Raw genomic sequence first — 57,406 nt, 5'->3', positions numbered from 1 at the left:
GACCACGTGCGGCTTGCACTGGAGCAAGAGACCGCAAAGCTCCGTTCGAGGGACTTCGACGACGTGCGCGTGGTGCACCACGCCCTCGCTGCCGTCAACGTGGACTCGGTGAGTCTTGACGTTGAGGTCGCGGATCGAACCTGGACCCTGCCGTTTTACATCAACGGCATGACGGGCGGAAGCGAATTCACGGGGAAAATCAACCAGGCTCTCGCGATCGCGGCCGCGGAGACGGGGATCGCGATGGCTTCGGGCTCGATGAGCGCGTACTTCAAGGACCCCTCGTGTGCACCGAGCTTCACCGTTCTTCGCGAGGAGAACCCGCACGGCTTCCTCATGGCGAACCTCTCGGCAAACGCAAGCCCTGAGCAAGCGCGCGAAGCGATCGAACTGATCGACGCCGATGCCCTCCAGATTCACGTGAACGCCGTCCAAGAGATCGTGATGCCCGAGGGCGATCGCGAGTTCGAACACTGGGGCGGGCATATCAAGGCAATCGCACGAGCCGTGGATGTCCCCGTGGTGGTGAAAGAAGTCGGTTTCGGGATGACGGGCGCCACGGTGCGAACGCTGTCCTCTCTCGGCGTTGCTTACGTGGATGTCGCGGGCAACGGTGGAACCGATTTCGCGCGCATCGAAAGTGCGCGCAGAGCTGATCGGTTCTCCCACCTCAACGGTTGGGGCCAAAGCGCGGTCGAAAGCCTCATTGACGCACGAGGGGCATCGCGCGACACGGGTATTCCACTTTTCGCGAGCGGAGGCGTGCGCACGAGCCTCGACGTGCTCAAGGCCCTTGCTCTGGGTGCCAAAGCCGTGGGCATCGCGGGCGGTTTCCTCGCCACGGTGCGTGAGGAAGGGCCCGAGGCGCTCATCCGCGAGATCCGCACGTGGGAGGCACAGCTGCGCTCAATGATGGCGCTCGTGGGAGCGCGAAATGTTGAGGCGCTTACGCACACCGATCTCGTGCTCACAGGAAACGTGCGCGAATACGCGAATGCGCGAGGTTTCGATCTTTCCCATTTCGCACGGCGAAGCGGCAAGGCAAGTGGAGGTTCTCATGAGTGACAAGCGCGATCAGGGCGCGTTCGCCCAGATCCCCATGAAATGGCTCGGCCCGCTGCGGATCAGCGGAAACGTGGCCGAAGGCGAAGTCGAGGTTCCGCTTGCGACCTATGAGACGACACTGTTCCCCTCGGTCAAGCGCGGCGCCACCGTGTCCCGCCTTGTGGAGGGCGGTATTCGCACAACCCTCGTAGACGAACGCATGACCCGCTCGATCCTATTCGAAGCGGATTCGGCAGCCGAGGCCTATGAAGCCGCACAGCGGATTTGCGCGGACCTTGCAGGGCTGCAAGAGGTCGTCTCTTCGACGAGTCGCTTCGCCCGCCTCATCGATATTGCTCCCGAGATCGTGGGCAACCTCCTCTACCTTCGCCTCGAATTCCTCACGGGGGATGCTGCGGGCCACAACATGGTGACCCTCGCCGCCGATGCTCTCATGCCTCACATCGCGAGCCGCGAGCCGATGCTCCGTTACGCGAGCATTTCCGGTAACTACTGCACCGACAAGAAGCCCTCCGCCGTCAATGGCATTCGTGGCCGAGGCAAGAATGTCATTGCAGAAATCGTGCTGCCCGAAGAGGTGCTTCGCCGTCGACTCCGCACGAGTGCCGAACGCATGATGGACCTTAACGTGCGCAAGAATCTCGTGGGCGGAATCGCCGCGGGCTCGCTCCGCAGCGCAAACGCGCACTACGCGAATATGCTGCTCGGCTTTTACCTCGCGACGGGCCAGGATGCCGCAAACATCGTTGAGGGAAGCCAGGGAATCACGCACACCGAGCGCCGTGGCAACAATGGTGAGGACCTCTATTTCTCGTGTACGATCCCGCACCTCATCGTCGGTTCCGTGGGCAACGGCAAAGGCCTTGACTTCGTGAGCGAGAACCTCGAGCGGCTTGGGTGCCGAGACGATCGCGAGTCGGGGGAGAACGCGAGGCGACTCGCGGGGCTCGCCGCGGCGACCGTTTTGTGCGGGGAGCTTTCCCTCATGGCCGCGCAGACTAATCCGGGCGAGCTCATGGCCGCCCACGTCCAGTTTGAAAGGAGTTCGCGATGACGCACGCGATCGGCATCACCGATATCTCAGCGGCGACGACCTCGCTCTTCTTCCCCCTCACTTCGCTCGCCGAGGCGCAGGGCACGAGTGCCGGGAAGTACTTGCGCGGCATCGGTCAGCACGAGATGAGTGTGCCCTGCGAGGACGAGGACATCGTGACCCTCGCCGCGAGTGCCGCGGCACCCATCGTTGAACGCCACGGTGTCGACGAGATCCGCACTCTCGTTCTTGCAACGGAGACGGGGATCGATCAGTCAAAAGCCGCGGGCATCTATGTGCACGAGCTGCTCGGACTCGCGCAGCATACGCGTGTGGTGGAGCTCAAGGAAGCGTGCTACTCGGCGACTGCCGCGTTGCAGTTTGCGCTCGGAATCGTCTCCCGCCATCCGGGCGAGAGGGTCCTCGTGATCGCGAGCGATATCGCCCGCTACGAACTCGACTCGAGCGGTGAGGCGACTCAGGGTGCAGGAGCGCTCGCGATGCTCGTGAGCGCCGACCCGGCGATCATGACGGTCGAACCTGCCTCGGGGCTTTTCACCGAGAATGTCCATGACTTCTGGCGCCCCAACGACCGCACGACCGCTCTCGTTGACGGACGTTTCTCCGTCACCGTGTACTTGCGCGCCGTGACCGCCGCCTACGACGACTACGTCAGTCGCGGGGGAGCGGAGTTCTCTTCCCTCTCGCGTGTGTGTTTCCACCAGCCATTCACGAAAATGGCGACCAAAGCGATGCAGACCCTCGCCAAACACGCGGGTGCCGAGTCTGTTGCCGATGCCGTCTCGACTCTCGAGGAGACGATGATTTTCAACCGGCGCCTCGGTAATACCTACACCGCTTCCGTGTACATGGGACTTCTCTCGCTTCTCGAGAACGCCGAACTGGAGGCGGGGGAGCGGGTCGGCATCTTCAGCTACGGCTCGGGTGCGGTCGCGGAGTTCTTCTCCGGCCGGCTCGTGGAGGGATACCGCTCGCAGCTTCGGCCCGGTGCGCTTTCCGCCCAGCTTGAGGCACGGCGTGAAATCGGCTACGAAGAGTACCGCGAGCGTCACCTCCTTGCCGATCGCACGGGGGATTTTGAGGCGCGCGTTGAGGCGCAGGGCCCCTTCCGCTTCGCGGGCGTGCGCGACGCGATTCGGGTGTACGAAAAGGCGTGAGAAATGGGGTCCGACGCTTGCTGGGCGAGCGTCGGAACTTCTCTCGTGTGAAGGCTTCCACAAACGGGTCACGAAAAGTTGCCGGGCCTACCGGGCTCGACTACTGTGGTATTTCGTTCGGTTCGCCGAGCGAAGCCCTTGGGGTATGGTGTAATTGGCAACACGGCTGATTCTGGTTCAGTTGTTCTAGGTTCGAGTCCTGGTACCCCAGCGATGCAGGTCACACGGCCTGGATTTGGAAACGATCAGCTGTTTTGCTAAAGTTTCTAAGGCCTCATTGAGGCAAAGGCCCCGTTCGTCTAGCGGCCTAGGACGTCGCCCTCTCACGGCGGTAACACCGGTTCAAATCCGGTACGGGGTACAGAGCGAAAGCCCGACCACTTCGGTGGTCGGGCTTTTTCGTGTCCGGGACCTTCCCGACGTATCCTTAAAGCCAGCAGGGAGTTTAGGTTCACAAAAGCGTGAGCCCGGCCGTGGAAGGAAGAAAACCATGAGTGCAAATGAAGGCCGCATCGTTGTGGGTGTCGAGGACACCGAAGAATCCGATCACGCAATCCGCTGGGCGGCGCGCAATGCCCTGGCTCTCAAGAAGCCCCTGCACCTCGTGCATGCGTTCGTGTGGCCGCTCATGGGCGTCGACGTCGACCCCGTGCCGGGCGTGAGCGGTTCTGGACTCAAGGTTGCCGCGCAGCGCCTCCTTGATGAAGCGGCGGAGATCGCGTATGAGGTTGCCCCGGGCTGCGAGGTCACGACCCAGATTGTTGATGGTCGCGCTGTTGACGTTTTGATCAAGCAGTCGGAGACCGCCGATGCCCTCGTCGTAGGCTCGCGCGGGCTGGGGCGATTCCTCTCGCTCATCGTTGGCTCTACGAGCTCGGCGCTGCTCACGCGCTCGAAGTGCTCGATTGTCGTTGTGCGCGGCGATATCGCTGCCGACGGCCCTGTCGCGGTGTTCTATGACGGCGGAACGGCGTTTGATCGCGCCCTCGAGCGCGCCGCTGAGTTCGCGAAAATTTACGGAACGGGTGTGCGTGTCATTCCGTCAATCGTCATTCCCGAGGAGAAATGGGCGGGCATCCTTGAGGATGCCCAAGCGTACTTGCGTAAGGTTTCCCCCGAGGTTGACGTGGAGATCACCGAGTACGGCCGTCAGCACACCGCGAAGGAACTCATTAGGCGCAGCGAAGGCACGAGGCTCATTGTGGCGAACGCGCGCGGGAAACACGAGGAGCTTGAACGCCAGCCGGTCGTGTCGAACACGGCGTTCCTGCAGTACGCCAACACTCCCGTGTGGCTCGAGCGGCAGTAGCCGCTCGGCCTCCCACGGGGGCTATGCCCCGGCCTGGCGGACGAGCTCGCTGAGTTTTTCGGCGTAGGCGATGACCGAGGCCGCGTGGATGCGCCCGGGCTGACGCGTCATGCGGTCGATGGGCCCCGAGATCGAGAGGGCCGCCACGACCCGGTCGCTCGGTCCTCGCACCGGGGCGCTGACCGACGCTACTCCCGATTCGCGCTCGCCAACGCTCTGGGCCCAGCCGCGCCTGCGCACGGCCGAGAGCATCGACGCGGTGAAGCGTGCGCCGTGGAGGCCGCGGTGAAGCCGATCGGGTTCTTCCCATGCCAAGAGGATCTGCGCGGCGGAGCCTGCGCGCATCGTGAGGGTGGAGCCGAGCGGGACCGTGTCACGAAGGCCGCTCGGCCTCTCCGCGGTGGCAACGCACACGCGGTGATCGGCTTGGCGGCGATAAAGCTGGGCGGATTCTCCGGTATAGTCCCTGAGCTCGGCGAGGATCGGCCCAGCGGAAGCGAGGAGTCGATCCTCGCCTGCGGCGGCCGCGAGTTCGGTAAGGCGAGGGCCGAGGATGAAGCGCCCCTGGATGTCGCGCGCAACGAGCCGGTGGTGTTCAAGTGCGACCGCGAGTCGGTGAGCTGTGGGGCGCGCAAGACCGGTCGTGCTCACGAGATTGGCGAGCGTTGCGGGGCCCGCCTCGAGAGCCCCGAGTACCGTGGCGGCCTTGTCGATCACGCCGACGCCGCTTCCCTCTTCCTTTTGAATGTTCATGGAATAAGACTAACGTCTCGAGATATGAAATGCGAGTGCCTCGCCCTTGGACGTCCGTGAGACTTGGGCCCAATGAGCCGCGCGCCTTTCACGACGGGCACCGCGGGAGACGACGATCGAGGAGTCAATCACATGGCGGGAACTCTCGCGGAAAAGGTATGGCGCGATCACGTGGTCCGCAAGGGCGAAGGAAACGAGCCCGATCTTCTCTACATTGACCTTCACCTCCTTCACGAGGTGACGTCGCCGCAGGCATTCGAGGGCCTGCGCCTCGAAGGGCGTGCGCCGAGGCGCGTTGACCAGACGCTCGCGACGGAGGATCACAACACTCCGACCGTGAATATTGATAAGCCAATCGCTGATCTCACGAGCCGCACCCAGATCGATACGTTGCGCAAAAACGCTGAGGAATTCGGCGTGCGCCTCCACTCGCTCGGTGACGTCGATCAGGGAATCGTGCACGTCGTGGGCCCCCAACTCGGGCTCACTATGCCGGGTATTACGGTTGTGTGCGGCGACTCGCACACGTCGACTCACGGCGCGTTCGGCGCTCTCGCGTTCGGCATCGGTACCTCGGAGGTCGAACATGTGCTCGCCACCCAAACCCTGCCCCTCAAGCCTTTTAAGACCATGGCGATCAACGTGGAAGGCTCGCTGAGGCCGGGCGTGAGTGCGAAGGACATCATCCTCGCGGTCATTGCGAAGATCGGAACGGGCGGCGGGCAAGGATACGTGCTCGAATACCGCGGCGAAGCCATCCGTCGCCTCTCCATGGAGGGGCGCATGACGATCTGCAATATGTCGATCGAAGCGGGTGCCCGTGCAGGCATGATTGCCCCCGACGACACCACCTTTGCATACGTCAAGGGCCGCCCCCACGCCCCGAAAGGCGAAGCGTGGGAAGAAGCGGTCGCGTATTGGAAGACACTCAGGAGCGATGACGACGCGACCTTTGATGCTGAGATTGTGATCAATGCCGATGAGCTCGAGCCTTTCGTGACGTGGGGAACGAACCCCGGCCAGGGGCTTCCGCTCTCGAGCGCCGTTCCCGCGCCCGAGGACTTCACCGACGAGAACTCGAAGGCCGCCTGTGAGCGCGCGCTCGAGTACATGGATCTCGAACCCGGCACGCCCCTGAAGGAAATCCGCGTTGACACGGTCTTCATGGGCTCGTGTACGAACGGGCGCATCGAGGATCTACGCGCCTTTACCGACGTGATCCGCGGCCGCCAAAAAGACCCGAACGTTCGCGTGCTCGTGGTGCCGGGCTCAGCTCGCGTACGCCTCCAGGCGGAAGCCGAAGGACTCGACAAGGACATCCTCGCCTTCGGCGCGGAGTGGCGAAACGCGGGCTGCTCGATGTGTCTCGGCATGAATCCGGATCAGCTCGCTCCCGGTGAGCGTTCGGCGTCGACCTCGAACCGTAATTTCGAGGGGCGTCAGGGCAAGGGCGGGCGCACCCATCTCGTGTCGCCCGTTGTCGCGGCAGCGACCGCCGTGCGTGGGACCCTCTCCTCGCCCGCTGATCTCGACAATCTTGGTGAAACCGACGCGGCGGTGCTCGCCTGAGGCCCGCGGACGCGTGGAAAGGACTCGCATTATGGAAAAGTTCATCTCGCACACGGGCGTTGGCGTTCCTCTGCGCCGCTCCAACGTGGACACCGACCAGATCATCCCCGCCGTGTACCTCAAGCGCGTGATGAAAACGGGATTCGATGACGGGCTTTTTAGCGCGTGGCGCCAGGACCCGGACTTCGTGTTGAATCGCGAGCCGTACACGCGCGGCTCCGTGCTGGTCGCGGGGGAGGAGTTCGGCACGGGCTCGTCGCGCGAACACGCTGTGTGGGCGCTTCGCGACTACGGCTTCAAGGCTGTGCTTTCGAGTCGTTTCGCCGACATCTTCCGAGGTAACGCGGGCAAACAGGGTCTCGTTGCCGCGGTCCTCTCGCAGGCTGACATCGAACAGATCTGGAAGATCCTCGAAAACGGGCCGGGCACCGACATCACCGTGGACCTCGAGAACCGGGTGGTAGAGGTCGCGGATGCGACCTTCGCGTTTGAAATCGACGACTACACGCGCTGGCGACTCATGGAAGGCCTTGACGACATCGGGCTCACGATGCGGCACGAAGCAGAGATCGCGGAGTTTGAAAAGCGTCGCCCCTCGTGGCTTCCGAAGACGCTCCCCGCGCGCACCCCCGACGACCAGTAGAAGGAGTCTTTTGCGCCCTCGGCGTACACGGTGCCGATGTGCCGTTATTTCCACAGGGCTGTTCGGTATGGTGAGACGGTTACCTGTGGGCTCAGCCCGGAAAGGGAATCAACTCCACTATGACCTCAAGCTTCTATGTGCGTGGCGGCAAGCCGCTCGAAGGTGAGATCACCGTTCGCGGTGCTAAGAACCTGGTTTCGAAGGCCATGGTTGCAGCGCTCCTCGGCGAAACCGAAAGTTTCCTTACGAGCGTTCCTGACATCAGCGATGTGCGGATCGTGAGTGAACTTCTCCGCGTGCACGGCGTCAAGATCGAGCGTGACAAAGAGGCGGGAACCCTCCGCATGGATCCCTCCAACGTTGAACGCGCGCACGTGGCCGATATCGACGCGCACGCGGGAAGCTCACGCATCCCGATTCTCTTCTGCGGCCCGTTGCTGCACCGCCTCGGCGAAGCCGTGATTCCCGATCTCGGTGGATGCCGCATCGGCACGCGCCCGATCAACTATCACCTCGACGTGCTGCGCAACTTCGGCGCGCATGTCGATAAGCGCGAACACGGCATCTACATCACGGCACCCGATGGGCTCCGCGGCGCGAAGATCCGCCTCGAGTATCCGAGCGTTGGCGCCACCGAACAGGTGCTGCTCACGGCCGTGCGTGCCCAGGGCATTACGGAGCTCGAAAACGCCGCCGTTGAACCCGAGATCGAGGATCTCATCGCGGTGCTTCAAAAGATGGGCGCGATCATTTCGCTTCGCACCGATCGCACGATCGTGATCGAAGGCGTGGAGAAATTGAACGGTTATCGCCACCGCTGCCTCCCCGACCGTATCGAGGCTGCAAGCTGGGCATGCGCCGCCCTCGTGACGCATGGCGACGTGTTCGTGCGCGGTGCAGAGCAGAAGGCCATGGGCACGTTCCTCAACGTGCTGCGGAAGATCGGCGCCGGCGTTGACATTCACGACGACGGCATTCGCTTCTACGACACGGGCGAGGGGCTCTCCTCTGCGGCGATCGAGACCGATGTTCACCCGGGCTTTATGACCGACTGGCAGCAGCCACTCGTCGTGCTCCTCACACAGGCGAACGGTATTTCCATCGTCCACGAAACGGTCTACGAAAACCGCCTCGGCTTCACGAGCGCCCTCAACGACATGGGTGCCCAGATCCAGGTGTATCGCGAGTGCCTCGGTGGTTCGCGTTGCCGTTTCGGCCAGCGCAACTACAATCACTCGGCCGTCGTGAATGGTCCGCGCCCGCTCAAGGGCGCGGAAATCACGGTTCCGGACCTGCGCGGCGGGTTCAGCTACCTGATCGCGGCGCTTGGTGCCGACGGCACCTCGCAGATTCACGGCATCGACCTCATTGATCGAGGCTACGAATCATTCAGGGACAAGCTCACGAAGCTTGGCGCAGATTTTTGGGAAGAGTGAGAACTCATCAACTCTCGACATGAGGAGCCAGCGGTGAACGATATTCCTGGCGTGCGCGTGACCGAAGCGTCCCAGGGGCGCTACACGTCGCTTGCGCTTCGCGATATTCCGGTGCCGGATTACTGCGATGTGGTCATCGTGTCCACGAAAGGGGTGGATGAGCCCGATCCGCGTGTGTGGGCCGAGGCAATCTTTTCCCATGAGAACGCCACGCTGACCTCGCGTGGCGCTCGAGCTGTGCGTGACGAGGCTATTCGCCTCTTCGATCTCGTGCCCCCGCCCGAGCGTGAGCGTTTCGTGAGCGAGGTCGTGGGTTCAGAAGCGCTCATTATTGACGACACGCCGTCGCTCACGATCCGCATCGGTGTGGCCGTCGAGCCCGGCGGCGACCTCGTGCGCATCACCACCGCAGTCAAATACCGCACGATCCGCGGCCGTCTCACGTTCGGGCCGCGCCGCATGATGCACGCTTCGGCGATCCACACTCTCGCGAAGCGCGCACCGGCCACCCTGAGGCGCCGGGAGGCTGCGCAGCTCTCGGCAGGCAGGCCCCGACGTGCGAGTATCACGCGCGGCATTCGTCGCAACCGCCAGCTGACGTCGGGTGACGGTGAACGGTCCCGGTAGCGCGGGCGCACGCACGGGGCACATCGCCGTTCTTGGCGCTGGCTCCTGGGGCACGGTGTTCTCGCATATGCTCGCCAAGGGCGGCAACGACGTGCGTTTGTGGGCACGCCGCGAGGAACTCGCCACCGAGATCACGAAGGCTCGTGAGAATCCAAGTTACGTGCCCGGCCTACATCTTCCCGCGAGAATCGAAGCCTCGAGCGATATCGCTCATGTTCTCGAAGGGGCACGCGGCATCGTGCTTGCGGTTCCCGCCCAATCCTTGCGGGCATGCCTCGAGGCGTGGCCACGCCTGCCTCGCGTTCCCGTCGTTTCCCTCATCAAGGGCATCGAGCGAGGAAGCGACGAGCGCATGTCGCAGGTCATCGCGCAGTCCGGCGCTGTGAGCGAAGATCTCATCGCGGTGCTGTCCGGCCCGAACCTCGCTCGCGAGATTGCCCGCGAGCAACCGTGTGCTTCGGTCATTGCCTCCACGAGCGAGATCACGGCTCGCGAAGTGGCCTCATGGTGCTCCGCCCCGTATTTTCGCGCATACGTGAGTCGAGACGTGACCGGAATCGAGGTCGCGGGCGCGATGAAGAATGTCATCGCGATCGCCGTGGGCGCTGCGGCCGGCCTCGGCTATGGCGACAACACTCGCGCGTCCCTCATCACGCGCGGCCTTGCCGAAATTACGCGGCTCGGGGTTTCCCTCGGCGCCGAACCTTCGACCTTTGCGGGCCTCGCGGGAATGGGGGATCTCGTCGCCACGTGTGCGTCGCCTTTGTCACGGAATTTCCGGCTCGGGAAGGCACTCGGTGAAGGGCAGAGCCTCGAGGAGGCCAAAGCAAGCGTCGGACAAACCGCCGAAGGCGTACCCACGGCGAGAGCTGTGGCGGACCTCGCCGACCGCTCGCATCTCGACCTGCCCATTACGCGCGCCCTGGTCGATGTGGTTGATTGCGGGCGTAACATTGCCGAGGTGACGAGCGCACTGCTTTCGCGTTCCGTCCGATTCGAATAGAGGAGCTCACGTGCATACCATTGCGCTGATCTTTGGCGGTCGCTCAAGCGAGCACGGCATTTCGTGCGTGACCGCGGGTGGTATTCTGCGCCAGATTGACCGCTCGCGCTTCACCGTTGTCCCGATCGGGGTGACAAGCGAGGGCCGTTTCGTTGAGGTCACGGGTGACCCCGACCACTGGCAGATCACGGATGGCACTGCCCCGCATGTGCCAGACTCGGGCGACGAAATCATCCTCCAACAATCGCGCCTTGGTAAGGGGAAAGTGGAGCTGCGCGTCGTGCGCGATGGCGGACGCCTTGAGCATCTCGCCGATATCGACGCGGTGTTTCCGCTTCTCCACGGCCCTTACGGCGAAGACGGCACAATCCAGGGACTCTTTGAACTATGGGACGTCCCTTACGTGGGTTCGGGCGTGCTTGCTTCCGCTGTATCGATGGATAAGGACTTCACGAAACGCATTCTCGAAGGTGCGGGTCTCAACGTCGCCCGCGGGGTCGTCGCACGTGCGAGTGAACCTCGAGTCGCGGTGCGCGAACGCGCTTCCAGCCTCGCTTTTCCGCTGTTCGTTAAGCCGGCGCGCGCGGGCTCGAGCTTTGGCGTGACGAAGGTTGATGCCCTCGAGAATCTCGATTCTGCCCTCGATGAGGCCCTCCGCTTCGACCCGAAGGTGCTCATCGAACAGGGCGTCGAGGGGCGCGAGGTCGAATGCGGCGTTCTCCAGGGCGAGAGTGGGCAGGCGCCGCGCACGAGTCTTCCGGGTGAGGTCGTGATCGGCGAAGACCTCGCTTTTTATGACTACGAATCGAAGTACTTCGGCAAGGGAACCGTCACGATCGAGATCCCCGCGTCCATTCCCGCGGCCCACATCGCCTCGGTGCGCGAGGTGGCCGCACGTGCATTCGACGCTCTCGAGCTCGAGGGGCTCGCACGCGTGGATGTCTTCGTGACCGATGGCGGCGACATCATCGTCAACGAGGTCAACACCATGCCGGGCTTCACCCAGATCTCGATGTTCCCCGTGCTGTGGGAGAACATGGGTCTTTCGTACACCGACCTGATCTCACGCCTGATCGACAACGCGCTCGAGCGTGGCGTGGGGCTCCGCTAGGGCTGTTGCTCTCAGAGCTCTTCAGCGTCGTCGAACGCGAGGCATCGCCCTCCCGATTGCGGAATGCGCGAAAGAAGGCCGGCGAGGTCGATCGCTGCCGCACTTGGTTGATCCGGTGCAACTTCGCGCGGCACGGTAAGGTCAACCGCGGGTTCGCGACCGTAGGTCGTCATGTGCACGATCCCGCGCTTGTCGTCTTCCTTGACGATCCAGTCGATCTCCGTGCCACTTCGCGAGGCGATTGTCGTGCACAGGTCGGTTGTAGGTGGGGGAGGGGTCACACCGCACCGGAGCACGATTGTGTCTTCTCCCGAGCCCCAGGCCGCTGTTGATTGGGCGGTGGTTTCGCTGCGGCTGAGGCCAAGGAGCACCTCCGGAAGTGCCACGATGATCTCCGCGCAGCGAGGGTGTGTCGGGTTGGCTTCGGGGGGTGGGACAGCGACGGCGCCGCACGCGGTAAGGGTAAGGGCGCACCCGAGCGCGAGCACGCTGGTGATCGCGCACAAGGCGTGGCGCGGGCGAGCGGCAGCCGTGGGTGTGTCAATCATGAACACCAGCCTAACTCTCTGACCGCATAGTGAGTGCCTGGACGAAAGCTGATAATCTTTGTGACCATGAGCGAGAAGTACGCACTGACGCCCCGCACCGAGCAGCTTTTCCCCGAAGGGCCGCACGTCACTGTGCGATTCCTCGACGAATCGAGCGACGCCGAGCTCAAGCAGTACTGGGATCTTCATCGCGTGCTCGACGAAGAATTCTGCGGCTCCCACGAGCGCCGCACGCCCGCTGAGCTTCGTGTCGAACATGAGGACACCGATCGGAAGCGTTCCTACCACCTCGTGGCCGAAGTTGAGAGCCTTGAAGGTGCGCGCATGATCGCCGGACTCGCGGAACTTGAGCTTCCTCTCGCGGAGAACACCGATACGCAGGAAATCGACCTCGTGGTGTACCCGGCGTGGCGAGGCAAGGGCATTGGCACGATGCTCACGGATGCTCTTCGGGACATCATGAAGCACGAGGAGCGCCCGAAGGCTTTCGGCTATGCGCTCACCCACGTGGATTCACCCCAAGGGGAAAAGGAACTTCCTGCTGCGAGGATCGCGACCCGGCTTGGCCTCGCGAAGGTCGCCACGGAGTTCGTGAGCACGGTTTCGCTCCCGCTCGATCGCGATCTCGTCGAGGACCTCCACGTCGAGGTTGAAGCTTCTCTTGGCAAGTACCGCATCATTACCTGGGAAGGGGATGTCCCGGAGGAGCACATGGAGCAGTGGTGTGTGCTGCTGAATCAGATGTTCGCGGATGCCCCGACTGAGGATTCTTCGCTTGAGAAGCCCGAGTACGACGAGGAGCGGGTCCGAGCGACCGAAGCGAGGAGCGCTAAGCGCGGCTATCGCCGCCTCACGGCGGTCGCCCTCGCGTCGAACGGCACGTTTGCTGGGACGTCGTACGTGATGTTTCGCGAGGACGGTTCGCGACTTGGCGAGCAGGCCATCACCCTGGTTATGCCCGAGCACCGCGGGCATAACCTCGGCCTCGCGCTTAAGCTCATGACGCATCGCCTCCTGACCGAAACTGAGTCGAAGGTCGATGTGCTGCGTACGTACACGAACCACACGAACACCCATATGAACGCCGTGAACGAACGCCTCGGCTATCGTACGGTCGCGAAGGAGATCACCTTCGAAGGAAAGCTTCGAGGGATTTGAGTGCGGCAGCACGAGACAAGCCTCGGTGAGCTTGGCGAATCTGGCATTCTCGAACGCCTCTTTCCCATTTTTCGGCACGCTGATGAGGCCGTGACGGTTGGTCCTGGCGATGACTGCGCCGTGGTGCGAACGTCGGGCGAGCTCGTTTTTACGACCGATGCGATGGTCGAAGGGTACGATTTCCTTCTCGGGATTTCCGATCCCATGAGCATTGGCCGCAAGGCTGCGGTGCAAAACCTCGCGGATGTCGCTTCGATGGGGGCGAAGCCACGCTGGCTGCTCACGACCGTTCTCGCGGGTAAGGACACGCCAATCGCGGTGCTCGAGGGAATCGCTGAGGGAATCGCGCTCGAGGCCCACTCCCACGGCGCTTCGGTGATTGGCGGGGACCTCGGTACGGCGCGTGAGCTGACGATTTCGATCACGGCCATCGGCGAGCTTCGGGCGCCAGGTACGGCCGTTGTGCGCTCGGGCGCACGGGCCGGGGACGTTCTTGCGGTGGGCGGGGACCTACTCGGACTCAGCAGTGCCGGTCTCGCGCAGGTGCTCGGGAAGGCCGACGCCGCCCTGCCAGATATTGAAGCGGGGGGTGGAGCGGTCGCGAGGCTCGCCAAGCGCGCACTTGCGTGGCACCTTGCACCCGAGCCTGCGATCGCAAGGGGATGGAACTCGGGGTGCCGCGCGAGCGCGATGATCGACATCTCCGACGGGCTCGTGCGCGATGCGAGCCGGATCGCTCGTGCGAGCGGCGTAAATTTGGACCTTTCACGAGCCGCTCTTGAAAGTGACCGGGCCCTCCTTGCTCCACTCGCCGATATTTTCGGCGTAGACGCGATGGAGTGGGTGCTCGGCTCGGGGGAGGAACACCTCATGCTTGCGACCTTCCCTGCGAACGTGTGGGCCGAGAGCACCGAGGTGCGCGCCGAATTCCGCGAGATTGGCCGTGTTCTCCCGTGCGAGGGGGAGGGGACCGTGTTGCTCGACGGCGCTCCGCTCGCGATGCACGGATGGGACCACTTTTCCCTCTAGGGTGGGGGCATGCCTTCCCTGCCAATAATTCCCACGAACTCCGCCTCCAACTCGCGTGGAAAGTCCCAGTGGGCCCGCAACCTCGAGCGCAATCCCGGCCATTCTGAGTGGTACATCGCGCGCTGGGAGCGCATGCGTGAAGCGGGCAAGGACCTCGACGGCGAGGCACGACTGATCGATGCACTTGCGCCGCGCGAGGCGAGAATTCTCGATGCCGGAAGTGGCACGGGCCGCGTGGGCGCGGAACTCGCAAGGCGCGGCCACGACGTTGTGGGTATCGACCTCGATCCCACGCTCGTGGCGTATGCCGCGCAAACGTCGCCCGGGCCACAGTGGATCGCAGGCGATCTTGCGGATGCTTGCGACCTTTTGGGGGAGAGTGCACTCGCCTCGTTCGACGTGATCGTTGCTGCGGGCAATGTGGTGTCGTTCATCGCCGAAAGCGACAGGCGCCGCGTGCTTGAGAACTTCGCGAGGCTTATGCGCCCCGGGGGCCGGCTTGTGGCGGGGTTTGGGACCGCGCGCGGGTACTCGCTCGAAAGCTACGTGGCGGATGCCTCGGCTGCGGGCTTCACGGCCCCGCAGGTGTTTTCGACCTGGGATTTGCGGCCCGCGAGCGATGATCCCGGGTTTGCGGTCGTGATTTCTCCGATGGGTGCTCACGAATAGAGGCGCTTAGCCGGAAACCGAATCGCGTGCGGCTGCACCGGGGGAGCTTCCTTACGAAATCACGATCCCCGCGGCATGCGAAAAGGACCTCCCCTGGGGGAGGTCCTTGTCAAAGCTTTCGCTCGGGCAGTGCCCGGATGCTCAGGCGGCGCGCTGAACCTTGCCGGCCTTGAGGCACGAGGTGCACACGTTGAGGCGCTTCGGGGTGCCGCCGATCACGGTGCGCACGGACTGGATGTTGGGGCTCCAGCGGCGCGAGGTGCGACGGTGCGAGTGGGAAACGCTCTTGCCGAAGCTCGGGCCCTTGGCGCAAATGTCACACTTGGAAGCCACGGTGTTCTCCTGAATAATCGCTAACGTACTTGATCTTGTGCGCCGAGGCTCATGCAGCGGATCGAGCCGCGTGGCGCTGGGCAACCCCAAAAGCATAGCCCACTTGCGCGTGAAGAGCGATAGGGATGCGCCCGCAACCCCTGTGTAGTCAGCCACACCGGTGGGTGGGGCGTGAAAGAATGCGGTGAGTAACGACGGCGCGGAAGGAGCATGCGTGGTTCAGGCGAAGGCCGACGGTTTCCCCGCGGGCCTCCTCACCCCTAAGGAAAGCGCTGCCGCGCGCGGGCTCGGCGCACGAAACTTCGAGGACCTCGTGAGGGTTCCTCCACGCCGTTACGCTGCACCCGGCCCTCTGCGCGACCTTCGCTATTTGAACGAAGGCGAGGATATCTCGGTCATTGCGACCGTTGAGCGCACGCGAGAGCGCTCGATGAAGAATCGCAAGGGCACCCTCTTGGACGTGCGTGTGCGCGATGACGAGGGCGAGAGCCTCTCACTTACGTTCTTCCTCTTCAAAGCACATCTCGTGACGTGGCACATGAGCCGCTTGCGCGAGGGCACGCGCGTGCTGGTGAGCGGAACGGTCTCGCGGTACCGGGGCGAGAACCAAATCGCCCACCCCGATTACCTTCTTCTCGCGGATAACCCTTCCGCGCACGAGGCACGCGACATCGAGAAGGCACTCGAACCCGCTCCCGTGTATCCGCTTCGCGGTTCGGTGACGCAAAAGGTGATGCGGTCGCTTTTTTCCAAAGTTCTGCGGCATGCGAGCGATCTGCGCGAGGTGGTCCCCGAGGCGATCCGGCATGAGCGCGACCTACCGGGAATCCAAGAGGCAGCGCGCCTTCTTCACGCACCCCGCAATAGTGCGGATATCGAACGGGCCCTACGCTACTTTCGATTCGAGGAAGCCTTCATTATCCAGTCGATCTTTGCGAGGCGCAGGGCCCAGGACGTCGCGGATTCCGCGCCGCCACTTGCGACCTACGGCGACCTCAGTCGGGCCCTTGACGAACGCCTACCGTTCGACCTCACCCCCTCGCAAGAGGAGGTGGGCGACCAGATCGCCGAGAGGATCGCCGAGCCACACCCCACGTCCCTGCTCCTTCAAGGTGACGTCGGTTCGGGGAAAACGGTCGTCGCGCTCCGCGCCATGGCGCGTGCCGTTGATTCCGGCTATCAGGCGGTGCTTCTTGCCCCAACAGAGGTGCTCGCCCGGCAGCATTTCGCGACGATCACCACAATGCTCGGCGACCTCGCGCGCCACGGCCACCTGGACGCACACGAAGCGGCCACGCGCGTGCGGCTCCTCGTGGGCGCACAAAAGGCCTCCGAGCGCCGAGAGAGCCTGCTCGACCTCATGAACGGCGAAGCTGGGATCGCCGTGGGCACCCACGCGCTGCTCACCGAGAACGTCGACTTTTTGAAGCTCGGCCTCGTGATTATTGATGAGCAGCATCGCTTCGGTGTGGATCACCGCCGGCAGTTGCGTTCGAAAGGACCGGGGCATCTGCGCCCACACATGCTGGTGATGACCGCAACGCCGATCCCCCGCTCCGCGGCACTCGCCCTCGTAGGCGACCTCGACTCGCTCACACTCAAGGGGCGCCCGCACGAAGGCGCGGCGGTGTCGTCGTACGTTGTGCCTCTCGGGGATGATGCATGGCGTGAGCGCATGTGGGAGCGCGCCCTCGAGGAAATCCGCGCCGGACGCCAGGCTTTCGTTGTGTGTCCGCGAATCGACCTCGATGAGACCGGCGAAGGTGGAGAAGAGAGTGCCCTCGTCGATATGAGTGCCCCGATCACGCATCCCCCAGAAACTCCACAGCCACTTCACGCGGTGACGGGAACGCTCGAGACGCTGCGTGCACAACCAGGATTCTCCTCCCTGCGCATTGAAGAGTTACACGGCAGGCTTCCAAGCGACGTCAAGCGTGAGCGCATGGAGGCCTTCGCGGCAGGCGAGATTGACATTCTCGTGGCGACCACGGTCATCGAAGTGGGGGTCGACGTGCCAAACGCGAGCGTCATGGTCGTGCTCGATGCCGAGCGTTTCGGACTCGCCCAGCTTCACCAGTTACGCGGTCGCATCGGGCGCGGGACCCATCCGGGGATCGCCTTTTTTGCGACGCAATTCGGCCGGGGGAGTGCGCAACATGAAGGGCTCACGGAACTCGCGGAGACGACCGATGGCTTCGCCCTTGCCGAACTCGACCTCGAACGACGCGGTGGCGGCGATCTCGTGGGCGATATTCAGTCGGGAACGTCCGTTGCCGTGCGCTTCCTCGACGTGGGTCGTGACGCGCGCATGATCCTCGAGGCCCGCGAAGATGCGCTCGTGACCGAGGCTCTTGCGCGAGGTTCCCTCACCTCGAGTAGTCTCACACCGCCCACCCCGAGCGAACACGACGCCCTCGATTCGGCGATCGCGCGTCACAGCGCTCGCGGCGTCGACGACCTCGAAAGGAGCTGAACGTGCCCCGCATCATCGCCGGAAGGCTTGGCGGACGCACCGTGCCATCCCCTCCCACGAACCGCACGCGACCCACGAGCGACCGCGTGCGCGAAGCGATGTTCTCGAGGCTCGACGCCTGGGGAGCAGTGGAGGGCGCCACGGTGCTCGACCTCTACGCCGGAACTGGCGCACTCGCCTTCGAAGCGCTGTCGCGCGGCGCCGCGTTTGCCGTTCTCGTCGAAGCTCATCGCCCCACGGCGAAAGCGATCGGCGAGGCCGCACGCGCGCTTGGCCTCGAAAGTGAGCTCAGGATCGAGTGTGGCCAGGCAAGCGTCGGACCCCGGCCCGAAGGGCCCTTCACCCTCGTGTGTGCCGACCCGCCCTACGCCGTTGCCACAGACCAGCTTGCATGCCTTGTGACCGGGCTTGGAGAGGCGGGACAGCTTGCGGACGAGGCGACGATCGTTCTCGAACGCTCCGCGCGCAGTAAGCCGACCTTGCTGCCCGAGTATTTCGTGGACGAAGGACAACGCAATTTCGGCGACACGAGAGTCGAATACTTCACCTACCTCGACCCTGCGATTACGGAGGCAAGCCGGTAGGCTTAACGCATGCTCACCGCGCTCATCCCGGGCTCATTCGACCCGTTTACGCTCGGCCACCTCGACCTCGTGAGGCGCGCGCACGCGCTTAGCGATCGCGTCATCGTCGCCGTTGCCCACAACCCCAATAAGCACGCGAGCATCCCCTTCGATGCGCGCACCGAAGCGATCCGAGAGACGCTCGAGAGCGAGGGACTCGCCCAAAAGGCGAGCGTTGAAAAGCTCCCCGCCGGTCTCCTCGTGGACGGTGCAAAAAAGCTTGGGGCGACCCACCTCGTCAAGGGACTCAGAAACGCCCAGGACCTCGCCTATGAGGAGCCCATGGCGCGCGCGAACATGGATCTCGGCGAGCTCGACACCCTGTTCCTGCTTACCGATCCGGCCCTCGCGCATGTCTCAAGCTCGCTCGTGCGCGAGATTTACTCGCTCGGTGGCGACATCACGCCGTACCTCCCCGCCGCCTCCGCTCGCGCACTCGAGGCCGCACATGCCCATTCCGCCGCACACTCAAAGGAGCACTCATGACCGACACGAAGGACGGGCGCACGAGGCGCCCACACAACACCAAAGAAGCCCAGGCTGAGAAGCCATTCAACGCGGGTCTCGATCTCGAGATCGACGCGATCGACCTCATCCACAAAATTGGTTCGCAGCGCACCGTGAGCCGCACGGCGACCTCCGCGCAGCCCGTAGGCGACCCCGAATTCGCCGTGAAGCCCGGTGACGACATCGAGGTCGAGGCGAGCCTCGAATCGGTTGACGAAGGTATTTACGTGACGGGCAGCGCACGCGCGGACGTGCACGCCGAATGCTCGCGTTGCCTCGACCCCGTCGAGGAGCGCCTCGACGTGCGCTTCGACGAGCTCTTCACCTACCCCGAGAAAGTTCCCGCGGAGCTCGAAGAGGAGGACGTTCCCGTGCTCGAGGGCGACGTGATCGATCTCGGTCCTCTCGTGCACGATGCTTTCGCCATGGCCGCCCCCTACCAGCCACTGTGCCGTGAGGATTGTCCGGGCCTGTGCCCGCAGTGCGGCAAGCGCATGGAAGAAGACCCCGACCACGAGCACGTGGTGTACGACCCGCGCTTCGCGGCACTCGCCGGCCTCCTGGACACGGACGAGGAAAGCGAGGGCGGCGCCAAGTGAGTCGCAAGAGCAAACGGAAGGCCGTTCCCCATCTCGAGGATCGCTCCGAGCTCCTTGCCTCGCTCCCGCTCAAAGGCGAGCTCGATCCCGATCTGCTCGATCTCGCACTCACCCACCGCTCGTACAGCTTCGAGCATGATGAGTGCCCGCAAAACGAGCGCCTCGAATACCTTGGCGACGCTGTCTTGGGCCTCGCCGTTGCCGATCACCTCTACCGCGCTTTTCCCGATGCTCCCCAGGGCTCGCTGTCACGCCGCCGTTCGACGGTCGTGAGTACGCGCGCGCTCTCGCACATCGCGCGGTTGCACAACCTCGGCGCATACCTCAAGCTCGGCAAGGGCGAGGCGCTCACGGGCGGTCGCGATCGAGACTCGGTTCTCGAGGACGCCGTTGAGGCGATTATCGGAGCCGTGCACCTTAGTCTCGGCGCCGAAGCCGCGCGTGTTTTTGTTCTCGATCTGCTCTCGCCCATCCTCGACGACGATACGTTCATGCTCGGTGCCTTCGACTACAAGTCGCGGCTCCAGGAGATCGGGGCTTTGCTCGACGCCGTTCCCACCTACACGTATGACACGTGGACCGAGGGCGACGCCGAGCACTTCCGCGCACACGTGAGCGTGGGGGATTCGCTCGCGAGTGCGGGTGAGGGAACGAGCAAGAAAGGCGCCGAGATGGAAGCTGCGCGCCGGGCCGTTCTTGCCTACTACAGCGCGCGCGGCGAAACCTTCACGATGTTCGAGGACTGAGCGCTTTATGCCCGAGCTTCCCGAAGTCGAGGTGGTTCGTCGCGGTCTTGAGCCGTTTATGGCCCGTCGCGTGATCGAGCGGGTTGAGGTGTTCGAGGCGCGGTCGCTCAAGCGCCACGCGGATGGGGTTGAGGGCTTCGTGCGCGCGCTCGAGGGGCGGGAAATTCGGGAGGTCGCGCGCCGCGGAAAATTCCTGTGGGCACCACTTTCCGACGCCCGCCGCGCTACGTCGAGCTCGCCTTCGCTCGGCGAAGCCCTCGTGATGCACTTGGGGATGAGCGGCCAGCTTCGAGTTCGTGACGCAGAAGTGCGTGGGGCGTATCAAGCGTCGGAACCGCACTTGAGCGAGGGCCCCGCAAGCGATCCGGAGAAGCATCTGAGGATTCGCCTCCACATGGCTGGCGGCAGCCGGATTGATTTCCTTGACCAGCGGATCTTTGGCGGGATGCACGTGAGCCCGCTCGTGAACACCCCCGATGGGCTCGCGGCGGGCACCGGCACGAACCTTCCGCTTCTTCCCGAGAGCGCCGCGCACATCGCTCGAGACTTGCTCGATCCTTTCCTCGACGAGGAAAGCCTCGTGCGTCAAATCCGAACGCGCCGCGCCCCCATCAAATCGGTGATCCTCGACCAGGGCACGGTGAGTGGCGTGGGAAATATCTATGCGGACGAGGCGCTGTGGGAGGCGAAGCTTCACTTTGCGCGCTCGGCGAATGGAATCTCGAGCCGGAAGATTCGCGAGCTGCTCGTGGCATGTCGGGGCGTCATGCAGCGCGCCCTCGAGGTGGGCGGCACGAGTTTTGATGCACTTTACGTGAACGTCGATGGGCGAAGGGGCTACTTTGCCCGCTCCTTGAGTGCCTACGGCAAGCACGGTATGCCGTGCCCACGCTGCGGCCGCGCCCTCGTACGAGTCCAGTTTCAAAACCGTTCGAGCCATCTCTGCCCCTACTGCCAGCGCCGACGCTAAAAACGGTGGTGAGGCAGACCGCCCGCAAATCGCCGTTTTGCGCGGGCATTTGGTCCCTGTTCGGCTAAGATGTCCAGGTAGTGAATGTGACGACCCGATCGATCGAACTGGAGAATAGCGCGTGAGCGAAGTAAGCGGCGATCAATACCGCGTCATGATTGTCGATGACCACGAAGTCGTGCGTCGCGGCATCGTTGCCGTCATTGATGCGGATGCACGCCTCAGCGTCGTTGCCGAAGCAAGCACCGTGGGCGAAGCCAAGCGTCGGCTCCCCGCCGTGCATCCGGACATTCTCGTCACGGATCTCCAACTTCCCGACGGCACCGGAATCGATGTGATGAACGCGGCACGCCAGGAGAACGAGAACCAGACCATGCTCGTGCTCACCTCGTTCAACGACGATGCGGCGATTCGCGAGTCACGCGCAGCCGGCGCCTCCGGGCTCCTGCTCAAGTCCGTGCGCTCAAACGAGATCATCTCGACGATCATCAAAGTGGCGAACGGCGAAACCGCGTGGCCCGCGGGCGGCACGAGCGAAGACGAATTCGACTTCTCCGCCGTCGAACGCCGCATCGTTGAGTACATCGGTGACGGGCTCGCGAACCGCGAAATCGCCGACCAGCTCGGCGTCGCCGAAAAGACCGTCAAGAACCGCATCACGGGCATCCTCCACAAAATGGGGCTGCAGCGCCGCACTCAGGTCGCGGCCTGGGTCGTCTCGCGCCGTCGAGCCGACTGGAAGTAACGCCCCTGCGCCGCACTACTCGGCGATGATGGTCGCGCGCCAGCTCACCATCGTCCCCGGGTCGAGGCTGTAAAAATCAACCCAGCCGAGGTGGCGCCGCGCGCGTGCACCCATGTTCGCGAGCCCCGAGCGGCGCGTGATACTGGGATCGATGCCGCGCCCGTTGTCGCTCACGTTCACCTGGATGACCGTATCCACGCCCTCTTTGAAGAGCGTGATGCTCACGGAGACCGCGCTCGCGTGCGCGTGGCGCGCAACGTTCGCCAGGCACTCCTTCACGACCGCGACGACGTCTTCCTTAAGCTCGCCTTCGATCGCGTCGAGCTCGGCGACCGGTGCCTGGAGGTGCAGCGACGGCACAAAGCCGAGGCCTGCGATCGCGAGCCCGCACTCGTGGCGAAGCCGCTGAGAGAGCGTCACCTCGACCGTCTCATTCCGCAGCGACTGGACGATCCCGCGGATTTCCGCGATCGAACGCTCGATGCCCGCGACGGAATCCTTCAGGCTCGTCGCGACCGGTCCTTCGTCTGAGTATTCAGGAAAACGCGAGGCTTGCGACATCACGGTCTCAAGCTGCATGCCCACACCGAAAAGCTCTTGGATGGCGAGGTCGTGAAGGTCGCGGGCGATACGGTTGCGCTCATCATTGAGGTCATCCTCGATGGCGCTGCGTCCCGTTGACCCATTGAGCGCGAACGAAAAGAGGGCGGCGAGCGAAGCGGCGCTCACGTTTTCGGCGTCGGTAAATGCTGCGGTGGCGTCGGAGTCCTCATCCGCGAACCGAACGGCGATGAGTAGTCCGCGCCTCGCGGCGCCCGCATCGATCGGAAACGCCACGAGTGCGCTCGTCGATCCCGCGGGAGCCGGGAGGTCCTCGTCGGCAAGAGCGTGCGTGAGGTCACTCCACGTGAGAGTCGCGAGTGCCTCCTGTGAGTCGTGATCGAGTACGAAAGGCAAGGGCGCCGAATCGGTCGTTTCCGACGAGTGAGAGACGGACGCTCCGAGGAGTTCCGCTTGATACTGCCCCCGAACAAGCTCGCACACCCACGTCGAATCGTTCAGGGGGAGAAGCACGAGGAGCGAGTCGGGCGAAAGAATCTCGAACGTGGAATCGGCCAAGAGGTCGAGGATATCGTCGGGGTCCTCGGCATTGAGGACCGCCGCTGTGAGCTCACTGATTCTCGTGGCGTTCGACATAGGTGCTCCCTTCGTGAGTCGTGTGGGCGTCGAGGTCGAGCACCGCAGCTCCCGATTCCTTGAAGCGCTGATCGTGCGTAATCACGATGACGGTCGCATCGGCCGCGAAGAACGCACCCGGGGTGAGAATACCGTCCATGAGCTCGGCCGCCAGGTCAAGGTTGAGGTGTTCGGTAGGTTCATCGAGGATCGTCACGGGAGCGCCGTGCGCGATCGCGCGAGCGAGAAGAAGCCTTCGCCGTTCGCCCCCGGAGACATCCTCACCGCCACTGCCAAGGATTGTGTCGAGCCCCGAAACGAGCCCCGAAACCCAGGCACCGAGACCCGCGAGGTCGAGGGCGCGATGGATTTCTGCGTCGCTGAGATCGCCGCGCACAACACGAATATTCTCGCGAAGGCTCGTCGCAAACACATGCGCGTCCTCGGCGTAAAACGACACACGTGAGGCGAGCGCGGCCGGAGTGAACGACGTGAGGGGAGTATCGCCATACACAACTTGCCCGCTCAGCGGGGTGAGAAGCCCCGCAAGGGTCAGGCCGAGCGTCGACTTTCCACGACCCGAAGCGCCATACACGAGCGTGCGACTTCCCGGGGTAAAGCTCAGTTCAAGCCCGTGTGCGAGCGGATGCTCGGCACTCCAGCCCGTCGTCAGTCCAGATGCACTCAGGACGGCGGGGGCGGGGCGTTCAGTGCGCGCGGGCGCGGGCATGTCTTCGGCAGAAGTGGGGCCGACGGCTCGGCGGCCCTCGATCGCCGACTGCGCGTCTTCTGTCGCAGCGCGCAGAGCGTCGCGCACGCTCGAGCCTGCCCGAGTGTCGAACGCTGAGGCGATCGGGGTGTTGCCCGGATCGAGTTCGTGGAGGCGTTCAGCGGCGACAATCGACCGTGCGCGCTGACTGGCTGCTTGCGGGAGAACAGATGCCGCTTCAAAGCTCGACAACGGGGCGAGAATGATGACGCCGATGATGCCCGCCGTGTGGCCCATGAGGCCGCCAAGCAACCCCGTGGTGTCGAGGTTGTAGACGGCGCCCGCGGCGAGAATCGAGCCGAGAAGCGCGGGGATCATAGCGATCTGGGTGCTACTGCGCGCGAAAGCCGAGGGCACGGCCGCTTTGTCGAGGGCCGCATCAAACTGTCCCTGGGCGGCCTCTAGGTCGGCGAGGGTGCTGTTCCATTGCCCCTTTACGCGAAGGACATCAGCGTTGTCGAGGGCAAAAAGCGAGAGCGTATTGAGGCGAGAGCGGGCCTCGACGAGTTCGCGCTCCGCAAAGAGCGCCGCCTTGAAGGCGAAGAACGGGGCGATGATCGTCGCGAAGGCGAGGCCAACGAGCATGGCGAGTGCCGCAATCGGCGAGAATGGGGCGATGGTCGCAAGGATCGCGACTGCCATGACGAGTGCGACGAGGGCGGGCACCACGGCACGAATGACATCGTTCGCCATGTCTTCGGCGTCATCGCCGATACGCGCGAGTAGATCGCCGCGTTTGAGGCGCCCTGCGAGGGCTGAGGGGGCGATCGCAAGCCCCGCGTACATGTTGGTACGCAGACGCGCGACGCCGGTGAGGGCGGCATCGTGCGTGAGCAGGCGCTCGAAATACCGAAAGACGCCGCGGGAGATGCCAAGAGCACGCACGGACACGACGGCAACGGAAAGGTCGAGAACTGGCGGCATCGTCCACGACTTTGTAATGAGGTAGCCCGACACAACCGCGAGGGCAAAGGCGCTCGCGAGTGTCGCTGCACCTGCGGCGACCGCTGATGTGAGCTGGCGCGGGCCGATCTCCATGAGCTCATGCATGCGCGAAAGAGCGCGCGACGATATTTTCACGGGACGGACACCTCCGCCGCATACACATCGATCACCTGGTCGGCGACATCGAGGAGAGCCTGTCTATGGGCGGTCACGAGGACGCTTGAGCCCTGTTCGCGCAGCGTCTCGAGCAGGCGAACGATCATCGCCTCGCTCGCCCCGTCAAGGTGCGAAGTGGGTTCGTCAAGAATGACGAGCGGTTTCGCCTCGAGGAGGGCGGTTGTGAGGGCGACGCGCTGGCGCTGACCGACGGAAAGCCCGGTCCCACCGCGGCCAAGTTCGACGTCCCAGCCGTGAACATCCGCGACGTGTGTGTCGAGACCGGTCGCACGTGACGCCCTCGCAATGAGGGCGCGTGCCTCTTCGGTTCCCGGGGCAATTCCCGCGGGAAGAGACTCGTGGAGGATCTCGCGCAGGGTGCCAGGGCCCACGACGGGGCGCTGAGGCAGCCATGCGATCTGCGCCCAGAGGCTTTCTCGATCGATCTCACTGAGGGCAATGCTGTTTCCCTCCTCGGTGCGAAGCAGCACGCTGCTCGTGGTCGGCGTGAGGAGCCCGAGGATGGCGGCGATCGTCGTCGATTTTCCCTCGCCACTCGCGCCGCGAAGGGCAGTAATCTGGCCGGGTGTGATGACGGCAGTGAGGTGGGCAGGCGCGAGACGGTCGCGCCCCGCAACGCTCAGATCACGCAGGACAATGCTCGTGCGCGATAGCGAGGGGGCAGCAGGGCGAGTGGCGTTGTCACCGGTATCCACTTTGCCCGCCGCTGCGGGGGCATTGAGGATCTCGAAGGCGGCGTCGACAGCAGCGAGGCCATCCGTCGAGGCGTGAAACTGCTGGCCCACGAGGCGCAAGGGGAGATACACCTCGGCGGCAAGAACGAGCACGGCGATTGCCGGAAAAAGCTCCATTGCGCCGCCCACGAGGCGCAAACCGATGGAGACGGCGATGAGCGCGACGCCGAGGGTAGCGATGAGTTCGAGAGCGAAACTCGAAAGAAACGCCCACGCGAGAGTCGTCATCGCGGACTTCTTATGGCGCTCGCCAAGATCCGCGACGATCCTTTCGGAGCCTTTGGCGCGCCCGAGCGCACGTAGCGTCGGGAGGCCTTCGACCAGATCGAGAGTCTCGGCCCACAGCGTGCGCATGGTCGCGAGAGAGCGGGCCGAGGAGCCTTCAGTCATTTTCCCGATGAGGATCATGAAGATGGGGATGAGCGGAAGGGCGATACACGCGACGATCGCACTGGTGAGATCCCATACCGCGATCGCGGTAAGTGCGAGTGGGGTGACTGTCGCCGATAGTGCAAGCTGCGGGACGTACCCCGTGAGATAGGGACGGAGGTTTTCGAGCCCCGCGGTGGCGAGTGCGGCTGTCGAGGCGGCTTCGCCCGTGCGTCCGCGCGGGCCGAGACGCGCGTTCGTCTCGACGACGGCCCGCCTCAGCTCTCCGATCGTTTCGGTCGCTGCACGGTGGCCCGTGGCTTGCGTGTACCACACGGCGCTCGCACGAATCACAAGCGCGATCGCGAGCACGATGAGTGGGAGGGGGTTGTCGTGCGGCCATGTTCGGTGGGCGAGGAGATCCGCGCCGAGAGAGGCGACGCACCATGCGGTCGTGATTGCGCAAACAGCCTCCACGAGGCCCAAGACAACCGTGCGGATCACGTGCGCGCGAGCGCTGTGAACGTGACGGAGGAGTCTCGGATCAAGTGGAGGCTGTCGTTTGGCCAAAGGAGGTTTAGCTTTCCGTATCGAAGGCTTCGCGGTAGCCCTCTTTCGCCTTTCGCGCGAGGTTCGCCGCGTGGGCGGACGGGAAGCCCTCGCCCGTAACGCGAGCGCGGAAGACCCAGTAGGCCCAAGCCTGGTAGGCGAGAACGATCGGGAGCAAAATGACGGTCGCGATCGTCATGACCCGAAGAGTGTACTCGGTGCTCGAGGCGTTCATGACGGTCAGCGAGAGAGCCGGATCATTGGCGGCGGGGAGCACGTTCGGGAAGATCGCGCCGAAGGCCATGATCGTGGCGAAGCCGATAGCGACCGACGTCGAGGCAAATGCGAGGCCCTCGCGCCCTGCGCGGTTCAGCACGAACGCCCCGATAAGGGCGAGTGCCGCGATGACGAGCGGGATCCACGTCCAGGCGTTATTCGAGTAGGCGAGCTGGGCCCACAGGACCCACGCTGCCGCCGTGACGATGGTCGGGATGACGATGACGCCCGCGAGCTTGTTCGCGTCGTGTCGAACCTCGCCAGTAGTACGAAGAGCGAGGAACAGCGTGCCGTGCAGCCAGAAGAGGAGCACGAACACCACACCTGCGAGAAGCGCGAACGGGTTCAGGAGGTCGAAGAGCGAATCAGTGACGACGCTCTTGCCGCCGGCATTCGCCTCCATGTTGACACCGCGAACGATGTTGCCCACTGCCACGCCCCAGATGAGGGCCGGAACGAGACCGCCGATGAAATGGCAGATGTCCCATGCGAACTTCCACGAGGCGCTTTCCACCTTGTTGCGGTACTTGAACGCGCAGACACGCACGATGAGTGCCACGAGGATGATGATGAGCGCAAGGTAAAAGCCCGAGAACATCGTCGCGTACCACTCGGGGAAAGCCGCGAAGAGGGCGCCGCCACCCACGAGGATCCACACCTCATTGGCGTCCCATACGGGACCGATGGTGGTGATGATCTGGTTTTTGCGCTTTTCTTCGCCTTTCCCAAGCGCGAAGACGTTCATGCCCACGCCGAAGTCGAAGCCCTCGAGAACGAAGTAGCCGAGGAACAGCACTGCGACGAGAATGAACCACAGGGTCTGTAGGAACGTTGCTTCCATGATTGTCTACTCCTTTCTCTCAGTAGCCGAAGCTGATGGTCGGGGTATCGAGCTCAGCGGGAGCTGCACTCTCCTTCGCCAAGTGCGAGCGCGGAGCCTTGATGTCTTTGACGGCCTGCTTGTGCATGAGGTAGTACCACACAACGGCGAGGACACCGTAGAGGAGCGTGAAGACCACGAGCGAGACGATGACCTGCCAGCCTTCGTGGCCGGAGACGCCTTGCATCGTCAGGAGTCGTACGAGCGGGTCGCCATCGGGTGAAGGCGCGACGATCCACGGTTGGCGGCCCATCTCGGTGAAGATCCAACCGAAGGCGTTCGCGAGGAACGGCATGGGGATCGCGAGGATCGCGAAGCGCGCGAACCAGGTCGAGCCCGAGGTTCGGGCGTTTTTACCCTTGCCACGCGTGATCCAGAAGGCCCAGACGGCGAGGATGCCGCAGAAGATTGCGAAGCCGATCATGAGCCGGAACGACCAGTAGGTGACGAAGAGGTTCGGGCGGTAGTCAACTTCGACGGTTTTGCCGCTCGCGTCAACGGCGGTCGCGCCGTATTTCTCCTTATATTCGGCGTTGAGCTCGGTCACGCCCTTGAGGGTTGCGTTCGGATCATTCGTCGCGAGGATCGACGTCACGTAGGGGACTTCGATGATGTGGGAGATGTCTGCGCAGTCCTGAGAGAAAGCGCGGGGACCCGCGACCGAGAGGATTGAGAAGTTCGCGCCGGTTTCGGTGTGGCACAGCGCTTCAGCCGACGCCATCTTCATGGGCTGCTGCTCGAACATGAGCTTGCCCTGGAAGTCGCCCGAGGCAAAAAGGCCGACGGCGGAAAGGACCATGACGAGCACACCGAAACGAGTCGCGGGCCGCCAAACGTTCTTGGCGAGGTGGGCGGCAGCGGCCTGATCCTCGCTCGTGAGGGCCTGGTCCTCGGCGCGCTTGTGGTTTTTCACCATGTGCCAGGCGGCGATACCGGTCACGAAGCAACCTGCCACGAGCCATGCGCCCGCGATCACGTGAGGGAACGCGGCAAGGGTTGTGACATTCGTGAGGAGTGCAAAGATGCCGCCCTGTGACGGGTCGAGCTCGGCGCGGCCCGTCTCAGGGTTGAACACCGCGGCGACGGGGTGCTGCATAAAGGAGTTCGCGGCGATGATGAAGTATGCCGAAAGAGTAGTGCCGAGTGCCACCATCCAGATCGTGAGGAGATGCAAGCCCTTCGGGAGGCGGTTCCAGCCGAAGATCCACAGACCGAGGAAGGTTGACTCCATAAAGAAGGCCGCGAGCCCCTCGAGAGCAAGGGGTGCACCGAAGATGTCGCCCATGAAGCGGGAGTATTCAGACCAGTTGAGGCCGAACTGGAACTCCTGGACGATGCCGGTCGCGATGCCAATACCGAAGTTCACGATGAGCATCGAACCAAAGAATTTCGTGATGCGCGTCCACGAATCGGCCTTCACGGGATCCTTCGCGCGCACGGCGATCGTTTGCATGATCGCCACAAGGAGCGAGAGACCAATCGTGAGCGGCACGAAAATGAAGTGGTAGACGGTAGTGATACCGAACTGCCACCGCGCGAGATCGAGCGCTTCCATGGGCGTCCTTTTCTAGAGAGGGACAGGGGGATTCACCTTCAGGCTAGGAACCTCAAGGTTGGCGGGTCGGGACTTTCATCCCCGCCATTGTTGGGTGTCATTCTACTCCTTTACTAGCGTTCCTCACAGGCATTTTTACCGTGTTGACCACGCGATTTATGCAATGAGTGCTTCGCGAAAAGAGCCTTGGTGTGTGGGGGAGGTGCAGGCAGTTTCGCAGTCACCTTGGGTGGCACGGGTGCGAAACCCGGTCCGACGATGACTTTCCTGCAAACGATCCGCGCATTCGTATGCGATACTTGGGAGCGATATTTACGCTGACGCATCCGGCGTAAAGGATCCCCCGTTACTCGGGTGCCGCTCCGGCCACGCTTTGGCCGTGACGCAAGGCTCCGAGTGTCGCAGCGCTCGACCAGAGCAGCGCGAAGGGGGAGGTTTATTCGGCTTCCGCCCACGGGCGATGACACATGGTGGCACCAGGATGCGCTGGGCCGCCCTAGAACGGAGCAGCCACATGGCTGAAGTGGATCCTCTACACGAATCCTCAAGTACCGAGGGCGCCTCGCGCCCACGACGACGAACCCGCCGCGCCGCGGGGGCTCCCGCGGGTGCCCCAAAGGTGGGCGCTGAGCAACAGACACAAACGAGTACCGCGCACACGAGCGTGGCATCTCAGCAGAGCGCAGTTGTGAGCGATGCAAAGCCGCTCAACCTCCGCGAGCGCCGCCTTGCGGCCAAGCGAGAAGAAGAGCAGGCGCATAAGGCGGAAGCAGGCGCGCAGGCGTCTTCGGAACCGGGCAACTCAGCTGACGCGAGCGTATCCGGCGCGACCACGCCACGTGCCGCCGAAACCCCCACGAGCGTTACCTCCTCCAACACCGCCACCGAGAACGCGCGGAGCTCCGCTCCCGAAAACGGGGCACCGGAGGCGCGAAACGAGGCGGGTGCGGGTGACGAGAAGCCATTCGCGGCACCTGACCTCTCGAGTGACCTCAAGGCCCTTGCCGATTCTCGCCAGAGCGCCGAGGAGAGCGAGGCAGCGTCGGCCCCCGACATGTTGGACTTCGCGTCCCTCCTGTTCCAGGCCCCGACCCCCACCCTGGAGCCGAGTGAGGAGTCGAGCGCAGACGACGAAAGCGAAGACTCGAGCGACCCATTCGCCGAGGCCTCGGTGGACATTACCTTCGGTGCGCCCGATCTTGAGGCGGCCCGGCGCGCGGCGATCGAACGAGCGGAACGCGAATCGCGCGAAGCGGCCCGTACCGAGCGGAGCGCGAAAAAGAAGCACGAAGCTGACGACGAATCTTCGAGTGATGAGGGTGAGGATTCGAGCGGCAGCGAATCCGAGAAGTCCGGCGATCTGAACGGTGACGACACTCAGCGCAGCTCGCGCCGACGCCGCCGTCGCGGCGGACGCGGTCGTCGAGGTCGCGGCGGAAAAGCCGACGACGACTCGAACCAGAACGGCAATGACGATGAGGGGGCCAAGGAGCCCTCGGGCAACTCCTCCGAGGCTGAGGGCTCAGGTGACAACGATGACGAATCGGGCACGTCGAGCCGTCGCCGTCGCCGTCGCCGCCGTCACTCGGGAAGCTCCGATGAACCCCAGCCCGATGACCCGCCGAACACTGTCGTCAAGGTCCGCGAGGCCCGCGACGAGGTCAAGGCCGTTAAGGGGTCGACCCGCCTCGAGGCGAAGAAACAGCGCCGCCGCGAGGGTCGCGAGTCCGGAAGGCGCCGCCATTCGATCACCGAATCTGAGTTCCTCGCCCGCCGCGAGTCGGTGAAGCGCACGATGATCGTGCGGGAGCGCCCTGGGCGTACCCAGATCGTTGTTCTCGAGGACAACATCCTCGTGGAGCACTACGTCGCCCAGAAGTCACACACCTCGATGGTGGGCAACGTCTACCTCGGTAAAGTGCAGAACGTCCTTCCCTCGATGGAGGCGGCGTTCGTGGATATCGGCCGTGGCCGCAATGCCGTTCTTTACGCGGGTGAGGTGAACTGGGACGCTGCGGGGCTCGAAGGCCAGCCGCGCCGAATCGAATCAGCACTCAAAGCTGGCGACCCCGTTCTCGTGCAGGTCACGAAGGACCCCATCGGCCACAAGGGTGCGCGTCTCACAAGCCAGATTTCGCTTCCCGGTCGTTACCTCGTGTATGTCCCGGGCGGGTCGATGACCGGCATCAGCCGCAAGCTTCCGGATAAAGAGCGCTCGCGCCTCAAGAAGATCCTCAAGTCGGTCGTTCCCGCCGAAGCGGGCGTGATCGTCCGCACCGCTGCCGAAGGGGCCAGCGAAGAAGAGCTCACGCGCGACGTCGAGCGCCTCCAGAAGCAGTGGGAAAAGATCGAGAAAGCGAGCGCCAAGGGGAAGAACGCCCCCACGGCCCTCTCGACCGAGCCCGACCTCGCGATCAAGGTCGTGCGCGATATTTTCAACGAAGACTTCACGTCGCTCATCGTCGAAGGTGAGAACGTCTATAGGGAGCTTCACGAGTACATCAGCGAAGTCGCCCCCGACCTTCTCGAACGTGTCACCAAGCACGTGGGGGAGAGGGATTCCTTCGCAAAGTACAGGGTGGACGAACAGCTCATGAAGGCCATGGATCGCAAGGTCTATCTGCCTTCGGGTGGCTCGCTCGTCATTGACCGCACCGAAGCCATGACCGTCGTGGACGTGAACACGGGCAAGTTCACGGGAACAGGCGGCTCACTCGAGGAAACCGTGACGCGCAATAACCTCGAGGCGGCCGAAGAGATCGTGCGTCAGCTTCGCCTTCGCGACATCGGCGGCATCATCGTCGTGGACTTCATCGACATGGTTCTCGAAGCTAACCGTGACCTCGTGCTCCGCCGCATGATCGAGTGCCTCTCTCGCGACCGCACGAAGCATCAGGTTGCGGAAGTGACGAGCCTCGGGCTCGTACAGATGACGCGTAAGCGCGTGGGCGCGGGCCTCGTGGAGACCTTCTCGAGCATGTGTGAATCGTGCAACGGGCGCGGCATCCAGATCGATCTCGACGGCCAGCACCACCATGAACCGCCGGCATTTGACGACGAACCGAAGAAGTCGCGCAGGCGCTCAAAGAAGTCGCGGAACGCCGAAGGTGATTCGAACAAGTCTCGGGGGCGCGAGTCGAAGGACTCCTCCTCTGACGACAAGGCGAATGCGGCGAAAGACGCCGTGCAGGATCTTGTGGATTCGAAGACCGCTTCAGATGTCCACCGCCTCGAGGAGAACGAGGCCTCGCGTGCCCTCGCGAGGGCAACGATCGCTTCGATCGCCGCGGCGAGCACGGGGCACACGGCTCCCGAAGTAGTGGTCGATGGTCAGGTGATCGCGCCGGTCGAGGAGCAGCAGGCCACCGAGCCGGAAGAGAAGTCTGAGTCGGCCGGAGCGACCGAAGCCCCGAGCGAAGTCGACAACGCTTCAACTGAGACCGAGGCCACGGCCGTGGATCACAGTGAGAAGCCGGAAGGCGAGTGACGTGAGGAGTTCCACAGTGAAGCCGAGCATTTTTGCAGGTCGTGGCGCCTGTGCCGGTTGAATCTGGGGAACGCATTTCGTAAGCTATACGTCGGTGCATTTCGTGCCGTAGACTTTTCCCTCCCGCAGCGGTTCTCGCGGTTGCGCTTTTGGCCCCGGCCGAGAAGCCCCGCCCGGTGCTCCGCGCGGTTTGAGGGGAAACACCCAGCATAAATTGTCAGCAAACGAGAAAAGAGCAGTGACGTGGTGTACGCAATCGTCCGCGCAGGCGGTCGTCAGGAGAAGGTGTCGGTCGGTGACACCATCGTGATCAACCGCGTGGCCGGCGAGGCGGGCGACACCGTAGAGTTCGCTCCCGTCCTCCTGGTTGACGGTGACAAGGTGACCTCCGCGAAGGAAGACCTCGAGAAGGTCACCGTGACCGCTGAGAAAATCGAGGATTTCCGCGGTTCCAAGGTTCGCATCCTCAAGTTTAAGAACAAGACCGGCTACACAAAGCGCCAGGGCCACCGTCAGGAACTGACTCGGCTCAAGGTCACGAAGATCGCCTGAGCGATCTCAAACATCGAGAGAAGGTACTGACTCATGGCATCAAAGAAGGGCGTTAGCTCCTCGAAGAACGGCCGCGACTCGAACGCTCAGCGCCTCGGCGTGAAGCGCTACGCGGGCCAGGAAGTTGGCGCTGGCGAGATCATCGTCCGTCAGCGCGGCACTCGCTTCCACCCCGGCCAGGGCGTTGGCCGTGGCGGCGACGACACGCTTTTCGCTCTCACCGAGGGCGTTGTGGAGTTTGCGCGTAAGCGCGACCGTAACGTGGTGAACGTGGTGGCCTCGGCCTGAGGCCGGCCCCACTTTCACGGGTGAGGCGGGGAAGTGCCCATGGGGCTCTTCCCCGCCTCACGTTTAACCTTCCTACACTTATGAGCGGGACAGCCTAGGCTGTTCACACGAGCGCCAAGGCGCTTCCGCTCGCGTTGAAAGGCCACCATGGCAACCTTCATTGACCGCGCCGTTCTCCACATCACCGGCGGTGATGGTGGCAACGGCTGCGCCTCGATTAAGCGCGAAAAGTTTAAGCCCCTCGCAGGCCCCGACGGCGCGAACGGCGGCGATGGCGGCAACGTGATTCTTGAGGTTTCGCGCAACGTCACGACTCTCATGGACTTCCATCATCTTCCTCACCGCCGTGCAGAGTCAGGCGGATTCGGCAAGGGCGATTTCCGCGAGGGGACGAAGGGCGCCGACCTCGTTCTCCAGGTGCCCGAAGGCACCGTGGTGCGCGATAAGCAGGGGGTGTTTCTCGCGGATCTCGTGGGTGAAGGTACGCAATTCGTGGCGGCACGCGGTGGCAAGGGTGGCCTTGGCAATGCGGCCCTCGCGAGCTCAAAGCGTAAGGCCCCGGGCTTTGCTCTCTTGGGTGAGCCAGGCGAGGAACGCTCTCTCGTTCTCGAGATGAAGTCCATCGCTGACGTGGCACTCGTAGGGTTCCCAAGCGCGGGCAAGAGCTCGCTCATTGCCGCGATGAGTGCGGCGCGCCCGAAGATTGCCGACTACCCCTTCACGACGCTCACGCCGAACCTTGGCGTGGTCGAACAGGAGCAGTTCCGCTTCACGATGGCGGACGTTCCCGGCCTGATCCCCGGTGCATCGGAAGGAAAGGGGCTAGGTCTCGATTTTCTTCGGCATATCGAGCGCTGTCACGTGATCGTGCACGTGCTCGATGCCGCAACGATGGAGGCGGATCGCAACCCGGTTCACGATCTCGAATTGATCGAGAATGAACTACGTACGTACGCCGAGAGGCTTGACAGCGAATCGAGCAGGCTCGGGTTGCCGCCGCTCATGGAGCGCCCCACGGTCATCGTGCTCAACAAGGTAGATATGCCTGATGGCTCGGATATGGCCGACATGGTGCGCGAGGAACTGGCCGAGCGCGGTTTTCCCGTTCTTGAGGTCTCTGCACTTACCCGCAAGGGTCTTCGCGAGCTTGCGCTCACGCTCGGTGCGCTCGTCGAGAAGCAGCGCAAGGAAACCCCAGAAACCGAGCGTGATGAGCGCCCCACGATTACGCTCACGCCAGAAGATACGGACTCGAGCGATTTCACGATCACCCCGGAGGAATTTGAGGGGCAGCTCGTGTACCGCATCCGCGGAGACAAGCCCGAGCGGTGGGTGCGCCAAACGGCCTTCGCGAACGACGAGGCCGTGGGCTACCTTGCCGATCGCCTTAACCGACTCGGTATCGAGGATGAGCTCTTCAAGAAGGGTGCTAAGGCTGGCGACACGGTCGTGATCGGCCCCGGCGAAGACGCGGTGGTGTTCGATTGGGAGCCGACCATGGTCACCGGTGCCGAGTTCCTCGGTCAGCGCGGTACGGATATGAGGCTCGAGGAACGTACACGTCCCACGCGCCAAGAAAAGCGCGAGGTGCGTCGAGTACGCGTCCAGGAGCGCATGGACCGCCTTGGCGCGATGGAGGCGGAGCGCAAGTCCGGCCACTGGTCGGATCCGGCAAGGGACGATTAACGGCTTGCCTTGACAAGGTGCACATTGGGCACGGCGTGCATGATCCAGCACGTTGTGATTCGCGGATATCGCTCAAGGGCGTTCTTGCGGCAGCACTTCACCGAAGGGGGTTCTCGACGCGCCCCGAGTCCATCAGCGAAACCTCGGCGCTCGTGAGTTCACGAGTACCACCTGGAACGTGCGAGGCGAAGGCCACGTGCGTGCGTGAGCTTCGCGGTATCACCACCGCACCGCCCGCAAGATGTGGAACAATGGCATAGCCCCTCGAGGGGATGAACGATTGCGAAGAAAGGTCTGGCATGCACGCTGATTTCCTGATCCTCGCCGAAGAGGCCGCTGCGCACTCTCATGGCCCGCACCCCGCGGTCTTCGGGGTTGTCGCCTTTGTGATCCTCATGCTTTTGCTCGTGGTCACCTCACTCTTCAGCGGCCTCCACCAGGAGCCTTCGTCGAGCGCGAAGACCGTCGCCGAGGTGGAACGCGAACACCGCCGCGGCGCGTCCCACTAGTTCATCGCGTATGAGCGCAAAGCGCCGAATCGGCGTGATGGGTGGAACATTCGATCCGATCCATCACGGCCACCTCGTTGCCGCGAGCGAAGTCCAGTCGGTCTTCCGCCTCGACCAAGTGATATTTGTGCCCACTGGGCGCCCCTGGCAAAAATCGGGCAAGGAGATTTCCGACCCCGAGCACCGCTACCTCATGACGGTTGTCGCGACGGCCGCGAATCCGCGGTTCACCGTCTCGCGCGTGGACATCGACCGTCCCGGCCAGACCTACACGATTGACACGCTTCGGGATCTCCGTGCGCAGTACCCCGGTGATGACCTGTTCTTCATTACGGGTGCCGATGCTCTCACGAACATCCTCACATGGAAGGACTACAGTGAGATCTTTGACCTCGCGCATTTCGTGGGCGTGACGCGACCTGGCCATGACATCAACACCGAGGGCCTTCCGCCGAGCGGCGTGACCCTCATCGAGGTGCCCGCGATGGCAATTTCCTCGACCGACTGCCGTACGCGCGTTAAGCGCGGGGTGCCCGTGTGGTATCTCGTTCCGGACGGCGTTGTGCAATACATCAATAAGTACAAGCTCTATTTAGGAAGTGAGCATGACGGGCACTGAGACTCAGCCTTCAGGGCGCCGGCACGGGCGCCGCGCCCGCGCCGTGAGCAGTGACGAGCAGAACACGTCGGCGACTCGCGGCGTGACGGGCGACCTCACGCTTTATGCGCGCCGCACGGCGGTCATTCCCCCGGTTGCGGATGAGCAGCTTCCCGAACTCAAGCACTACACGGGCAAGCGTGCGAAGCGTCGCGCCGATGTCTCCGTGATGCCAGGCAGCGACGAGGGCGCTCAGGCGGCAGCTGCCTCCGAGGCGAAGGTCGATGAACCACCTGCCGAAGCCACCGGCATGGCCAAAGTCGCCTCGCAGGACACGACGGGGGAGTCCCCCGATTCGCTGAGCGACGCTCTTCCCGCGGCGAGCGTCGGAACGAAAAAGGGTTCGTGGCCCGGTTCACTTCGGGCTCCTGAGGCCGACGCCGCCGAGCCCGCTACCGAACCCCAGGCACACATCATGGGTACCGAGGCGGAATCAGGTGAGGCCGCGCAAGCGTTGGCCTGGACTTCCGTGACCGAAGGGCCCGAGGTTGAAGACACGAGCGCTTCCGAGGCACTTGCCCCGAAACCAGCCGACCCTGCCCCAGAACCCGGTCCCGTGTACGAGACGACCGACGCGGGCGATCTCACCGATGCCTCCGAATGGCTTGAAGTGGGTGACCTTCCTGCAGACCAGGCGCCCGAGCCGAAACCGGCCGCACGATTTGACGGCGCTGTGCTCCACAAGCCGAGCCGCACATCCGGTGGAGTTGGCATGTGGGTGACGTGGCTGATCGTCGCCGCCATCGCGATCACTCTCGTCGCCCTTCTCATGACCGGCGTCATCGGGCCCGGCATCGTCAATGCTCTTGCGCCCGCCCCTGAGACCATCCCCTTTGACCTTTCCGGAGGACTCACTTCGTGACAGCTACCCAGGAATCCATCGACATGGCCCGCATTGCCGGGCAGGCTGCAGCCGATAAGCTCGCGGGAAATGTGATCGCGCTCGATGTTTCGGAGCAGCTCGTGATCACCGACGTGTTCGTCGTGTGCTCAGGTGACTCGGAACGCCAGGTGAACGCGATCGTCAATGGCGTGGAAGAAGAAATGTTCAAGGCGGGCTACAAGCCGAAACGCCGCGAGGGTGAGAAGGATGCTCGCTGGATCCTCCTCGACTTTACCGACATCGTTGTGCACGTTCAGCATGCCGAGGACCGCGCGTTTTACGCCCTCGAGCGCCTGTGGCGCGATGCCCCGACGATCGACCTCGACCTGGACCTTGGCCCCGAGGCGGAGTCTCAGGAGAAATAATGGCTTCCCGGCTCATTCTTGTGCGCCACGGACAAACGGACTATAACCTCAACGGTCGCCTTCAGGGGGCTTCCGATATCCCACTCAACGAGACCGGTCTCGCGCAAGCGCGTGCCGTGGGGGAGTCACTTGCGAGGGAAGAAGCCATCGCCGCCGTGTACAGTTCGCCGCTCGAGCGGGCGCAAAGGACAGCCGAAGCGATCGCCGCTCACCACGACCTCGAGGTGACGTGTGACGCCCGGCTACGTGAACGCGGCTTTGGCGATTGGGAAGGACTCACGCGCGAGGAAATCGAAAAGGAATGGCCTTTTGAATTCGCGCTGTGGCGCGCCGGTGTGTCGAGCGGTCTCGAGAAGGCGCGGGTCGAACACCGGGCCAATGTCGCGCGCCGCTTTGATGCCGCCTGCCGTGAATTCTCTGAGCGGCATGAATCAGGCACGGTTGTCGTGGTGGCGCACGGCGCTGCAATTTCTCTTGGCCTGTCCGCGATGATTGGCGCGGGTCTAGGCGATTTTTATGGCCTTGCGAGTATGGGCAACTGCCACCGCGCCGTCGTCGAAGTCAGGCGAGCGCGCGAGGGCGCTGGGTGGGTGAGGCTCACATCACTGAACCTCCCACCGGATTTCGCTGCCGCCCAATGAGCGTGTAATATTGCTGAAGTCGCTACGGCGACGCCCAAAAAATTTTGGGGCTATGGCGCAGTTGGTAGCGCGTCTGCATGGCATGCAGAAGGTCACGGGTTCGAATCCCGTTAGCTCCACACATGACGAGAAACCCCGGGCCGGATGGCTCGGGGTTTCTTATTGGGGTCTCGATTGACCAAGCCGTCGTGGCTGGATGAGACGCCCCGCACATTTTCCGGGGATCCTGACTAGGGTTGTGCCATGACGAAACACATCTCGATTTTTCATGACCTCACAGCATTCGTCGCAGAGCCGCGACTGACGGGCCTCGCGCTTTCGCCCGGAGGCGATCGGCTGATCGCCGTGCGAAGCGAACTGAACAACAAGAAAAACGCGTACGTGAGTGCCCTGTGGGAACTCCCGAACGGCGAGGGGAGTACCGCTAAGCCACGCCGCCTCACGCGCGGCCTCGAAGGGGAGGCCCTCGCAGGAATCACCAATGAGGGCGACATCCTTTTCACCGCGAAGCGCGAGACGGGCGATGACGACAGTGAACAGCGCCTCTTTCTTCTTCCGAATGGCGGGGGAGAGGCCCGCGTCGTCGCGAAGCGCCACTCGGGCTTTGGCGGCCTCAGCATCGCCCGCGAAAGTGGCCACATCGCGCTCGTGAGCGGTGTGCATCCTCACGCAAAGGACGCCGAGGACGACGCTCGCATCGCGAAGGAGCGCGAAGACAAGAAATTCACGGGCATCCTCCACACCGGCTATCCCGTGCGCGCGTGGGATCATGATCTTGGCCCCACCGTGAGCCAAATCTTCGTGGCCGAGCCGCTCGATGCCGAAGACGACGATGCCCAACTCGAGCTTCGCCAGCTCACCCACTTTGCCCCGTACGAGCGGGTCTCGGGTGCCCAGATTAGTTCCGACGGTTCCTCGGTGTACGCGACCCTCACGCGCACGGTGCGCGGCACTGACGCTTTTTCCATCGTGATCAAGGTCGACGTCGAATCGGGAGAGGTGACGACTCTTGCCGAAGAGGAGGGCGTTCACCACATGCTCGAGGCGGTCAGCTCGGCGGGAGACTACCTCCTCCTTTCCCGGGAGGCGGCTGTGAGCCGCACTGTGCCGCTGAAGCTCGAGTACTCGATCTACAACTGTGAAACCGGCGAGCGCACAGCTACGGCGACGAACTTCTCTGACTGGATCGGAGATGCCGCGATCACGCCGTGCGGAAAGAGTCTTTACTTCACGGCCGATCACGAGGGTCGCGGTGGAATCTTCAAACTCCAAGTTGAGAAGGGAACCGTTGAGCTTCTCACCGAAGGGAAGTTCCACTACTCCCACCTCGCCCTTGATGAGCGAAGCGGAACCCTTGTGGCGCTTCAGGATGCGATCGACCAGCCGCCTCTTCCCGTGCGCCTCGATCCCGACACGCGCGAGGTGAGCCGCATCGATGCCGCGCTTGAGGCCCCGGAGGTTCCGGGCGACCTCACCGAGTTCAGCATCGAGGCAGAAGACGGCACGCGCGTGCGCTCGTGGCTGTGCGTGCCGAAAAACGCGAGTGAAACAACCCCTGCGCCGCTTCTTTTGTGGATTCACGGTGGCCCCTTCGGATCGTGGAACAGCTGGAGTTGGCGCTGGAACCCGTGGACCGCCGTCGCGCGCGGCTACGCGGTGCTCCTTCCTGACCCCGCCATCTCGACCGGCTACGGCCAAGGCATGATCGACCGCGGTTGGGACCAGCTTGGTGGGAGCCCGTTCGACGACATCATGCGCGCCACCAAAGCCGCGCTTGAACGCCCCGAGATTGACGAAAGCAAGAAAGCCGCTCTGGGCGGCTCCTACGGTGGCTACATGGCGAACTGGGTCGCCGGCCATACGGGAGACTTCTTCGACTGCATCGTCACGCATGCGTCCCTGTGGAACATCGACCAGTTCCGCCACACGACCGATGCGGGCCAGCACTGGGGCGCCCACCTCGATGATACTCATGTGGCCGAATACAACCCCGCCGATGCAGTGGGGGAGATCGTCGCGCCCATGCTCGTGATCCACGGCGATAAGGACTACCGCGTCCCTATCGGTGAAGGGATCCGCCTATGGTTCGAGCTGCTCAGCGCAAGCGGGAAGAGCCCCGAGGAAAACCCGCATCGCTTCCTCTACTTCCCGAACGAGAACCACTGGGTGCTCACGCCGAACAACGCCTTCACCTGGTACTCGACGGTTCTCGCGTTCGTGGATCGTCACGTCAAGGGCGTGGAGACCGACTACCCCGAATTACTCGGTTAACACCCTTTCCGAAACGCGGCTCGAGGGTGCCAAGGTGCCGTCGGGCCGCGTTTTTCCTGCTCAAAGTGAAGCGATTCAGCCAACTCTCCCCGTCACGTAACCGAGCGTTCACCGGGAAGGAGAATGATGGAGGCGTGCGTGAACTTTCCCGGCGCGCGAGAACAATCCTGAATCTCTTAGAAAGCAACGACGTGAAGCGTACCTCCTCTATCTTTGCTGCAAGCGCGCTCGTGTGCTCGCTTGGTCTTGGCCTCGCTGTCCCCGCGCTCGCCGATGGCGACGAGAACATCGAAAGCCCCTTCGCCCGTACCGCGACTTACCCGGTATATATGAACGCCCCCGAGGGTGTTGACCCCGCCGACGAAACCGTCGCCGAGATCTCGACCGTCAGCGAGGACGGCAACACCCTCATCTACACCGATGCCGCGGGCAAGCGCATCGGGTTCCTCGACATCTCCGACCCCCATCGCCCCAAGGGTGCGGGCAGCGTATCCCTCGCCGAGCTCGGACACGCCGATGACCAGCCCACCTCGGTTGCTGTTGCTGGAGACTATGTGCTTGTCGTGATCGATGAGACCGGCGGCGACTTTGAGCATCCGAAGGGACGCGTCGACGTTCTCAAGGTCAGCACACGAGAAAAGGTCGCCTCGCTCGACCTCAAGGGCCAGCCTGACTCGATCGCTATCAACAAGGATGGCTCGATTGCCGCAATCGCGATCGAAAACCAGCGCGATGAAGAGCGCAAGGACGTCGAGGGCGGTTTGCCGCAAATGCCTACGGGCTTCGTGCAGACCATCAAGCTTGAGGGCGATCCTTCAACCTGGAGCGCGGTTCCGGTGAACTTTACCGATGACGAGGGCAACGTTCTCGACATCGTGAAGAACGCGGGCCTTGACACCCCGGAGGACCTCGAGCCCGAGTACGTGTCGATCAATTCGAAGAACGAGCTCGCCGTCACGCTCCAGGAGAACAACGGCGTTGCGATCATCGATCTCAACACGAACGAGATCACGAGCGTCTTCACCGCTGGTTGGGCAAACATCGACGGCATTGATGCGAGCAAGGATGGCGACATTCTGCCGACCGAATCGCTCAATGGAATCCCGCGCGAACCTGACGCGATCGCATGGGTCGATGATGAACACGTCGCGACCGCGAACGAAGGCGACTGGAAGGGCGGTTCGCGCGGCTGGACCATCTTCGCCACCGATGGTGAAGTGATCTGGGACGCCGGAAACTCGATCGAAGAACTCGCCAACGCGTACGGCCTCCATAACGAGAAGCGCGCCGGCAAGAAAGGCCCCGAAATTGAAGGGCTCGCCGTCGCTGAGATCGACGGTGTCCGCTACGCCTTCGTCGCCTCGGAGCGCTCCAACTTCGTCGCGGTCTACAACGTGAACGACCCGTCCAACCCCACCTTCGAGCAGCTCCTGTTCACGACCAACGGACCAGAGGGGATTCTGCCGATTCCCGGGCGGAACCTTCTCGCCGTCTCGAGCGAGACCGATGACGCCTCCGCTCGCGTGCGCAGCGCCGTGAATCTGTACCAACTCGGTGCCGATGCCTCCGAAACCGCCCAGCCGAGCATTGTCTCTGCAACGCAAGCAGACGGCCATGCGGTTCCGTGGACGGCGCTCGGTTCACTCGCGGGGAGCAAGTCCGACGCCACCACGCTTTACGCCGCTTCCGATTCGGCTCTTGACGTTGCCTACGTCTACACGATCGACGCTTCGGCCACCCCGGCTCTCATCACCGAGCGTCGCGCGGTCAAGCGCGACGGTGCTCACGCCGAAGGAATTGACATCGAAGGCCTCACTCAGCGCGAAGACGGCGGCTTCTGGCTTGCCTCCGAAGGCAAGACGGGCGACAAAAACCGCCTCGTGCGCACCGATGCCGACCTCAACATCCAAGAAGAGATCGCTCTTCCCGAGGACGTTTCCGCACACATCGGCAAGTGGGGGCTTGAGGGGATCGACGCCCGCGTCAATGAGAAGGGCGAGGAAGAGGTCTTCGTTGCCATCCAGCGTCCGCTGTGGAAGGACCCGAGCGTCAAGCCGCTCGAGGAGGCCGAAGGCAACGTCGCACGCATCGGCCGCTACAACACCACGACAAAGGAATGGAACTGGTACACGGTCGAGCTCACCGCGACCGATGCGAAGGGCGACTGGATGGGCCTTTCCGAACTCACGATCGTCGACAACACGCTCGTGCTCATCGAGCGCGACAAGCTCAACGGCCCCGATGCCAAGGTGAAGCAGCTTGTGCAGGTAGCGCTTCCAAGCGAAGACGAGGTGGCTGCGGCGAACGGCGCGCCGATCGCGCTTGGTAAGGGCAAGGTTCTTGACGTCCTCCCGAAGCTTCGTGCCACCAACGGCTGGACCCAGGAAAAACTCGAAGGTTTCACTGTCGCGAAGGACGGCTCGATGTATGCCGTCACCGATAACGACGGGCTCGACGACGCGACCGGCGAGACGGTATTCCTCCGCCTCGGCAAAGTCGGTGATGCTTTCGACGTCGCCTCCGATGAAGGCGAGCAACCGTCGGAAGCTCTCCCTCCCGATCCCGCCGAAGGCGAAACGGGCGAAGGCGCGGGTGAGGCACCCGAGAAGCCTGCCCCCGCTCCCGCCGACGGACCGTCGAACTCGGTCGAAGCGCCAGCGAAGGCACCGTCGAAGGCTGATCAGCCCATCCGCCTGACAAGGCCGGAAAAGCCGAAGACCCACGTCTCGCTTCCGCGTACAGGCGTCGACGGTAGCGCCTACCTCGTGACCGCTCTCGGAGCTCTCGTGCTGCTCGGCGTGGGCGGCACACTCGTTGCACGCTCCGCTCGCAAACATTAATCGGCGGCTCTCGCCAATACGAGGGGCCGGCGATCTCCCACGGGAGGCCGCCGGCCCTTTTTGCGCGGTGCACGCGGACTCTACTGCTGAGCCGCCTGGCGAATGAGCGTGTTCACCATCTCGAAGCTCTTCTCAAAAGCATTAAGCGGCAAAAACTCGAACACCGAGTGGAAATTATGCGCGCCCGTGAAGAAGTTCGGCGTGAAAATACCCTCGCGCGAAAGCCACGAACCATCCGTGCCACCGCGCATCGAAAGGTTGATCGGCTCGATGCCAAGGTCCGCCATGGCCTTCACGATGTTGTCGGTCGCAACCGCGTTCTCCTCAGTTTTCGCATCCTCGATATTGCCGTACACGTCTTCGATCTCGACCGTGACCTTCGCACGCGGATTCGCCTCGAGCACACCCGCGGCAATATCGCGAATGCGCTGTTTCTTTTCCTCATAACCTGCGAGATCATGGTCGCGCACCGAAATACCCACGCGCGCCGTCGTCTGATTGCCTTCGATCTCGTTCACCCAAATGTAGGACTCGCGGCCTTCAGTGCACTCCGGAGTCTCCTCCCGATCGAATTGCGCGATGATGTCGTGCGCAATGAGGATCGGGTTCACCATGTTTCCTTTTGAATTCATGGGGTGCGCGGAAACACCGACGATGTCGATCGTGGCACTCGCCGCGTTGAAGGTGGACTCGACGACCTCGCCGAGCTCGCACGAGTCAAGAGTGAACGCGTACTGGACGGGGAAGCGCGCAAGGTCCATCGTGCGCACACCCCTCAACCCGATCTCTTCATCCGGAACGAAACTGAGGTACACGTCGCCGTGGGGAACCGTCGGATCCTGAAGCAGGCGCACAACCGCCTCCATGACGGACGTGACGCCCGCCTTGTCGTCGGCACCAAGCACGCTCGTGCCGTCGGTGACGAGGATCCGCTCACCCGCGTAGCGGCTGATTTCGGGGTGCTCTCTCTCGCGCAACCACACTCCGCTAGCTTCATTGAGGCACACGTCCCCGCCGCTGTACTCGATCACGCGAGCCTTCACCTCAGGGGAGAGGTTTACGTCGACCGTATCGAGGTGGGTACAAAAACCGATCGCGGGTGCTGCGGCCTCCCCGGGAAGGTTCGAGGGGATCTTGGCGGTGAGTACACACGTGTCGCTGAGGTGAATCGCTGCGGCCCCTGCCTCCTCGAGTTCGCTCTTGAGCAAACGCGCAAGCTCCCACTGCCCCACACTTGTGGGAACGGTTGTCGAAGACGCATCGGACTGGCTCGAAATCGCCGAGTAACGCAGGAAACGCTCGGCGAGGGCATCTTGGATTGATTTTGCTGTCATCGGCGGTTCTTTCGTACGAGTCGGGGTCAGCCTCGGACGGCCTCGGCGACCTTAATCATGTCGTCCATCGACGCGTGGCGAGACTGCACTGTCAACACTGTGTCGGGGAGGTCCTTGGGCCATACCCAGCACATGAAGCCTCCGCGGCCATCGGGATGCGGCGCGCACACACCACGGTCGAAAACCTTCTCACCTTGGAGGCCCAAGGCGGGATTGTCAGCCGTTGCCTTACCAACACTGTCGGTGTTGGTGATGTCCAAAATGTTGATTCTCTGCTCGGCACGGACGTACACGGGTCGCGTTCCGACGTGCGCTAGCTGCCAGTCGCCGATGGCGTCAGGGAGGCGGTTATTGAGGACATCATCAAGGGGGTCACTGGAAGTTTGCGTGGCGCGCCCCGGGGTGGGCACCGGGACCGCCGGGGCGTTGGGGCCGGCGACCGCGGGGTCCGGGTCCGACGGCTGCTCGCTTACCGTCGAGCTCGTGGCGGGGGCGGGATCTGGGCTCGACGTGGCTCGCGGTTGGTTAATGATGACTCCAACGACGGGCACGCCCACCACGACCACGATAAGCGCGATGATGACTGCGAGGCAGGCGCACCCGATGCCGAAGATCCGCAGCAGCGGGCTCGTGTTTTTCTGCGCGCCTTGATTTGCTGCGGGAGGAACTGACATATTCTTCTCGCTTTCGTGAACCGTACTGCGCTGTACGCGAGGCTGAGGGACGGGAGGGGAACCTACGGCATATCGATGACGGCGGTCGCGATGCGTTGCATTTCCTCGACATTCGAGTATTTCGACGTCATGGTGAACATCGCGGTGTCGAACTTCTTGGGGTAGATCGTGCACGTCACGTGCTCGGGATTGTTGCGGTTTTTGCCGCACGAGCCGCGCTCAAAAACGACCTCGTCTTCGCGTCCGCCTGTTGGGTCATCGGGGGTGCCATTGGGGTCGACGAGCAGGAAGCTGATCCGGCCACCGTCCCCGTCGGAGTAGATGACCGAGCCGGATACGTCTTTCGTGGACCATTTCTCGATCTGCGGGGGGAGCGAAGCGTAGAAATCGGCCTGCAGTTGGTCAGGGTCCTGCGGAACATCGTTCGCAGTCCCGGGTGCGGCAGGGCCGTCAGCGGGAGGAGTGGTCTCCTCATCTGCTGGCGGGGTGGTCGCCGCGCCGCTTTCCGGCGCTGAGGTCGTGGTGCCGTCGTGCGGCGAAGGGTCCGGCTGTGAGGGGGTCTGCCCGGCGTTTTTCCACAGGAAGAAGCCGGCGACACCGAAAGCGACGAGCGCGAGGGCGATGATCGCGAGTGCGATACACGACCACATGACGATTTTTCCCCCGGAGGACTTTTTCTGCACGGGCGGCATCGGTGGTACCGACCCTTGCGGCGGTTGCGGGGCGCTTTGATGTTCCCGGGGATCGTAGGGTGAAGACATCGGCTCTCCTTCGATGCGGCGCCGCGTGCGGAGCCATATAACAGTCGTCCGCGTCTTACTGTACGTGTGTGAGGGCCGATACTCTAGAGGAACCCACTTTTTCCTCTTCTTCTTCCCTCGGAAAGGCTGTTCTCGATGCGACTCTGGTCGCTCCACCCGCGCTACCTCGACCGAATGGCACTCGTGGCCTGCTGGCGTGAGGCTCTTCTTGCGCAGAAGGTGCTTGCGGGCCTCACGACGGGATACACGAAGCACCCCCAGCTCGAGCGCTTCCGTGAAAGCGAAAGCCCCGAGGCCAGCATCGGGGCGTTCCTCACGGGAATCGCGCTCGAAGCGGACAGTCGCGGCTACATGTTCAATCATTCGAAAATTCACGTGCCGGGCCACCTCGATGGCGCCCTCTCGGTGACGACCGGTCAACTCGCGTACGAAGCTGAGCACTTGCGACGCAAAGTGCGCGAACGTGCCCCACAGTGGCAAGGACTTCCACCCGAGGGGAGTCCGCTTGAATCGCACCCGCTTTTTCGGGTGCAAGAGGGAGATCTCGAATCATGGGAGAGGGCGTGAACGCCCCGGAACTTGACACTCGTGCGCGGCGAATAATACTGATCGTCGCGCTCCTCAACCTCGCTGGCTGCCTCGGCGAGGCGATACTCGCCTTCGCGATTGGCTCCGCCTCCCTGCTTGCCGATGCTGCGGACTTCCTCGAGGATTTCCTCATCAACTCGCTCGTGCTGCTTGCTCTCTCGTGGTCGCTCAGCAGTAGACGCAAAGCGTCTTACGCGCTTGCCGGACTCATTTTGATCCCCGCGGGGGCCGCGTTTGCGATGGCGATTCACAAGCTCCTCACGGGACTGCCGCCGGAGCCGTTTGCGCTCTCGGGAACGGCCCTCGCCGCGCTCGTGATTAACGCCTGCTGCGCAGTGCTCCTCGTAAGCCTGCGCACGGGCCACAGTGCTCTCGTTCGTGGCGCATGGCTCGCTGCCCGCAACGACGTGCTTGCGAACGTGCTCATCATCGCCGCGGGGCTCGTGACTCTCGTGTGGCATTCGGTTCTCCCCGATGTCGCGGTCGGCATCGTCATCGGGCTCGTCAATCTTGGTGCGGCAAAAGAGGTGTTCGAGCAGGCCCGAGCGGAGGAGCCGGAGCTGGAAGCTTAGGGTGCTCCTCGGGGGCGCGGAATGGCCGATCAGGGCCTTGAGAGCTGGGGAATCGACCGCTAATGCGAGAGTTTCTGAGCCGTCTTTCGAAGATTGTGCGTGAGGTACGGTTCGATCACGCGCTGGCCGAGGCCAGGCACGAGTGCGAGTGCCGAGAAGGCGCGTGGGAGTACGGCGACACGTGAGCGCCGCTCGATGTTTTTGGCGATCGCGGCTACGACGTCCTCGCGTTTGATCGGTGTGAAGAGCCCGCCGAAGTTCCCGCTTGCGCGGTTGAGAAGCGGTGAGGTCGTGAGTGCATTGCCAAGCGCGGACTCGAAGAACGAGGGGTGAATGGTTCCGACGGTGACTGAGCTCCCATCGAGCTCAAGCCTGAGCGAATTCGCGAGCGCGAGAACGCCGGCCTTCGACGCTGAGTATGCGGACATTTCCGGCATGTGAATGAAGGAGGCAAGCGAGGCAATGATGCAGATGTGGCCCTTCGACTCGCGCACGTAGGGAAGCGTGGCCTTGACGGTGCGCCACACACCGTTGAGATTCGTATCAATGTCGTCCACGAAACCCGTTGCCGAGTAGTTCTCGACAAGTTCGGTCGTCACCATGCCTGCCCCTGCCACGACAATATCGATGCCACCGAAATGCTCGGCGGCATTCTTCGCGGCGGCTTCGACCGAGGCGAGGTTGCGCACGTTCATCTCGATCGCGAGAGCCTTTTCGGGTCCTCCGAGTTCGCGGGCGAGCGCCTCGAGTTTCTCGGTGTTGCGGCCGAGAAGGGCAAGCCGAACGCCACGAGCGCTGAGTGCTCGGGCGGTGTCGGAACCGAGCGCACCAGATGCTCCCGTCACAAACGCGACCTTGCCCCGCAGGCCCTTGGGCGAAAGGGTGTTCTGCATGATCTGCCCGCCTCTCATGCGAGCTTCTCGAGTCGCCAGGCCTGCAGGAGGGTGGCGAACTGCGGGGGAGTGATGGCGCCTTTGCCCGCGATGCGTGCTTCGACGCGAGAGTTCGCGGCCGAGATGTTTTGCGGATCAGTCGCGCTCGGGTATGCCTGCGCGTACTTCGGCGGGGTCATGTGCGCCTCCTTTGTGAGTGACGGTGATGCCTCCACTCTACCGGGACGCCGTTGGCCCTTCACGCCCAAAGTTGCTAGATATTCTTGCGGTCTCAACGCAAGGGCGGGTGGCATACTTGGGAGTGGAGAAGGAGGAACGCATGGCGATCGAAGTCAAAGCCGAGCGGAACGGGCGCGAATGGGACGCGACGCTTACCGTTGACGGCGAGAAGATCCGGATCCGCACCCGAACATTTGCCGAGATCACAGCCCTCGCTGAACGTGCACTCGGTGATGCCGGCCACGAGGGGGAGGCGCTCCGCGTGACGACCGAATATGACGACGCGAAGCGTGGCGCTGACCAGGCCAGCGCCGAAGCCGAAGCCGCCGCAAAGATGGCCTCGGAAATTCGCCGTTCAATCATTCGGAAAATGCGCGCAGACGGCCTCAGTCAAGAGGATGTAGGCGCGATCCTCGGAATCTCACGGCAACGCGTCTCGCAACTAAGCGGTTAATCACGCGGGCATGCAAAAGCGGCGCCACCTTCGCGAGGTGACGCCGCTTGTGGGGAGAAGACAGCTGGTTATGAAGCGATCCTCGGGATCTCCTCGCTCCACCGCTTCTCAAACACAATCTCGCCCGAATCGCGGCATTCAACGATCGACTCGGTCGTGAACGAGTCTGCCGAGCACGTGATGCGCGTCGTCGCGGTCAGGGACACGTCCCAATCGAGGTCCGGGCGCCTGAGACCGACGTTCCACACGGCCTCGGTGCGTGCCGAAAGAGGATCGTCCCACGTGATCCAGTAGCGTTCGACCGTATCCTCGTCGTAGTGCAAACCATCGGGGTACACACGAGTGCCACCGTACGCGGGATCGACCTGGAGCATCGTCTCGCGCTTCACCACATCCTGCTGCACGAGCCGCTCGGGCCTACTCGCGCCGGCCTTCCCGGACTCCGGGTACTTCACGTCGAGGGGAGTGGGCTGAACGGCTTCGCCGAATCCGACGGCGGCATCGCGCGACGCCGCCTGTGAATCCTCGGCAGGAATCTCGCGCACGGGAACCTCAAGGAAGCTCTTCTCGATATCGAGTGAGAAACCGTCGGCCCCCGGCTGCGGCCACACCCACGGCCAGTAGGCACTCGACACAGCCACGCGAAGCGTATGGCCCTTCGGCAGTACGTAGCCGATTCCCGTGAGGGGAATGTCGAGATCCACCCATTGATCAGTGGGCATCTCAACGGCTTTGTCGCGTCCCTCGCGAGCGGAGAAGTTCATGTTCCCGCGCGTGACAAGAGTGGAGGAGCCATCTGGGGCAACGTCGGTCAGGCGAACGTAGGCCTGCCCCTTCGGATGCGCCGACTTGACGCGCAAGCGAAGTGACGCATTGCCGAGGATCGCCACGTCGCCTTCGAGAACGAAGTCGAAGCAGGCACTCTTCGCATCATCAACGCGCTGATCGGTGGGCAGATCGCCCGCGTTGCCGAAGGGGAAGTAGCGGCCCGCGCTCATGCCCGTATCCTGCGGACTCTTGACGCGGATCTCGCTGCCCGAACGCTCTGCAGCCGGGAGTGCGTTCGCCGAGGCGAAAGTGAAACGCTCCTTGGGGCGCTCATCAGTGTCCCACGACTCTTCGGCAACCCACGTGCCGCCCACTTCGTCATAGACCGAACTCGGACGCATCGAATCGAGCATCCACGCGCGAAGGAGCGGCTCGTCGTCGAAGCCCGTGTTCTTTCCCTTGAGGTGCAGATCCCAAAAGCGGAGCGTCTCCCCGAGGAAGTCGATGTGGGGGCCGGGGCGCAAATCGCGATCCGGGTACTGGTGCGACCACGGGCCAATGAGACCCTTAACGCTCTTACCGCGCGACGTAAGGTTCTCGCACAGGCGAAGAACCGTGTCGCGGTACGGATCGAACCACCCGCCCACGGCGAACACTGCCGCGTCGATGTTGTCGTAGTCCTCGCACGCGGAACCGTGCTTCCAGTACTCATCGCGAGTCTGGTGGCGCATCCACTCGTCGATGTACGGTTCCATCTTGTTTAGGCGATCGAGCCACTGGTTCTTCCAGCGCTCGCCCACCACGCGCGGATCAGACGGGCGTGACTCGAACGCGAGCATCGTCGCCGCCCACGCGTGCATGTCCACGGCCAGCATCGAGCCGCCGAGGTAGTGCACGTCATTGTCGTAGCGGTCGTCCGTCGAGCACGTGGTCACGATCGCTTTGAGCTGCGGGGGTTTACGCGCGGCGAGCTGGAGCGAATTGAAGCCGCCCCACGAGATACCGAACATGCCAACGTCGCCCGTGCACCACTCCTGTTCGGCGATCCACGCGAGCACTTCTTCGCCGTCGCTCAGTTCCTGCTCGTCGTATTCGTCGCCGGGCACGCCATCGGAGTTGCCGTGGCCGCGAATGTCCACGCGGATCGAGGCGTAGCCGTGGCCCGCGTAGTAGGGGTGACGCTCGTGGTCGCGTGGCGCAGTCCAGTCACCTGCGCGGTAGGGCAAGTATTCGAGGAGAGCGGGGATCTTCTCATCGGTGACGGGCATGAACGCTTTCATCCACAGCTTCGTGCCGTCCGAAAGAGGAATCCAATCCTCCACAATCTTCACGTCATAGGGGAAATCATCGATGTACTTCATGAAAGCGGTGTTCTCCTTTCAGAGTTGGAAAGCGGCGAAACCGTGTTAGCCCACGAGGGTCATGCGCTTCTTGAGCCATGGCGTGATGGCCATGAGGAACACGCCGTAGGCCACGACGAGAGCGCCCTGGATACCGAAGTAGAGGGCCGCGTTGTCATAATCAAAGAACTTCACGACCTGCGCCTGAATGCCCTGCGAAAGGGCCATTGCCGCAAACCACACGGCCATCGTCTGCGAAGCGAAGGCGCGCGGTGCAAGCTTCGTCGTGGCACTCATGCCGCTCGTCTGCAGCACGAGATCGCCGAGACCGAGGAAGATATAGCAGATCACGAGCCAGATCGCCGAGAGCATCGCCGCTTCGCCACTCACACTCGCGCCGAGGGCCACCACGAGGAAGGCGGCACCACCGAACACGGTGCCGAGACCAACCTTCGCCGCGACATGCGGCTGGCGCTTGCCAAGCTTGACCCACAGGAGCGCGAGAACCGGGCCCATGATGATCTCAACGATCGCGGTGAGCGAGATGTACCACGTCGAGGGGTAGCCCCAGCCAAACAGCGAGTTTTCCGTGCGGTTGAGGGCCATGAAGTTAAGCGTGTTGCCCGTCTGGAAGTACATGAGGTTGTACGCGACGAGGGCAATGAGCAAGAGCGAATACGGCATGAGGTTCGCGCGCTCCGCCTTCGTGACCTTGGGGGAGCGGGCCATGAGCACAAGCATGACGATCGGCACGATCGCACTCACGATCGAGATGACGTTCACGAGGGCATTGATGCCGTCCTCCGCGACAACGGTGAAAAGGGCGGCGGCGATCACGGCGGCCACGATGAGTCCGATCGTTGCCCAGAAGCCGCGGTCCGCGCGGAAGGCGGCACGGATGCGTGCTGCTGCCTCGTTGCCCGCGAGATGCTTGGAACCGAGCACGTACTGGATGACGCCCGCGATCATGCCCACAGCGGCCGCACCAAAGCCCCAGTGCCAGCCGATCTCCTGGCCGAGCCAGCCCGCGATAATCGGGCCGAGGAAGGCGCCGATGTTAATGCCCGAGTAGTAGATCGAGAATCCCGCGTCGCGGCGCTCATCCTCGCTCGAGTAAAGCTCGCCAACCTTCGTTGAGACGTTGGGCTTGAGCAGCCCCGTACCGAGAACGATGAGGGCGAGCCCAAACCAGGTGGAGAAGGCCGTGGGGATGCCCATGAAGATGTGTCCGGCGGCAATGATGATGCCTCCGAAGAGTACCGTGCGATAGGTGCCGATGATGCGATCCGCAATCCACGCGCCCACGATGGAGAGGAGGTATACGAGTGCGCCGTAGGCGGCGACGATGCTCGAGGCGACGCCCTCCTCGAAGCCCATGCCGCCGTTGGCGATGGCATCGGCAAAGTAGAGGGCGAGGATCGCCTGGAAGCCGAGGTAGGAGAAGCGCTCCCAGATCTCGAGACCGAAGAGCGTTGCAAGGCCGCGGGGGTGGCCGAGGAACTCGCTGTCCTGTTGGACAGCGCGATCTCGCTCGGCTTCACGCACAAAGCGGTCCCCTGCGGTGGATGCGGGGTTGTCCATGCCAATCCTTTCATGGCGCGATAGGGGATACAGCGCCGCGAAAACATGCGTTATTTATGTGCACATATAAAACGCGGCCTCTTCTACCGTGGACATCCTGGTGACGCCTGTAAAGGAGCGCATGGTGGGAACTGTGAGGAGTATCGCCCTTCTACCAGCGATTCGACTTCTTTGCGCCGCGATCGTCGAAGTGCTTACCCTTGCGAGCTTTGAACTTGCCGCCCTTCTTGGGGCCCTGATCTACCTGGATGCGCATGGGCTTGCCGCCCACTCGGGCGCGACCAATGCGTGCGAGAGCAGCCTCGTCGACACCGTCGCGAAGCTCTACGAGTGAGAACGAGGGGAAGAGATCGATTTTCCCCACATCCTGGCCGTTGAGGCCGCCCTCACCTGCAATGGCTCCCACAATCGACTGGGGCCGCACCCCGTGATTCTTGCCCACCGCAATGCGGTAGGTCGTAAATCCCGCGCTCGAACGGCGGGGACGCTTCTCCCCACGGTCGCGGCGCTCGCTTCGATCCTTGCGGTTCCCGCGTTCGCCCTTGTCGCGGAAGCTCGCGCCAGTGAAATCGTCTTCGTGTGCGCGAGGGCCGTCGTCGCCAACCGTCATCGCTCCGAGAGCCGCGGCAACCTGCTCGACCGAGACGTTGTTCTCGGCCAAAAACTCGTTTAGAAGATCGAAGTAGAGGTTGAGGCGCCCCTTCTCGAGGCGCCCGGGAACCTCCGCGAGAACCTTCTTCATTTTGTGACGCGAGACATCAAGAGGCGAGGGGATGTGAATTTCTTCGAGCTCCTGGCGGGTCGTGCGCTCGATATTGCGCAGCTTGCGCTTTTCGTGGGGAGCCACGAACGTGAGGGCTTTACCCGTGCGACCCGCGCGACCGGTGCGGCCAATACGGTGCACGTAGGCCTCGGGTTCAGAGGGAATGTCAAAGTTCACCACGAGGCCGATACGCTCAACGTCGAGACCGCGCGCGGCGACGTCAGTCGCGACGAGCACCGTGAGAGAGCCGTCGCGCAGACGCTCGACGATGCGTTCACGCTCCTTTTGGGGGACATCACCCGAGATAGTTGCGGCGACGATGCCTCGGGCAATGAGCGCCGTTCCAACTTCCTCGGCGGCGCTGCGCGTGCGCACGAACACGATCGTCGCATCGGCGTCGGTCGTCTCGACGATGCGCGTGAGAGCACCGGTTTTGTGGCGGAATGGCACCACGGCGTACGTCTGCTCGACGCTCGTCACGGTCGTTGACTGGCGGGCGACGGCGACGCTCACGGCGTCAGGCATGTGCTCCTCGGCGACGCGCTTGATTGCGGGTGGCATCGTTGCACTGAACAGCGCCATGCGCTTCTTTCGTGGAGCGAAACTGAGAATCTCGTCCACGTCCTCGGCAAAGCCCATGCGAAGCATTTCATCCGCCTCGTCGAGAACGAGCGTCGAGAGGTGGTCAAGCACGATATTGCCGCGCTTGAGGTGGTCAATGACGCGCCCAGGCGTGCCGACGATCACGTGGGCGCCGCGCGCGAGGGCGCGTTCCTGCGGTCCGTAGGGAGCGCCGCCGTACACGCTCACGACGTTCACGCCATCGAGCTTTGTGGCAAATGACTGGATCGCCTCCGCCACCTGCATCGCGAGCTCTCGGGTCGGTGCAAGAACGAGTCCTTGCGTGGCGCGGTTCGAGGCGCGGACCTCCGCGAGGAGCGGGAGACCGAATGCCGCGGTCTTGCCCGTGCCCGTCTGTGCGACGCCCAAAACGCTACGGCCTTCAAGCAGAGCCGGAATTGCGCGTTCCTGAATGGGAGAGGGGTGAGTAAATCCGAGCTCGCGCACGGCAGCGAGCAGCTCGGGCGGAAGACCGAGCTCGTCGAAGCGGACGCGCTCATCGTCATGGGAGGCTTCGGGGGCGTCGGCCGCGTTCGATGCATCGGTACTATCGGCGCTCGGTGCGTCATCGGCACCGTCGGGGCTGGGAGCTGCCATGCCGTCCATTTCGAGCGCTTCCGCAATTTCCTCGCGGTTCTCGAGAGCGGTTTCGGTGCGGTCGGTGCTATCAGTCGTCATTTTTGGGTCCTTCCGAGCCATCGCACACGCCCGCCCCGGAAAACGCACGTGAACACTTGCGGGCCGTTCATCGGCCCCTCATTTGGTCGAGCACGTTCCCGCGGGCATCCCCGCACACAAAAAATGCGCCGTCCGGAGCGGCGCCACTCTCATCGCGCCCTCATGGCGCTCACACGTGCTGGAACCAGCTTACGGAAGAGGTAGGCGCTACGGGAGGGGATCCGCGCGCGACAATAGTCACCTCCATCTGCCCTTCTGCTCCGTTTCGCTCACGCGACTCGGGTGAAAACGGCAAAAATCGCCACCTCACGACACGGAACAGGCTATTCGCACGAAAAATCACCACTGTCGAGATAAGGAAGCGAAGGATGTGGCGGGAGTGAAGCAAGAAGCAGGAGGGGGAGGGGGATGCGGGAGGGAAGGGGATCTGACGGTTGCCCAGCAAGCGTCGGACTGCACCCGAACCTGGTGCGCGCTAAACTGGTGCGGATTGCGGCCTCTCGCGCCCCGCCCCGCCCCGTGCGGGGGCTGAACGCCTACGCGCCGCCCACCACCGACCACCTCGAAGTCAAAGGAATCCTCATGCTTCGCACCCACCGCGCCGGTGATCTCAGGGAAGATCACATCGGCCAGGACGTTACTCTCACCGGCTGGATCGGAAGGCGCCGTGATCACGGCGGCGTGGCCTTCCTCGACCTGCGTGATGCGTCCGGAGTTGCGCAGGTCGTTGTGCGTGAAGAAGACGCTCACCACCTTCGCCACGAATTTGTGCTCAAGGTGACCGGCAAGGTCGAACGCCGCCCCGAGGGTAACGAGAACCCGGCACTTCCCACGGGCGATATTGAGGTCATTGCGAGCGAGGTCGAGGTGCTCAACCCCGCGGCCCCGCTACCTTTCCAGCTCGATGAGCACAGCGAGGTTGGCGAAGAGGCCCGCCTTCGCTACCGCTACCTCGACATGCGCCGTGCGGAAACCTCATACGCGCTGCGCCTGCGCTCGAAGGTGAATCAGGCCGCGCGCGAGGTCCTCCTCAACGAGGATTTCGTCGAAATCGAAACCCCGACCCTCACCCGTTCGACGCCCGAGGGTGCGCGCGACTTTCTCGTGCCCGCGCGGCTTGCTCCCGGATCGTGGTACGCGCTTCCCCAGTCGCCGCAGCTGTTCAAGCAGCTGCTGATGGTTGGCGGTATGGAACGCTACTTCCAGCTCGCCCGCTGCTACCGCGATGAAGACTTCCGCGCGGATCGCCAGCCGGAGTTCACGCAGCTCGACGTCGAGATGAGCTTCGCGGATCAGGAAGACGTCATTGCGCTCGCCGAGAAGGTTCTCGTGAACGTGTGGAAGCAGATCGGTTACGACATCGAGACCCCGATCAAGCGCCTCACCTACCGTGACTCCATGGCGCGCTACGGCTCCGACAAGCCCGACCTGCGCTTCGATCTCGAGATCACCGAGATGACCGAATACTTCCAGAACACGCCTTTCCGCGTGTTCCAAGCCCCTTACGTTGGCGCGATCGTCATGAAGGGCGGTGCGTCGCAGCCCCGCCGCACCCTCGACGCGTGGCAGGAATTCGCGAAGCAGCGCGGCGCGAAGGGCCTCGCCTACGTTCTCTTCCAGGAAGACGGTTCGCTTGGCGGCCCCGTCGCCAAGAACCTCTCCGACGAGGAGAAGGCCGGCCTCGCCGAAAAGGTTGGTGCGAGTGCAGGCGACTGCGTGTTCTTCGCCGCGGGCGACGCCAAGAGCTCACGCGCGCTCCTCGGTGCCGTGCGCAACGAAATCGGTGACCGTCTCGGCCTCATCAACCCCGACGAGTTCGCCTTTGTGTGGGTCGTGGACGCGCCCATGTTTGAGCCCGCGGGCGATGCGGAAGCCGCGGGCGACGTTGCCGTGGGTCACGGCGAATGGACCGCCGTGCACCATGCCTTCACGTCCCCGAAGCCCGAGTTCCTCGACACCTTCGACACCGACCCGGGCTCGGCACTGAGCTACGGCTACGACATCGTGTGCAACGGCAACGAAATCGGTGGCGGTTCGATCCGTATCCACCAGGCCGATGTGCAGCAGCGCGTCTTCAAGCTCATGGGCATCGGAGAAGAGGAAGCGCAGGAGAAGTTCGGCTTCCTCCTCGAAGCCTTCAAGTTCGGCGCACCGCCCCACGGCGGCATCGCGTTTGGCTGGGACCGCATCGTGTCGATCCTCGCGAAGACCGACTCGATTCGCGATGTCATCGCCTTCCCGAAGACCGGTAACGGTTATGACCCCTTGACCGCCGCTCCCGCGCCGATTACGCCGCAGCAACGCAAGGAAGCGGGCGTGGACTTCAAGCCCGAGAAGAAGGCCAAAGACAAGGACTCGGCGAAAGCTGAGCAGGCGTCGGACACGGCTAAGTAAAACCGCCTGACAGGAAACCCCCGGTTACC

At 63.3% G+C, this 57,406-nt stretch carries 51 protein-coding genes and 3 tRNA genes (1 of these 54 running past the window's edge); 38 read left to right on the top strand and 16 right to left on the bottom strand.

Translation table 11 applies throughout. The features are described from left to right. From fni to D8M36_RS01850, 6 genes are all read left to right on the top strand, one after another. A protein-coding gene (fni, locus tag D8M36_RS01875) for a type 2 isopentenyl-diphosphate Delta-isomerase (RefSeq protein WP_074296524.1) crosses the window boundary here: on the top strand, positions 1-1,065 show its 3' portion. It extends 21 nt beyond the left edge of the window; the window shows 1,065 of its 1,086 coding nt (coding positions 22-1,086); its start codon lies beyond the left edge, outside the window; it ends in the stop codon at positions 1,063-1,065. Continuing rightward, positions 1,058-2,119 carry a hydroxymethylglutaryl-CoA reductase gene (locus D8M36_RS01870; protein WP_126846262.1) on the top strand — a complete coding sequence of 354 codons (1,062 nt, stop codon included), beginning with the start codon at positions 1,058-1,060 and terminating at the stop codon, positions 2,117-2,119. The genes fni and D8M36_RS01870 overlap by 8 nt, the downstream gene beginning before the upstream one ends. Further along, positions 2,116-3,276: a hydroxymethylglutaryl-CoA synthase gene (locus D8M36_RS01865; RefSeq protein WP_126846260.1), complete on the top strand. Its 1,161-nt coding sequence runs from the start codon at positions 2,116-2,118 to the stop codon at positions 3,274-3,276. The genes D8M36_RS01870 and D8M36_RS01865 overlap by 4 nt, the downstream gene beginning before the upstream one ends. 139 nt (positions 3,277-3,415) lie before the next feature. Further along, positions 3,416-3,487: transfer RNA gene (locus D8M36_RS01860), tRNA-Gln, on the top strand. 77 nt (positions 3,488-3,564) lie between these two features. Continuing rightward, positions 3,565-3,637: transfer RNA gene (locus D8M36_RS01855), tRNA-Glu, on the top strand. Between the two features lie 129 nt (positions 3,638-3,766). Next, positions 3,767-4,585 (top strand): universal stress protein, encoded by an 819-nt coding sequence (locus D8M36_RS01850; protein ID WP_126846258.1) that lies wholly within the window; start codon positions 3,767-3,769, stop codon positions 4,583-4,585. 21 nt (positions 4,586-4,606) lie between these two features. Here the strand turns inward: D8M36_RS01850 and D8M36_RS01845 are convergent, their stop codons facing one another. Continuing rightward, on the bottom strand, positions 4,607-5,338 hold the full coding sequence (locus D8M36_RS01845) for an IclR family transcriptional regulator (RefSeq protein WP_126846256.1): 732 nt from the start codon (positions 5,336-5,338) through the stop codon (positions 4,607-4,609). Positions 5,339-5,470: 132 nt separating this feature from the next. Between D8M36_RS01845 and leuC the strand changes: the two genes are divergently transcribed. From leuC to D8M36_RS01815, 6 genes are all read left to right on the top strand, one after another. Next, the gene (gene leuC / locus D8M36_RS01840; RefSeq protein ID WP_126846640.1) at positions 5,471-6,907 is read left to right on the top strand and encodes a 3-isopropylmalate dehydratase large subunit; all 1,437 of its coding nucleotides are present in this window, start codon (positions 5,471-5,473) and stop codon (positions 6,905-6,907) included. A gap of 31 nt (positions 6,908-6,938) precedes the next feature. Next, positions 6,939-7,550, top strand: coding sequence for a 3-isopropylmalate dehydratase small subunit (gene leuD / locus D8M36_RS01835; RefSeq protein WP_126846255.1), 612 nt, complete (start codon positions 6,939-6,941; stop codon positions 7,548-7,550). 119 nt (positions 7,551-7,669) lie between these two features. Further along, positions 7,670-8,986, top strand: coding sequence for a UDP-N-acetylglucosamine 1-carboxyvinyltransferase (gene murA, locus D8M36_RS01830; RefSeq protein ID WP_065247962.1), 1,317 nt, complete (start codon positions 7,670-7,672; stop codon positions 8,984-8,986). 33 nt (positions 8,987-9,019) lie between these two features. Next, positions 9,020-9,613 carry a hypothetical protein gene (locus D8M36_RS01825; protein WP_126846253.1) on the top strand — a complete coding sequence of 198 codons (594 nt, stop codon included), beginning with the start codon at positions 9,020-9,022 and terminating at the stop codon, positions 9,611-9,613. After that, positions 9,597-10,616: an NAD(P)H-dependent glycerol-3-phosphate dehydrogenase gene (locus D8M36_RS01820; protein ID WP_274542633.1), complete on the top strand. Its 1,020-nt coding sequence runs from the start codon at positions 9,597-9,599 to the stop codon at positions 10,614-10,616. Before D8M36_RS01825 ends, D8M36_RS01820 begins: the two co-directional genes overlap by 17 nt. A 10-nt stretch (positions 10,617-10,626) precedes the next feature. Beyond that, positions 10,627-11,727: a D-alanine--D-alanine ligase family protein gene (locus D8M36_RS01815; RefSeq protein ID WP_126846251.1), complete on the top strand. Its 1,101-nt coding sequence runs from the start codon at positions 10,627-10,629 to the stop codon at positions 11,725-11,727. An 11-nt stretch (positions 11,728-11,738) separates the two neighbouring features. Here D8M36_RS01815 and D8M36_RS01810 read toward each other — a convergent pair whose 3' ends face one another. Further along, positions 11,739-12,275 carry a DUF3515 family protein gene (locus D8M36_RS01810; RefSeq protein WP_126846249.1) on the bottom strand — a complete coding sequence of 179 codons (537 nt, stop codon included), beginning with the start codon at positions 12,273-12,275 and terminating at the stop codon, positions 11,739-11,741. A 66-nt stretch (positions 12,276-12,341) separates the two neighbouring features. On the opposite strand from D8M36_RS01810, the gene D8M36_RS01805 reads away from it, so the two are divergent. From D8M36_RS01805 to D8M36_RS01795, 3 genes are read left to right on the top strand one after another with little or no spacing between them, the layout of a single operon-like run. Further along, the gene (locus tag D8M36_RS01805) at positions 12,342-13,433 is read left to right on the top strand and encodes a GNAT family N-acetyltransferase (protein WP_126846247.1); all 1,092 of its coding nucleotides are present in this window, start codon (positions 12,342-12,344) and stop codon (positions 13,431-13,433) included. Continuing rightward, positions 13,434-14,462, top strand: a complete 1,029-nt coding sequence (thiL, locus tag D8M36_RS01800; RefSeq protein WP_126846245.1) for a thiamine-phosphate kinase — start codon at positions 13,434-13,436, stop codon at positions 14,460-14,462. Between the two features lie 9 nt (positions 14,463-14,471). Further along, positions 14,472-15,131: a class I SAM-dependent methyltransferase gene (locus D8M36_RS01795; RefSeq protein WP_126846243.1), complete on the top strand. Its 660-nt coding sequence runs from the start codon at positions 14,472-14,474 to the stop codon at positions 15,129-15,131. A 141-nt stretch (positions 15,132-15,272) separates the two neighbouring features. Here the strand turns inward: D8M36_RS01795 and rpmB are convergent, their stop codons facing one another. After that, a complete protein-coding gene (gene rpmB / locus D8M36_RS01790; RefSeq protein WP_065247957.1) occupies positions 15,273-15,464 on the bottom strand; it encodes a 50S ribosomal protein L28 in 192 nt (63 codons plus the stop codon). A gap of 214 nt (positions 15,465-15,678) precedes the next feature. Between rpmB and D8M36_RS01785 the strand changes: the two genes are divergently transcribed. From D8M36_RS01785 to D8M36_RS01755, 7 genes are all read left to right on the top strand, one after another. After that, positions 15,679-17,937, top strand: a complete 2,259-nt coding sequence (locus tag D8M36_RS01785) for an ATP-dependent DNA helicase RecG (RefSeq protein ID WP_161970181.1) — start codon at positions 15,679-15,681, stop codon at positions 17,935-17,937. 2 nt (positions 17,938-17,939) lie between these two features. Then, entirely contained in the window at positions 17,940-18,521 is a 582-nt protein-coding gene (locus D8M36_RS01780; RefSeq protein ID WP_126846239.1) for an RsmD family RNA methyltransferase, read from the top strand. A 9-nt stretch (positions 18,522-18,530) separates the two neighbouring features. Then, positions 18,531-19,046, top strand: coding sequence for a pantetheine-phosphate adenylyltransferase (gene coaD, locus D8M36_RS01775; RefSeq protein WP_126846237.1), 516 nt, complete (start codon positions 18,531-18,533; stop codon positions 19,044-19,046). Then, positions 19,043-19,666, top strand: coding sequence for a YceD family protein (locus tag D8M36_RS01770; RefSeq protein ID WP_126846236.1), 624 nt, complete (start codon positions 19,043-19,045; stop codon positions 19,664-19,666). The genes coaD and D8M36_RS01770 overlap by 4 nt, the downstream gene beginning before the upstream one ends. Further along, entirely contained in the window at positions 19,663-20,412 is a 750-nt protein-coding gene (gene rnc / locus D8M36_RS01765) for a ribonuclease III (RefSeq protein WP_065247952.1), read from the top strand. Before D8M36_RS01770 ends, rnc begins: the two co-directional genes overlap by 4 nt. 7 nt (positions 20,413-20,419) lie before the next feature. Further along, a complete protein-coding gene (mutM, locus tag D8M36_RS01760; protein WP_126846234.1) occupies positions 20,420-21,382 on the top strand; it encodes a bifunctional DNA-formamidopyrimidine glycosylase/DNA-(apurinic or apyrimidinic site) lyase in 963 nt (320 codons plus the stop codon). Between the two features lie 121 nt (positions 21,383-21,503). Beyond that, the gene (locus D8M36_RS01755; protein ID WP_126846232.1) at positions 21,504-22,127 is read left to right on the top strand and encodes a response regulator; all 624 of its coding nucleotides are present in this window, start codon (positions 21,504-21,506) and stop codon (positions 22,125-22,127) included. A 15-nt stretch (positions 22,128-22,142) separates the two neighbouring features. Here D8M36_RS01755 and D8M36_RS01750 read toward each other — a convergent pair whose 3' ends face one another. From D8M36_RS01750 to D8M36_RS01730, 5 genes are all read right to left on the bottom strand, one after another. After that, on the bottom strand, positions 22,143-23,324 hold the full coding sequence (locus tag D8M36_RS01750) for a sensor histidine kinase (RefSeq protein ID WP_126846231.1): 1,182 nt from the start codon (positions 23,322-23,324) through the stop codon (positions 22,143-22,145). Further along, a complete protein-coding gene (cydC, locus tag D8M36_RS01745) occupies positions 23,299-25,152 on the bottom strand; it encodes a thiol reductant ABC exporter subunit CydC (RefSeq protein WP_223845652.1) in 1,854 nt (617 codons plus the stop codon). The genes D8M36_RS01750 and cydC overlap by 26 nt, the downstream gene beginning before the upstream one ends. Then, positions 25,149-26,801, bottom strand: coding sequence for a thiol reductant ABC exporter subunit CydD (cydD, locus tag D8M36_RS01740; RefSeq protein ID WP_126846229.1), 1,653 nt, complete (start codon positions 26,799-26,801; stop codon positions 25,149-25,151). The genes cydC and cydD overlap by 4 nt, the downstream gene beginning before the upstream one ends. Positions 26,802-26,874: 73 nt before the next feature. Beyond that, complete coding sequence (cydB, locus tag D8M36_RS01735; protein ID WP_126846227.1) at positions 26,875-27,963, bottom strand: cytochrome d ubiquinol oxidase subunit II; 1,089 nt, start codon at positions 27,961-27,963, stop codon at positions 26,875-26,877. 19 nt (positions 27,964-27,982) lie between these two features. Continuing rightward, the gene (locus tag D8M36_RS01730; RefSeq protein WP_126846225.1) at positions 27,983-29,557 is read right to left on the bottom strand and encodes a cytochrome ubiquinol oxidase subunit I; all 1,575 of its coding nucleotides are present in this window, start codon (positions 29,555-29,557) and stop codon (positions 27,983-27,985) included. 514 nt (positions 29,558-30,071) lie between these two features. Between D8M36_RS01730 and D8M36_RS01725 the strand changes: the two genes are divergently transcribed. From D8M36_RS01725 to D8M36_RS01670, 12 genes are all read left to right on the top strand, one after another. Next, the gene (locus D8M36_RS01725; protein ID WP_126846223.1) at positions 30,072-33,044 is read left to right on the top strand and encodes an Rne/Rng family ribonuclease; all 2,973 of its coding nucleotides are present in this window, start codon (positions 30,072-30,074) and stop codon (positions 33,042-33,044) included. Positions 33,045-33,287: 243 nt separating this feature from the next. Continuing rightward, positions 33,288-33,596 (top strand): 50S ribosomal protein L21, encoded by a 309-nt coding sequence (rplU, locus tag D8M36_RS01720; RefSeq protein WP_016664727.1) that lies wholly within the window; start codon positions 33,288-33,290, stop codon positions 33,594-33,596. Between the two features lie 33 nt (positions 33,597-33,629). Beyond that, complete coding sequence (gene rpmA, locus D8M36_RS01715; RefSeq protein WP_055088258.1) at positions 33,630-33,884, top strand: 50S ribosomal protein L27; 255 nt, start codon at positions 33,630-33,632, stop codon at positions 33,882-33,884. Positions 33,885-34,031: 147 nt separating this feature from the next. Continuing rightward, positions 34,032-35,570: a GTPase ObgE gene (obgE, locus tag D8M36_RS01710; protein ID WP_126846221.1), complete on the top strand. Its 1,539-nt coding sequence runs from the start codon at positions 34,032-34,034 to the stop codon at positions 35,568-35,570. Positions 35,571-35,869: 299 nt separating this feature from the next. Beyond that, entirely contained in the window at positions 35,870-36,079 is a 210-nt protein-coding gene (locus D8M36_RS01705) for a hypothetical protein (protein WP_065247941.1), read from the top strand. Positions 36,080-36,089: 10 nt separating this feature from the next. Beyond that, complete coding sequence (gene nadD / locus D8M36_RS01700) at positions 36,090-36,698, top strand: nicotinate-nucleotide adenylyltransferase (protein ID WP_126846219.1); 609 nt, start codon at positions 36,090-36,092, stop codon at positions 36,696-36,698. Next, complete coding sequence (locus D8M36_RS01695) at positions 36,685-37,599, top strand: hypothetical protein (protein WP_126846217.1); 915 nt, start codon at positions 36,685-36,687, stop codon at positions 37,597-37,599. Before nadD ends, D8M36_RS01695 begins: the two co-directional genes overlap by 14 nt. Beyond that, positions 37,596-37,985 (top strand): ribosome silencing factor, encoded by a 390-nt coding sequence (gene rsfS / locus D8M36_RS01690; RefSeq protein ID WP_126846215.1) that lies wholly within the window; start codon positions 37,596-37,598, stop codon positions 37,983-37,985. Before D8M36_RS01695 ends, rsfS begins: the two co-directional genes overlap by 4 nt. After that, positions 37,985-38,626 carry a histidine phosphatase family protein gene (locus tag D8M36_RS01685; protein WP_126846213.1) on the top strand — a complete coding sequence of 214 codons (642 nt, stop codon included), beginning with the start codon at positions 37,985-37,987 and terminating at the stop codon, positions 38,624-38,626. The genes rsfS and D8M36_RS01685 overlap by 1 nt, the downstream gene beginning before the upstream one ends. Before the next feature lie 46 nt (positions 38,627-38,672). After that, positions 38,673-38,745: transfer RNA gene (locus tag D8M36_RS01680), tRNA-Ala, on the top strand. A gap of 124 nt (positions 38,746-38,869) precedes the next feature. After that, positions 38,870-40,897, top strand: a complete 2,028-nt coding sequence (locus D8M36_RS01675) for an alpha/beta hydrolase family protein (RefSeq protein ID WP_126846211.1) — start codon at positions 38,870-38,872, stop codon at positions 40,895-40,897. Positions 40,898-41,088: 191 nt separating this feature from the next. Then, the gene (locus D8M36_RS01670; protein WP_126846209.1) at positions 41,089-43,737 is read left to right on the top strand and encodes an esterase-like activity of phytase family protein; all 2,649 of its coding nucleotides are present in this window, start codon (positions 41,089-41,091) and stop codon (positions 43,735-43,737) included. 80 nt (positions 43,738-43,817) lie between these two features. Here the strand turns inward: D8M36_RS01670 and pepT are convergent, their stop codons facing one another. The 3 genes from pepT to D8M36_RS01655 all read right to left on the bottom strand — a co-directional run bounded on the left by pepT (position 43,818) and on the right by D8M36_RS01655 (position 46,506). Beyond that, positions 43,818-45,071, bottom strand: coding sequence for a peptidase T (gene pepT / locus D8M36_RS01665; protein ID WP_126846207.1), 1,254 nt, complete (start codon positions 45,069-45,071; stop codon positions 43,818-43,820). A gap of 26 nt (positions 45,072-45,097) precedes the next feature. Continuing rightward, positions 45,098-45,745, bottom strand: coding sequence for a hypothetical protein (locus D8M36_RS01660; protein WP_126846205.1), 648 nt, complete (start codon positions 45,743-45,745; stop codon positions 45,098-45,100). Positions 45,746-45,807: 62 nt separating this feature from the next. Beyond that, positions 45,808-46,506, bottom strand: coding sequence for a hypothetical protein (locus tag D8M36_RS01655; protein WP_126846203.1), 699 nt, complete (start codon positions 46,504-46,506; stop codon positions 45,808-45,810). 135 nt (positions 46,507-46,641) lie between these two features. Here D8M36_RS01655 and D8M36_RS01650 point away from each other — a divergent pair, with 135 nt between their 5' ends. Together D8M36_RS01650 and D8M36_RS01645 are read left to right on the top strand one after the other, a co-directional pair. Next, entirely contained in the window at positions 46,642-47,073 is a 432-nt protein-coding gene (locus tag D8M36_RS01650) for a pyrimidine dimer DNA glycosylase/endonuclease V (RefSeq protein WP_126846201.1), read from the top strand. After that, entirely contained in the window at positions 47,070-47,666 is a 597-nt protein-coding gene (locus tag D8M36_RS01645) for a cation transporter (RefSeq protein ID WP_238638342.1), read from the top strand. Before D8M36_RS01650 ends, D8M36_RS01645 begins: the two co-directional genes overlap by 4 nt. Positions 47,667-47,725: 59 nt before the next feature. Here D8M36_RS01645 and D8M36_RS01640 read toward each other — a convergent pair whose 3' ends face one another. Continuing rightward, positions 47,726-48,577, bottom strand: a complete 852-nt coding sequence (locus tag D8M36_RS01640; RefSeq protein WP_126846198.1) for an SDR family NAD(P)-dependent oxidoreductase — start codon at positions 48,575-48,577, stop codon at positions 47,726-47,728. Beyond that, positions 48,574-48,738 (bottom strand): hypothetical protein, encoded by a 165-nt coding sequence (locus D8M36_RS10045; RefSeq protein WP_153246494.1) that lies wholly within the window; start codon positions 48,736-48,738, stop codon positions 48,574-48,576. Before D8M36_RS10045 ends, D8M36_RS01640 begins: the two co-directional genes overlap by 4 nt. Before the next feature lie 140 nt (positions 48,739-48,878). Between D8M36_RS10045 and D8M36_RS01635 the strand changes: the two genes are divergently transcribed. Further along, positions 48,879-49,232, top strand: coding sequence for a sigma factor-like helix-turn-helix DNA-binding protein (locus D8M36_RS01635; protein ID WP_161970180.1), 354 nt, complete (start codon positions 48,879-48,881; stop codon positions 49,230-49,232). A gap of 68 nt (positions 49,233-49,300) precedes the next feature. Here D8M36_RS01635 and D8M36_RS01630 read toward each other — a convergent pair whose 3' ends face one another. The 3 genes from D8M36_RS01630 to D8M36_RS01620 form a co-directional block, all read right to left on the bottom strand. Further along, positions 49,301-51,361 carry a CocE/NonD family hydrolase gene (locus D8M36_RS01630; protein WP_126846194.1) on the bottom strand — a complete coding sequence of 687 codons (2,061 nt, stop codon included), beginning with the start codon at positions 51,359-51,361 and terminating at the stop codon, positions 49,301-49,303. A 45-nt stretch (positions 51,362-51,406) separates the two neighbouring features. Next, entirely contained in the window at positions 51,407-52,921 is a 1,515-nt protein-coding gene (locus tag D8M36_RS01625) for a peptide MFS transporter (RefSeq protein ID WP_238638341.1), read from the bottom strand. A 151-nt stretch (positions 52,922-53,072) separates the two neighbouring features. After that, complete coding sequence (locus tag D8M36_RS01620) at positions 53,073-54,983, bottom strand: DEAD/DEAH box helicase (RefSeq protein ID WP_126846192.1); 1,911 nt, start codon at positions 54,981-54,983, stop codon at positions 53,073-53,075. A gap of 582 nt (positions 54,984-55,565) precedes the next feature. Between D8M36_RS01620 and aspS the strand changes: the two genes are divergently transcribed. Continuing rightward, a complete protein-coding gene (aspS, locus tag D8M36_RS01615; RefSeq protein WP_126846190.1) occupies positions 55,566-57,377 on the top strand; it encodes an aspartate--tRNA ligase in 1,812 nt (603 codons plus the stop codon). The last annotated feature ends 29 nt before the right edge of the window (positions 57,378-57,406 follow it).

Source organism: Dermabacter sp. HSID17554 (assembly GCF_003989295.1).
In the GTDB taxonomy this organism is placed as follows: Bacteria; Actinomycetota; Actinomycetes; order Actinomycetales; family Dermabacteraceae; genus Dermabacter; species Dermabacter vaginalis.
This window is presented reverse-complemented; position numbering and strand designations above follow the sequence as displayed.

What these genes read in the sequence shown, in the direction of transcription:
- D8M36_RS01870 (WP_126846262.1), top strand. Translation starts at nt 1,058, where the DNA reads ATGAGTGACAAGCGCGATCAGGGCGCGTTCGCCCAGATCCCCATGAAA.
- D8M36_RS01865 (WP_126846260.1), top strand. Translation starts at nt 2,116, where the DNA reads ATGACGCACGCGATCGGCATCACCGATATCTCAGCGGCGACGACCTCG.
- D8M36_RS01850 (WP_126846258.1), top strand. Translation starts at nt 3,767, where the DNA reads ATGAGTGCAAATGAAGGCCGCATCGTTGTGGGTGTCGAGGACACCGAA.
- D8M36_RS01845 (WP_126846256.1), bottom strand. Translation starts at nt 5,338, where the DNA reads ATGAACATTCAAAAGGAAGAGGGAAGCGGCGTCGGCGTGATCGACAAG.
- leuC (WP_126846640.1), top strand. Translation starts at nt 5,471, where the DNA reads ATGGCGGGAACTCTCGCGGAAAAGGTATGGCGCGATCACGTGGTCCGC.
- leuD (WP_126846255.1), top strand. Translation starts at nt 6,939, where the DNA reads ATGGAAAAGTTCATCTCGCACACGGGCGTTGGCGTTCCTCTGCGCCGC.
- murA (WP_065247962.1), top strand. Translation starts at nt 7,670, where the DNA reads ATGACCTCAAGCTTCTATGTGCGTGGCGGCAAGCCGCTCGAAGGTGAG.
- D8M36_RS01810 (WP_126846249.1), bottom strand. Translation starts at nt 12,275, where the DNA reads ATGATTGACACACCCACGGCTGCCGCTCGCCCGCGCCACGCCTTGTGC.
- D8M36_RS01805 (WP_126846247.1), top strand. Translation starts at nt 12,342, where the DNA reads ATGAGCGAGAAGTACGCACTGACGCCCCGCACCGAGCAGCTTTTCCCC.
- D8M36_RS01795 (WP_126846243.1), top strand. Translation starts at nt 14,472, where the DNA reads ATGCCTTCCCTGCCAATAATTCCCACGAACTCCGCCTCCAACTCGCGT.
- coaD (WP_126846237.1), top strand. Translation starts at nt 18,531, where the DNA reads ATGCTCACCGCGCTCATCCCGGGCTCATTCGACCCGTTTACGCTCGGC.
- D8M36_RS01770 (WP_126846236.1), top strand. Translation starts at nt 19,043, where the DNA reads ATGACCGACACGAAGGACGGGCGCACGAGGCGCCCACACAACACCAAA.
- mutM (WP_126846234.1), top strand. Translation starts at nt 20,420, where the DNA reads ATGCCCGAGCTTCCCGAAGTCGAGGTGGTTCGTCGCGGTCTTGAGCCG.
- D8M36_RS01750 (WP_126846231.1), bottom strand. Translation starts at nt 23,324, where the DNA reads ATGTCGAACGCCACGAGAATCAGTGAGCTCACAGCGGCGGTCCTCAAT.
- cydB (WP_126846227.1), bottom strand. Translation starts at nt 27,963, where the DNA reads ATGGAAGCAACGTTCCTACAGACCCTGTGGTTCATTCTCGTCGCAGTG.
- D8M36_RS01730 (WP_126846225.1), bottom strand. Translation starts at nt 29,557, where the DNA reads ATGGAAGCGCTCGATCTCGCGCGGTGGCAGTTCGGTATCACTACCGTC.
- D8M36_RS01725 (WP_126846223.1), top strand. Translation starts at nt 30,072, where the DNA reads ATGGCTGAAGTGGATCCTCTACACGAATCCTCAAGTACCGAGGGCGCC.
- rpmA (WP_055088258.1), top strand. Translation starts at nt 33,630, where the DNA reads ATGGCATCAAAGAAGGGCGTTAGCTCCTCGAAGAACGGCCGCGACTCG.
- obgE (WP_126846221.1), top strand. Translation starts at nt 34,032, where the DNA reads ATGGCAACCTTCATTGACCGCGCCGTTCTCCACATCACCGGCGGTGAT.
- D8M36_RS01705 (WP_065247941.1), top strand. Translation starts at nt 35,870, where the DNA reads ATGCACGCTGATTTCCTGATCCTCGCCGAAGAGGCCGCTGCGCACTCT.
- nadD (WP_126846219.1), top strand. Translation starts at nt 36,090, where the DNA reads ATGAGCGCAAAGCGCCGAATCGGCGTGATGGGTGGAACATTCGATCCG.
- D8M36_RS01695 (WP_126846217.1), top strand. Translation starts at nt 36,685, where the DNA reads ATGACGGGCACTGAGACTCAGCCTTCAGGGCGCCGGCACGGGCGCCGC.
- D8M36_RS01685 (WP_126846213.1), top strand. Translation starts at nt 37,985, where the DNA reads ATGGCTTCCCGGCTCATTCTTGTGCGCCACGGACAAACGGACTATAAC.
- D8M36_RS01675 (WP_126846211.1), top strand. Translation starts at nt 38,870, where the DNA reads ATGACGAAACACATCTCGATTTTTCATGACCTCACAGCATTCGTCGCA.
- pepT (WP_126846207.1), bottom strand. Translation starts at nt 45,071, where the DNA reads ATGACAGCAAAATCAATCCAAGATGCCCTCGCCGAGCGTTTCCTGCGT.
- D8M36_RS01660 (WP_126846205.1), bottom strand. Translation starts at nt 45,745, where the DNA reads ATGTCAGTTCCTCCCGCAGCAAATCAAGGCGCGCAGAAAAACACGAGC.
- D8M36_RS01655 (WP_126846203.1), bottom strand. Translation starts at nt 46,506, where the DNA reads ATGTCTTCACCCTACGATCCCCGGGAACATCAAAGCGCCCCGCAACCG.
- D8M36_RS01650 (WP_126846201.1), top strand. Translation starts at nt 46,642, where the DNA reads ATGCGACTCTGGTCGCTCCACCCGCGCTACCTCGACCGAATGGCACTC.
- D8M36_RS01640 (WP_126846198.1), bottom strand. Translation starts at nt 48,577, where the DNA reads ATGAGAGGCGGGCAGATCATGCAGAACACCCTTTCGCCCAAGGGCCTG.
- D8M36_RS10045 (WP_153246494.1), bottom strand. Translation starts at nt 48,738, where the DNA reads ATGACCCCGCCGAAGTACGCGCAGGCATACCCGAGCGCGACTGATCCG.
- D8M36_RS01635 (WP_161970180.1), top strand. Translation starts at nt 48,879, where the DNA reads ATGGCGATCGAAGTCAAAGCCGAGCGGAACGGGCGCGAATGGGACGCG.
- D8M36_RS01630 (WP_126846194.1), bottom strand. Translation starts at nt 51,361, where the DNA reads ATGAAGTACATCGATGATTTCCCCTATGACGTGAAGATTGTGGAGGAT.
- D8M36_RS01625 (WP_238638341.1), bottom strand. Translation starts at nt 52,921, where the DNA reads ATGGACAACCCCGCATCCACCGCAGGGGACCGCTTTGTGCGTGAAGCC.
- D8M36_RS01620 (WP_126846192.1), bottom strand. Translation starts at nt 54,983, where the DNA reads ATGACGACTGATAGCACCGACCGCACCGAAACCGCTCTCGAGAACCGC.
- aspS (WP_126846190.1), top strand. Translation starts at nt 55,566, where the DNA reads ATGCTTCGCACCCACCGCGCCGGTGATCTCAGGGAAGATCACATCGGC.